The organism is Ignavibacteriota bacterium (assembly GCA_016713565.1).
In the GTDB taxonomy this organism is placed as follows: domain Bacteria; phylum Bacteroidota; class Ignavibacteria; order Ignavibacteriales; family Melioribacteraceae.
Genome location: JADJOX010000005.1, coordinates 57,672 through 115,342, shown reverse-complemented (window position 1 = coordinate 115,342; position 57,671 = coordinate 57,672). Strand labels below are relative to the sequence as shown.

Here is a 57,671-nt window from a genome sequence, read left to right as displayed (position 1 = left end):
GAAGTTCCAAGTTCAATTGCTTTTGCCGCATTTTGACTGTCGCTTTGAATTGAATTTATCATTTCAACAATTTCACTCGTTGAAGATGAGGTTCTATCGGCAAGTTTTTTTACTTCATCGGCAACAATAGCAAATCCTCGACCGTGTTCGCCGGCTCTTGCTGCTTCAATTGCGGCATTCAACGCCAACAAATTTGTTTGATCCGCAATCTCGTTTATTACTTTAACAATTCCGCCGATTTTTGTACTTCTATTGCTTAATCCAATTATAATTTCACTCGCTTGTTTAACAACCAATTCAATTTGTTTCATTCCGCTGATTGTTGATTCTATAATTGCCTGACCGTTTGCAGCAATGCTTTTTGATTCTTTAGCAAGTTCGTTTGTTTTAATTATATTCCGCGTTGTTTCAAAAATTGTTTTGGACATTTCCTCCATTGCGGTAGAAACTTCATTAGTCTGCAAGCTTTGCTCCTGAACGCCAGTCGAAATTTCTTCGGAACTAGCTAGTATTTGTGTCACCGCTGAAGCCGTAGAGTTAATTGAATCACCTATAAGTGACAAAACAGATGTAAATGATTCTGAAAGGTGGTTAATGCTGTTTTTTATCAGCTGATGGTCTCCTTTGTAATCGCCGTTAACTCTATTTGTTATATCTCCTTCAGACATTTTTTTAAGAACCGACGAACCTTCGGTAATCGGATTTATAACAGCATCCAGTGTCTTGTTTATTCCACGCAGCAATTCTTTATAGCCACCGCTGAATTTACTTTCATCTCCTCTATGTTTTAAATTTCCGCTTAATGCAGATTGTGTTAAACTATTTATTTCTTTTGTCAATTCGGTTAAAGTGTTTGTGATTTCATTTAATGAAATGGCTAAAACATCTTCGGAATCAAAAGCTTGCGAGCAGACATCTACTTTTCCATTTGCGATTGACTGGAGCAACAATGAATAATTATCCAAATCAGAAGCCATTTTATCAATAGTTTCAGCCATTACACCAACTTCATCCTTAGATCTTATATTGGTTCTAGCTTTTAAATGACCTTTTGAAATTTCTTTAGAGACTTCTAAGACTTTTTTAATTGGAACGGAAATGTTTTTAAAAATTTTGGAAATTGTAAAATAAAGTCCAATAATTATAATAAACTCAAGAATTATTAACGTTATTGTTCTGGATGAAATAATTTCTTCGGCGTGAGTTTCAATCGATGCATTCTTTAAATTTGCTTGTTCAACAACACTCTCGATATATACTTTATGTGCGTGAAACAATTCCTTCATCTTTGTATTTAATAAATTTTCAGCTTCTGCAATATTTCCTTCTCTAATCAGCGGAATAAATTTACTGTCTCTCAATTCAAAAAATTCTTTGGCTGGCTTAAATGAATTTTCAACCATGTCATCTTTAAGTTTGCCATCTTCAAGCGTTTTAACCCAAAACTTATGCCGAGTATAATATTCTTCGCTTAAAGATTTTGATTTCTCAACAAGCTCATTTAGTTCGTTTTTGTCAGCTCGGAGCATAAGAAAAGAATTCAAATAAGTTTCAACAATAAAATTTGGCGGTGGAAGTATATCGGCAATTAAATCTTTTCCTTCTACAATTTCCGAATACATTTCTCCATTTACACGCAGTTTTTCGATTGTTAAATAAGCAGTTATGCCGAAAATTAAGCTTCCAACAACAAGCATAAGAATGATAATTCGCAGTTTAGATGCTAATTTAAAGTTTTTCAAAAGGTCCATTATTTTTCCAATTAAAATTTGATTTAAATCATCGTTAAATTATTTTCAATATTTAAGGATGAGATGTCTTGTTCAAAAATAAGAAATGAAACTTTTATGTTTATATTCAAGAAGTCTTAAAACATATGTAGGCAGTAAAATTATTTCATTCTTGATATAAACATTATTACTTTTAAAAATTATTTTCACATAAATATTTTTCACAACGAAGGAAAATCAATAAATGAAATTATTTCTTGCAATTTTATTCTTTAATTCAGTATCATTTATTTTTGCGGATCATATAAATTATAACGTTGTTGATTTTGGAGCAAAAAGGGATGGCATAACTGATAATACTGAAATAATAAATTCCGTTATAGAGACAGCATCAAAAAACGGCGGAGGAACTATATACTTTCCTGCCGGAGATTATTTATCATTTACCATTCGTTTGAAAAGTAAAATAACAATTTATTTGGAGCAAGGAGCAAGACTTATTGCAAATAAAGAAACAGATACCGAAGGTTATGATTTGCCCGAAGAAAACGCTTGGTATAAAAAATATCAGGATTTTGGACATAGTTATTGGAAAAATAGTTTGATTTTCGGCGATAGTTTGCACGATATTTCAATAATGGGAAATGGCACCATTTGGGGAAAAGGTTTATATTCTTATGATAAACCTGAAATTAAAGGTTCCGGAAATAAAGCCGTTGGGCTTAAAAATTGTGTAAATGTTACCATTAAAGATATATCTATTTTGCACGGCGGACATTTTTGCATTCTTGCCACCGGCGTTGATAATCTTACAATTAATAATGTTCGCGCTGATGCTGATAGAGATGGATTTGACATTGACTGCTGTAAAAATGTAATTATTTCAGATTGCTTAATAAATTCTCCGACGGATGACGGTTTATGTTTAAAATCATCTTTTGCTTTAGGTTATGCCAGATTTACAGAGAATGTAACAATTACAAATTGCCAAATATTTGGTTTTGATCATGGCTCACTTTTAAATGGAACTTTTACCAAAGAATTTAAAGATGAAGATCCGAATGTTAATCATTGCATAACCGGAAGATTAAAATTTGGAACCGAATCTAATGGCGGTTTTAGGAACATTGCTGTTTCAAATTGTGTATTCGAACATTCGCGTGGATTTTGTCTTGAATCGGCTGACGGAGGTATAATTGAGGATATTGTTATTGATAACATCACAATGCGTGATATTACAGATACTCCTTTTTTTATACGATTAAGTGCGAGAATGAGGGGACCGGAAAATGTTCCCATTGGTGTTTGCAGAAGAATTTCAATCAGCAATTTAAACGTTTATGATGTGGGAGGAAGACCAAAATCTCCTGAACTTGGAGCATGTATGATTATGGGCATTCCGGAGCATTATGTTGAAGATTTAAGTTTAAGCAATATTCGTATTTATTTTAGAGGCGGCGGAAAGAAAGAATCTGTTGACAAGGAAGTGCCGCAAAATATCGATTCTTATCCCGATCCTTACCGCTGGAACGCAATGCCTGCTTACGGTTTTTACTTTAGGTATGTAAAAGGTTTAAAAGTGAAAGATATAATTATAAAAACAATCGAAAATGATGAAAGGCCTGCCTTTGTACTAGACAATGTAAACGACGCTGAATTTATAAATAATGATATTTCTAAAACAAATTCTGCCGCAAATTTTATCATTAAAAAAAGTCAAAATATTATTCTGAAAAACATTAAAGGAATACGTGATTCGGAAATTACTAAAAGTGAATATAAAAAATTTTAATCAATCATTATTTTCTAGACAGTAATATTTATTTAGTAAACTAATGTAATGAATATTGTTTCTTTTGAACATTTGAATATTCTAATTTCGGTTTTGAAGCTTTGATATTTGTATAACTTGAATCATCATCATAAACTTTAAAATTATTCATTATTGCTTGTAGATTTTCTGTAAGAACATTTAATTCTTCCGCTGCTTTTGCTATTTCATTAATTCCCAAAGAAGATTCCTGTGTAACTTTCCTGATGCCTTCAATACTTTTTGAAATTTGCTCAGAAGTAGACGATTGCTGTTCGCTTGCTGTTGCAACTTGATTCACCAAATCAACAACTTCAATAGTGGAATTATTAATATTCTCTAAAGATTTACCGGCTTTTACAGCGAGTTCTTTTCCGGCATCGACTTCAACAGTTCCGGAGTTTATTGAAATTACCGCTTTTTTAGTATCGTTTTGTATTGATGAAATCATTTCGGAAATTTCTTTTGTGGCATTTGTCGTACGTTCGGCTAATTTTTTTACTTCGTCTGCAACAACAGCAAAACCTCTTCCATGTTCTCCTGCTCTTGCGGCTTCTATAGCGGCGTTTAATGCTAATAGATTTGTTTGTCCGGCAATTGAATCAATAACTTGTATAATTTCATTTATTTTTTCGCTGTTATTTCCAAGTGCGGTTATGGTGTTTGCCGCGGATGAAACTACTTGTGAAATTTTATTCATTCCTTTTATTGTTTCTGAAACAATCACATTTCCTTCTGTAGCTAAAATTCCCGAGTCTTTTGATTTTTCAGCCGCAATAGAAATGTTATGCGCGGTTTCAATTATAGTTTTTGTCATCTGTTCAATTGCGCTTGCAACTTCAGATGCTTGCATACTTTGCTCCTGCGAACCGGCTGCCATCTGTTCAGTACTAGAACTTATTTGGCTGCTTGCGTTTGCGGTCGCGGAAATTGCTTCTATAACTTTCTGTATCATTTTCTTAATATTTTCAATTGTATCATTAAAGCCAATATAGAGTTTTCCAATAACATCATTTTTATTTTCAGGAATTAAGTTTATGGTGAAGTCACCGTTTGAAACTTTAGACATAACTTCCAGCATTTTTTTTACATTTCTTTCCAAATAAATTTCTTTTTCCTTTGCATCTGAAAGATCCGTCAGTACCTCTAATGTTCCAATTACTTCTCCTTTTTTGTTTTTAATTGGTGTTCCGGAAAAAATTATAGGAACTTCAACATTATTTGGTTTTGCTACAGATTCTTTTGTAATGGATTCACCACGTTGAATTGCGATATTGCAAGAACAGTTTTGAGATCTGCAGTCAATTGAATTAAAACTTTCATAGCATTTTGTTTTCAAAACGTTATGCTTTTCTTTCTTTAAAAATTCTACACCTTTTGAATTTATGTATACAATTTCAAAATTTTTGTCAATTACTGTAACAGGTAAGGAGATGCTGTTTAAGTATTGAAGCTGCATTTCTATTTTATCTACCATTTCGTTAAAACTGTTTGCTAAAATTCCAAATTCGTCTTTGCTGCTGCAATTCAAAGGCTCGTCAAATTTACCGTCGGCAAAATTCTTAACTGCATGAGTTAAATTTAGAATTGGCTTTCCCAAATATTTGTTTAAATATAAAGTTACCAGTGTAAATGTAATAATCGCGGCTAAAAGACCAATCCACGCTGCGTCAATTTTTTGAGATGCCATTTCCTTATATGTTTCATCGAGTGAGTGTCGTATGCTAATTATTGCCAGAACATCATTTTCCTTAACATCGTGACAGTCAACGCATGATTTGTCTGCAGTTAAAAATTTGATTGAACGTAAAATTTTTGAGTCATTAAAATCTTCATAATAATTTGCTTCTTTCAAACCATTTAATGCGGATTTCTCAATTTCGTCTAAATTGGTTTCAGAATTTTCCGAAATTAAATTGGTTGGGGTTATTCGTACTTCTTTAATTTTTTCAAATTTTTCTAAACTTTCAACAAACGGTTTTGTGTTATCGGCTCCGGCTGCCATGGCAAGTTTTATAGATTCGGTTAGAAGTGTGCTTAACTGATCGTTGTCTTCTTCTATTCTACTTTTAACGTTGGCATCATTTTTAAAAAAGAAAACAATTAAGTAAATGAAAAGAGTAAAAACTAAAATTCCAATTACTGCAAAACTTGTCTTTTTAACAATACCAAGATCGTTAAGTGTTTTCATTTTTCCCCCAAAAAATTTATACACTTTATATTTAACCTAATTATCGAAGCTTTTTGTAATTTCTAAATAGTCTGTAACGAAATTAAATTATATTTATTATTTATAATTAAAGTATCGGGAAATAATTACACAATTTTATTTTTTAAAAAGGCTCAAATAAGAATATTAAAATCTAATTTAGAAATTCATTTCTTTTAAATGGAATAACTTTGATTATTTTGATAGCTTTAATAATAGAATATCAAATTGGATGATTATGTACAATAACTCTAAAAACATTTCCTTAACCTTAGTTTATCTAATATTAATTAGTGTAAATAATATTTTTGCGCAAGAGAATGAAATATTAAATGGAAAATTTAAACCGACTTGGAAATCATTTGAGGAAAATTATCAATGTCCAGATTGGTTTAGAGACGCAAAGTTCGGTATTTGGGCTCATTGGACAGCACAATGCGTCCCTGAGCAAGGAGATTGGTATGCTCGGGGAATGTATGAGCAAGGTAATAAATATTATGATTTTCACGTAAAAAATTATGGTCATCCTACAAAGTTTGGATTTATGGAAATTGATAATCTTTGGAAAGCCGAGAATTGGGATCCCGCAAAACTTATGGAATTATATAAATACGCCGGGGCAAAATATTTTGTCGCTTTGGCAAATCATCATGATAATTTTGATAATTATAATTCAGAATATCACAAATGGAATTCTGTAAATGTAGGACCAAAAAAAGATATTGTTGGAATTTGGGAAAAAATTGCCAGAAAGAATGGAATGTATTTCGGTGTCAGTAATCATTCCGCGCACGCTTGGCACTGGTTTCAAACGGCTTATGGCTATGATCAGGAAGGACCTCTTGCGGGTATTCGTTATGACGCGGCAACTTTAACGAAAGAAGATGGAAAAGGAAAATGGTGGGAAGGTCTTGATCCCCAAGAACTTTATACTGGTCCAAATATTATTATGCCCGATGGAATTAATGATATTAAAACCGCAAATGACTGGCACGAAAAAAACGACAGAGTTTGGACCGAAGAACCACCGTTGCAAAATAAAAATTTTACGAATATGTGGTTTCTGCGCTGTAAAGATCTAGTAGATAAATATAAACCAGATTTAGTTTATTTTGATGATTATGAATTGCCTTTAGGACAAGCTGGATTGGATATTGTAGCACATTTTTACAATTCAAATATTCAGTTAAACAATGGCAAACTCGAAGCTGTTGTAACCGCAAAACAACTAAAACCTGAACAGAAATCAGGTATTGTGGAAGATATTGAAAGAGGTTTCAGCAGTGAAATTCAGCCTTTCGCTTGGCAGACTTGCTCATGTATTGGAAATTGGCATTATAGAAGATCAGATTATGAAAGTAATTCATATAAAACCCCTAAGCAAATTATTCTTTCACTAATAGATATTGTCAGCAAAAATGGAAATTTACTTTTAAGTATTCCAATTAGAGGTGATGGTACGATTGATGACTTGGAAGTGAAATTTTTAGAAAATTTAGGTAAATGGATGGAAATAAATGGCGAAGGAATTTATGGAACTAGACCATGGAAAGTTTATGGAGAAGGACCTACAAAAGTTAAAGCCGGAATGTTCAATGAAAGTGACTTGGAGGATTTTTCAAATGAGGATATTAGGTTTACGTCAAAGAGCGACACACTTTATGCTTTTATGATGAATTGTTCTGAAAGCAAAGTTGCGAATATTAAATCGCTCGGTAAACATTCCGATTTAATCAATGGTCAAAAAATTGAAAAAATAAAATTTTTGGGCTCAGAAAATAAGTTGGAATGGAAGCAGACAAATGATTCGCTTATCATTAATTTGTCTGATGAAAATCCGTTAGAATCTGTTGCCGTATTAAAGATAATTTTAGGTAAATATTAATTCGTTAAAGTTATATTGTTTGTTATAAAAATTCTTTCAATTGTTTTTATTTAAAATAAAGTAAGAATGTTAAAATAATTTAAGGTAAAATGACAAAACAAATAGTTGAATCAGATTTTTTAATTATCGGCAGCGGTTTAGCCGGACTTACATCTGCAATATATGCCTCAGAATTTGGTACGGTAACTTTGGTTTCTAAAAGTAAATTAAGTATAAGCAGTACATACTGGGCACAAGGCGGAATTGCCGCAGCTATTGATAAGTCGGATTCTGCCGAAATTCACTTTAAAGATACTTTAGTTGCCGGCGGCGAACTTTGTAATAATGATGCGGTTAAAATTTTAGTTAATGAAGGCATTGATAGAGTTAACGATCTAATTAATTGGGGAATGGAATTTGATGAATTGGACGGAAAACTTCAACTAGGTTTAGAAGGAGGACACACAAACCGAAGAATTCTTCATGCCGGCGGCGATGCCACTGGAAGCAAAGTCGTTCAATTTCTTGCTAGTATTGTTCAGAAGAAAAGTAATATTAAAATTTATCAAAACACACAGGTTCTTGAACTTTTAAATAATGATGAACAATGTTTAGGAGCAAATGCTTTTTCTTGGGATAGCAATAAACAGTTTATATTTATTTCACCGGTCACTATTTTGGCAACAGGCGGCGGTTCAGGAATTTTTTCGCGAACAACGAATCCTTATACTTCAACCGGTGACGGAATTACTTTGGCTTATAATGCCGGAGCAGAAATTTGCGATATGGAATTTTTACAATTTCATCCGACCGCCTTTTATTCAGAAAATGATCAAACATTTTTAATTTCTGAAGCTGTTAGAGGTGAAGGTGCATATTTATTGAACGGCGACGGAAAAAGATTTATGCTGGATATTCATCCAAATGCTGAATTAGCGCCGCGTGACATAGTTTCTAAAGCTATATTTTATGAATTACAGAATTCCAAGATTAAATCTGTGTTTTTAGATCTTACACATTTAAATGCTGAAAAAATAAAAGAAAGATTCAGTTCAATTTATGAAAAAGCATTAGAATACAATATCGATATTACGAAAAATTTAATTCCTGTTTCACCTGCGGCTCATTATATGATCGGCGGTGTTAAAACAGATATAAATGGAAGGACAAATATTAAGGGTTTATTAGCTTGCGGAGAAGTTACTTGTACAGGTGTTCACGGTGCTAACAGACTCGCCAGTAATTCACTTTTGGAATGTTTGGTTTTTGGAAAAAGATGTATTGATATTAGCGGTTCTATAAAGAACAGTAATATTCTTAATATTCAAACGGTTCTTGATCAAACAATAGATTACAAGATAAATAATTTTATAGTTGATAAATTTATGAGTATCAAAAATAAAATCGCTACTTTGCTCAATAACAATGCTGGAATAATAAGAAACGAAGAATTATTAACTTCCGGATTAAAAAATTTAGAAATGTTTAAACAATTTGGTTCGAATAAAGAATTTGAATATTATTCATTTAGAATAAAAAGTATTATTGAGATAGGTGAATTGATTATTAAATCGGCTTTAAACAGAAAAGAAAGCAGAGGCACACACCAGCGCAGTGATTTTGCCGAAACAAATAATTTATTTCTTGGTCGGTATATTTTCCAAAATGGACATCGTATTAAATTTGAAAAACACAACTAACACAAAATTAAAATGAAAATTGAAGAAGAATATTTAAAGAATATTGATGAACTGATAAACCTTGCGGTTGCGGAAGATATTTATACCGGTGATATTACAACAGAAGCAATAATTCCTTCTGTTAGTATTACTGAGGGTTATTTAAAATCAAAGGATGAGGGAATAATTTGCGGATTAGAAGTCGCTGAATTAGTATTTAAAAAATTTGATACGAACATTGTTTGGAAAAATAATTTTAAAGACGGTGATAAAATTTATAAAAATTCAATAATTTCAGTTTTTACAGGGAACTACAAATCATTGCTTTCAGCGGAAAGAATTGCGTTAAACTTTTTGCAGAGAATGTCGGCTATTTCCACCAAAACTTCTAAGTTTGTAAATGAGTTGAATAACACAAATACGAAATTACTTGATACTAGAAAAACACTTCCTGGATTTAGAACTTTAGATAAATATGCCGTTAAAATGGGAGGCGGAACCAATCATAGATTCGGATTGTATGATTTGATAATGATAAAAGATAATCATATTGACGTTGCTGGAAGTATTACAAATGCTGTAAATCAAGTTCGGAATAAGTATCAAAATAAATTTAAAATTGAAGTCGAAGTAAAAAACCTAAACGAAGTTAAAGAGGCTCTGCAATTGAAAGTAGATATTATTATGCTTGATAATATGTCAATTGAAGAAATGAAAAAGGCTGTTATTATTATTGATAACAAAATACTGACTGAAGCTTCGGGGAATGTAACTTTAGAAAAATTAAAAATAATTGCTGAGACCGGAGTTAACTTTATTTCAGTTGGAGCTTTAACTCATTCAGTAAATGCATTTGATATTGGGATGTACATTAAAAAATAAAAGAGAGACATGATAAATTCAAAGTTAGTAAATGAAATAAATAAATTAAAAAATAAAAAAAACGCGGTTATACTTGCTCATAATTACCAAATCGGTGAAATACAGGACATTGCGGATTTTGTTGGAGATTCACTTGGTTTGAGTCAAATGGCGGCAAAAACGAATGCTGACCTAATTGTATTTTGCGGAGTTCATTTTATGGCGGAAACCGCGTCAATTCTTTCACCTAATAAAAAAGTAATAATACCCGATCTAAACGCCGGATGTTCGCTTGCCGATAGCATAACGGCTGAAGAACTTAGAAATTGGAAAAAAGAAAATCCCGATGCGGTTGTAGTTTCATACGTTAACACAACTGCCGAAGTCAAAGCTGAAACAGATTATTGCTGTACATCTTCAAACGCAGTAAAGATAGTTAATTCAATTCCGTTAGATAAACAAATATTATTCCTTCCGGATCAATATTTAGGCAGCTATGTAAAATATATTACAAAACGTGATATAAAAATTTGGAACGGCTCTTGTCATGTTCATGAAAAAATTGGCGAAATGGATTTTAATATAGCAGAAGAGAAGTTCCCGAATGCGGAATTTTTAATACATCCTGAATGCGGCTGTTCTACATCGTGCATGTTAAAGTCTGCTAAAAACCCAAATTTAAAATTGAATATTTATTCAACTGAAGGAATGTTGAGAAGAGTAAATGAATCTGATTCGCAAGAATTTGTTATTGCAACCGAAGTTGGAATTCTGCACAGAATGAAAAAAAATAGTCCTGAAAAAATATTTCACCCTGCAAACGAAAAATCAGTCTGTGAATATATGAAATTAAACACTTTGGAAAATTTATATAAATCCATTTTAAATGAACAATTTGAAGTCAAAGTCGACAAAGAACTTGCGGATAAAGCAAGATTATCGATTCAAAGGATGATAGAGATTTATTAAGAATATAGTGGATCTACAAATTTACTTTTCCTTTTTTTGGATTTCCACCATAAATAAAATGTTAGTAAAGCGCTGACAACGGCCATTAAGACTAATAAAATTAAAATTGGGGTTAGTTCGTTGTTATATTTTGTATAGAGCCAGCCGATTATTTCTTCTTGGAAAATTGGTCCAATTGATCCCGTACCATTTATTATACCTGCCGCGGTTAACGCGCCTCTTTTTGAACCAACATCTATTGCGCCTACTCCGGAAATAAGTGAGTCGGGACCGTAAAGCATAAATCCGGCAATTCCCATTGAGATTGTGAAAAACATCAGATTAGATTCACCTTTTACATACATTAAAATAAATGCAAGCGCCATAAAACTTAACATAATAGCTGATATTAATGATCTTCTGCCTTTAAATACTTTATCGGAAATATATCCCGCGAATAGTACTCCGACAAATCCCGCAAGATCAAATACAACAGATAGATATCCAGCATTGCTTTCATTCATCCCAAAATTTTTATTCAGGAAAAACGGTACCCAGCTCCAAAGGGCATAACGTAAAAATTTAATAGTGAAATAAATTAATCCCATTGTAATTACTGTTAACCATGTATCACGGCTCCATCCTAATTTTTCAGTATTATCGTTTTCAATTTCACATGAATCCTCTTCATCTTTTATTGACTCAAGTCCAACATCTTCAGGTTTATTTGGATGTAAAAATAAAACGACAAACCATATTACAAGCAGCACTAGTGAAGCGCCGAAAAATGACCATCTCCACCCATATTCACCAAGCATATAAGCGGCAAATGAAGTCGAAATTACTGAACCGACTTGATAACAAGTTGCCCAAAATCCCAGAACTGTTCCGCGTTTTTCTCTTGTAAACCAAAACGCCAGCGAACCAATACATCCCGGCCAGCCTGTACCTTGCGCTAAACCGTTTAATGAAAGGAATAACAAAATAGTCCAGAACCCATTTGAAATACCGAAAACAAAATTACATATAAGTGAAATTCCCATTCCGATAAGCAGTAATAATTTTGGTCCGAGTTTTCTTCCAAAAAATGCGCTGGAATATTGACCAATCATGTAAAATACTAAATAAGCGGTGCCTAAATGGGCTAAATCAAGTGCCGAAAAATTTAATGAATCTGCTAAAGGACTTTTTACAACATAAAAGGCTTTTCGCGCAAAATAGTAACCGACGTAAGCCAGCCATGTAGCACTAAAGATTTTTACCTGCCAATGTAAAAGCGGATTTTTTTTGATTGATATATTTTTAAGCAAAATTACTCTGTTTTATTTGAATAAGGAATTACTATTTTATTTAACCAATTTACGAATTCAACTTGTCTTATTTTATCATCAATAACATCATCATCAATTCCGTATTTCCATCTTAAATCTTTTCTGTTTTTATCAGAATAGATTTTTTCCAAGTCCTCGGCATAATTCAATAAATCTTCTTTTGAAGCGAAATAATTTTGTTTAATTAATTTTTCTTCTCTTGCAATAATTAAGCGTGCAATTTCATGCAGATCATACTCAGGATGATATTGAGGCGCCCAGAAAATCCCTTTTTTATGTTTAACTTCTACTGCCTGTACATTTGTAAAATCATTTGACGCAAGCCATTTGCCGCCTTCGGGAAGTTTTGTTATTTCGTCATCATGACTAATAAAACCATCAAATACAGGAGGCTTGCCTTCGTACATTGGATGCTTACGTCCTTCTTCTGTTAAAAAGACCTTTCTTGCCAATCCCATTTCTCTGCCTTTTGGATTTGGTTTAACTTCACCACCTGCGGCATAAACAGCAATCTGTGCAGCCCAGCAGCTACCAAATTGAGGAACACCTACTTCATATGCATCTTTACATATATCGACCATCTTTGTTACTCTTTCATCATGATCGTGATAAACAGTTAAATTGCACCCAGGCCACAAAACTCCGTCATATTTTTTAAGTTCATCACCCTTAGGCAAAACAACTCCTGGATCGCTGGAATAATATACATCATATTTAGCGTTTGGCAAGTGTTGCAGTAATAGTTTGCCATATAATTCGCCGGCTTTTGTCATTCCTACTTCTTCAAATTGATCTCTACTTGGTTTTGGATAGCCATCAATAATAAGAAAATGCAATTGACCCATAATTTATATATCCTTTAATTTTTCAATAAGATTTGGTAATTCATTATAATGTTCAAAATATCCGTCTGCTCTGTTTCTGTCGCTACCGCGATCAAGGGCGGCTAAACATAAAATAGAATGCATACCCATTTTTTCAGGACCTAAAATATCATTGTGCTCTCTGTCTCCAATATGCACGATTTCATTAAATTCGAGTTCTAGTCCTTTCTTTGCAGCATGAAAAACACCTTCGGCAGGTTTTGAACATCCAACTTCATCTGAAAAAACAAATGTTGAAAAGTATTTAAGTAAACCTTCGTCTTCTAAAAGTTTTCTTAAAGCTCTGCCCGGACTAAATATCGCGTCAGAAATAACGCCAAGTTTATAATTCTTACTTAATTCTTTAATTGCATCATGCACGCCATCAATAAAATTAGGACGATACTCTAATTCCATTTCCTCATGAAGTTTAACAAGTTCATTCATTTCATTTGGAGGTAAAGTTACGTTTATTCCTTTCAAAACAATTTCAAGACGTTCTTTTACTTTCCAAGTAATATGATGATCATGCCAAACTTTTCTAAAGGCAGCATCCTGCGCGTCATATGCCGCATTCACTTTTTCTTGAGAAATATTTTGATGTTTATTAACAAATTGATGAACTAATAACCTTCTTTCGGCAGCTTTTGTTGGTCTGCCTGCATTCTTTCTTTTTGGCTCATCGGAATCGTCGATAAAAACGGTATCCCAAAGATCAAATGTTATACCTTTGATCATAAATTGAATTCCTCACTATATAAGATTTTTAATAATTTTTGATACATCGCCCGGCATTACCGGTTTTGGATTTAATGGTTTACAAGGATCTTCCATTGCATAAGCTTCCAATCCGGAAATATCTTCTTCTTTTACACCAATGCCTTTAAGGTCTGTCGGCATACCAACTTTAAGCAACCATTTTTCAATCGCATCAATCACGGCATCAGCATCGTTTTCAACGCCCAGAATGGAACCAAGCGAAGCTAATTTTTTACTTACTATTTCATCTGTTGAATTATACTTCATTACTTCAACAAGAACAGCGGCATTTGCCAAACCGTGATGAGTATCATAAAAAACACTTAATGCATGAGCAATCGAATGATTTATTCCCAAGCCTTTTTGAAATGCGGTTGCACCCATAGCTGAAGCCAATAACATTTCACCTCTAGCGGCGACGTCATTCCCATTTTCAACGGCTATCGGCAAATATTTAAAACATTTGTAAATACCTTCTTTCGCTATAGCGTCAGCAATTGGGTGATAAACATTCATAATATAAGCTTCAAGATTATGAACAAATGCGTCAACACCTGTAGCGGCAGTAAGCTTTTTTGGTAAAAGCAAAGTTACATCCGGATCAAGTACGGCGATATCAGGCATCATTTTGGGCGCAAAAATAATTGTTTTTTTATTTGTTGATTTTACGGTAATTACACTGCTTCTACCGACTTCACTTCCTGTTCCTGCGGTTGTTGGAATTGCATAAAAAGGAGGCATTTCATTTATAATATATTTATCACCGCCTTTTGAATCATCTAATTTTTCAAGCGGCTCATCGTGAGTGGCTGTAACTTTAATTGTTTTGCCAACATCGATTGGTGATCCTCCGCCCAGAGCAACAATAAAATCGCAATTATTTTTTTTATAAATATCGGTTGCTTCTATTACATTTTGTTCTGTTGGATTTGAAACAACATCGCTATAACTGAAAATCTCAATGTCTTGTGCAGTGAAATATGATCTTAATTTTTCTGCCAATCCAATTTTCTCAATTCCCTGATCTGTAACCAATAAACCTTTTTTTAAACCTTTACCTTTAATAATTTTCGGTAAATCAGCGGTTGCACCCGGACCATATTCAATTCTGGTCGGATAATTATAAGTATGTCTTAAAAGTGGCATAATTTTGCTCCAAATAAAATTTAATTCTAATGTTTAATTTTCAAATGATAAGATTTTGGTCTTGTTAACTGTTCGTATCCAACTTTTGAAAGGGAACAGCCTCTTCCGGAATCTTTAACTCCAACCCAGCTTAAGAATGGGTCAAGATAATCACATCGATTCATAAACCAAGTACCGGTATTAACTTGGTTGCCAATCTTAACAGCAGCCGGTTCATTTTCTGTCCATATCGATGCGGTCAATCCATAAGGACTATCATTCATTAATGTTAACGCTTCTTCATCATTTTTAACTTTCATAATTCCAACAACAGGACCAAAAGTTTCATCATACATTACATTCATTTTATGATTAACATCAATCAAAACTTGAGGTGCCAGATAATTTGTATTTTCTTTTGCGTAAGGAAATAAAGAGCCATCTATCATAGCTTTTGCGCCGGCATCAATTGCTTGTTTAATATGTTCACGCACTAATTCAGCGCCGCTGCGTTTTGCCAACGGACCTAATGTTGTTTCAGGATCAAGCGGATTGCCTAATTTGTATGTTTTTGTTAAATCGACAAAACCTTCAACAAATTTATCATAAACCGATTCATGAACATATATTCTTTCAATACCGCAGCAAGACTGTCCGGAATTAAAAAAAGAACCATCAACTAAATTTTCAACGGCATAATTTAGATCAGCATCCGGCATAACGTATGCGGGATCTTTACCGCCTAATTCCAACCCAACACCGATAAATCTGTTAGCTGCGACTTTTTGAATATCATAACCGCCTTTGACTGATCCGGTAAAAGCTACAAAGTTAACTCTTTGATCTAAAATAACTTTTGAAGTATCTTCATGAGATAAATGCAAATATTGGAATAAACCTTCGGGCAAGCCTGCTTGTTTGAAAGCATCAAAAAATCTTTCCGCGACAAGAGGCGTTTGGGCTGAATGTCTTAAAACAACAGCATTACCTGCAAGAAGGGCAGGGACAATACTATTAATTGCAATTAAATACGGATAGTTCCAAGCCGGAACAACGAATACTATGCCTAGCGGTTCACGTTTAATATATCTGTTGAATCCTTCTTTTTCGCCGACAAAAATATCGGTTAATGAAACTTCGGCTAAGTCCAGCATTCCTAAAGTTCGTTCTATTGTACCTCTAACTTCTGAAGGTGAATATTTAATTGGTCTGCCCATTTGCCAAGTTAGTTCTTCACAAATTCTTTTTTCATTACTTTTAAAAGCTTCCGCAAATTTTGAGATGTAGTTTTTTCTTTGAGAAAGCGGAGTGTCTTTCCAAGCTGCTTGAGCTTTTTCGGCTAATTTTAGTGCATTTTCAATATCATTTGAATTATGAAGTCTGCCTTCATAATAAACACTGGAGTCGATTGGTGAAATAATTTTAAATGTTTGTTCCATAAACAAATTCCTTGTAATTAAACCTCAATTTTTAAGATCAATATATTTTTCAAAACAAAAAAACAATTACATAAGAAATTTTAAATATAGTTTTACTCAATTTGCTTAAACCGAAAAAACTATTTCTTCTTTTTAGAGAGCTTGTTCTTTATTTCAAGTAATATCAATTCTAATAAAGCTAATTGAGAAATTCTTGACTGGCAAGAAAAACTTCCTAAAAGATTATCAGGCACACTAGTGTGCAAAACATATTTGGCAAATTGTGTCAAAGGCGATGATAAAAAATTTGTTAATGCTATTGTTACCAAACCGTATTCATTTGCTGCTTTCATTGCGGAAACAATTTCTTCAGTTTCACCAGAATGTGAAATCGCGAATACAACATCGCCATTATATAATGTAGGTATTATGCTTTGAATTATTGAGCGATCATTAGTGTAATTACTGTAAACTCCCAGTACACATAATGAATCATTAAAAATATAACCTACACCTGCCGCGCCGCCAATACCGACGATTAACATTCTCCTTGCTTTTACAATTTTATCGGCAATTACTTTCAATTGATTTGTTTCTATATTATTTACGCTAAAATCTATTTGTTGTTTTAAGTTATATAAAAAAGATTGAGTAGCGCTTTCAATGTTTTTACTCGATTCAATTTCTTTGATTAAACTTTTGCCGCTTCTTAAAAGCTCAGGTACCAAAGCAGTTTTAAATTCGTTAAACGTCTGATATCCAAGTGAACGACAAAACCTTATAACAGTTGCATCGCTAGTCTTGCATCTTTCAGCTATGCCTTGAGTTGTTAAAACAACAACTTCATCAATATGCTTTTGAACAAATTCTGCGACAGTCTTTTCACTTTTACTAAGATGATTAAATCTTTTGTTTATTAAATTTAACGGACTGTTCATTATAAAACCTCAACTATCTTCAGGCAATCTAAAATGTTGTAATTACTACAAAAAAATATTTATAATGTACTATCTACTACAAAAGTAATTATAAAAAATTTTAATGTCAATAAACTATTAAACATTATAATAGTTCTTTAAAGTTAAACATTAAATCTAAAATAACAACAGGATTTTAACGAAAAAATAATAAAAATAACAAATTGGATATTGATAACAATTTCTTAACAATGCTTTAACAATAGTTATCATTTTGCTTATTATTTTTAGATGCATAAAATCATTTAGAAAAGAAGCTTTCGATAAGTATCGCAGTACATAATTCAAATAACTTATGCCAATTGATAATTTACAAATCACCGTCCCAGCTTTGCAAGTTATTATTTAGAAAATTGAATTAAAAATTTATTGACAATAAAAAAAAATATAACTATGTTGTATCTGTAACAAGAATATTAAGTTATTGTAGTAGAAACAACAAAATTAAACCAATGAAAATCAGAAAGATTGCATGCGCTTAGTAACCAATTTTATTTTTTGCTCAATTATAATTTTACTCCTTTCTACCGAAATCTTTTCGCTAAATTTAATTAGTGAAAACTTCCCGTCGAGTCTTGTTGGTCGCTGGACTTTTGATAACTCTGCAGATTTACTTGAAGCAAATGTTGGGAATAGATTGACTAAGGTAGGAAATTGTCTAGCTGTTGAAGGTTCAGCGGAATCCGATGGAGCTGTTCGTATTGGTGTAGGAAGTTATTTTGCTGCCACTCACGGAATTACCCCGAACGGAGGCGGAAGTCTTGTTAACAATTACACTATTGTCATGGATGTTAAAATTCCGGCTTCATCTATGTGGTATGCTCTTTATCAAACCGACATAACTAATAAAAACGACGGCGACTGGTTTGTTAGTCCAAGTGGAAATATTGGCATCGGTGAAGTTGGTTATACTAACAAAGCACTACAAATTGAGCAATGGTATAGAATTGCAATTAGCGTCTCAAACGGCGTTCGTTATGATTATTATATTGACGGAGATAAAGCTTTAAGCGGTAATAAAGGAACGGTTGACGGCAGATTTGCCTTAGCATCTAAAGTATTATTTTTTGCGGATGAAAATAGTGAAGACAATATTTTTGATGTTTCCGATATTCAAATTTATTCTGAAGATTTATCAGATGAAGAAATTAAAAGTCTTGGCGGGTTTGAACACAAAGCAATAGAATTGAAAACCATAACTTATCCGTTTCTCCAAGGACCGACGCCAACTTCAATATACGTTTGCTGGACTTACAAAGGTGACAACCCAATAGCCGAATATGGAACATCACAATCATTGGGCAGTCAGGTTATTCCAGAAAAAGTAAATATCAATGACGAAAATGTAAGTCTTAATTGGTACACTGCAAAATTGGAAAATTTAATACCAAATACCACTTATTATTATAAAGTTAGTACTGACAGTGTTGAATCGGAAATTTATAAATTTAAAACTCAACCGGAAAATTCGGATTCAACCGGTCATGTTAGATTTGCTATTTACAGCGACAACCAAACATATTTCGAAAAGTTTACAGAAATAAATGATTCTCTTAAAAGTAAAGCTCAGTCATTATACGGTCCAAATATTGAAGATGACCTTAATTTGGTTTTTGATTGCGGAGATATTGTAACAGACGGCTGGAACCTTTCTTTATTCGTCCATGAATTTTTTAATCCTTCACATAAAATTGCAACTTCTGTCCCTTATATGGTTAGTATTGGAAATCATGAAGGAGACTCACCATATTTTTATGATTTCATGAAATATGAAGATTTTGGCGGAACACAAGGTGAAAAATATTATTCATTTAGAATAGGAAGAGTTTTATTCGTCGCAATGAACAGTAACTCGGCTTATCGAAATGATTCACAAATAAATTGGCTTAACCAAGTTTTAACCGATGCTCAAAACGATAATACTATTGAATGGATTTTTACATTTAACCATCACCCGGGACACAGTGAAATTTGGCCTGACGGCAATACAACATATGTACAGAACAGAATAATTCCAACTCTCGGTAAATATTCTAAAGTTGATATGCTGTCATATGGTCACTCCCACAATTACGAAAGAGGAACTGCGCTTAATAGTAACTTTAGATTAATGTGTATTGGAGGCGCCGGCGGTGCATTAGATAGATGGGAAATGTATGGAAACCAGGAAGATTATCCTGAAATTCAAAAAGCGGTTGACCATCACTGCTATGCAATTGTTGATATTGATATTGAGAATAAGTCATGTGAGATTACAACATACAGTATCGGCAATCCTGATAATCCGTTGGGCAATATTGTTATAGATAAGTTTATCAGAAATAAAGAAAATGAAACTCCTCCCGCAAAACCTTCATTTGTTTCACCTAATGAAGATGATGTAGTAAGTGTACCTTTTGTGTTAAATTCTTCAGTCTACAACGGTGATTATGAAATTATGAGTTCGCAGTTTCAATTAACGAGTAATAAAGGCAATTATGATAATCCAATTTTGGATGTAAAAAGAGATTATGAAAATGTTTATGGTAAACCTTTACCGCCGAACTTTTTGTTTATTGATTTGAATGCGGGAATTAACCTTGAAAAATTGGAAATTGATAATTTGAATTTTCAAGGGGATGTTTGGGCTAGAGTTAGATACCGTGATAAAAATCTGCAATGGTCAGATTGGTCGGATGAACTTGATTTAGCGGTTAGCAAAACAACAGATATTGAAGACAATGATGTTATGGTAGATAATTATAAATTATATAATAATTATCCCAATCCTTTTAATCCAACTACAAATATACAATTTGATTTAGTAGAAACTAGTCATGTTAATTTAACCGTATTTAACAATATTGGGGAGAAAGTTGCAGAATTGTTAAATGAAAATATGAAATCCGGACGTCATTCAATTGATTTTAATGGAATAGATTTAAGCAGTGGCGTTTACCTTTATAGGATAAGCGCAAACGGATTTAACGATATAAAAAAAATGCTGCTTTTAAAGTAAGAACGTTCAATACTAAATAATATTAAAATGCTATATGTTAAAACTAAATAGTAAAATCAGTAACTAACTTAAGGAGTATCTTTAATGAAGACAAAATTATTATTTCTATTTTTGATTACTGCTCTTAGTTTATCCGTTGCGCAAACGCCGGTTGCTAAATGGTCGTTTAATGATCCTAGCAATTTGACAAAAGCCGACATAGGTGAAGACCTAATTCTTGTCGGTGTTGATTCTGCTGTGGCTGGAACGGAAGCGGGAGACGGAGCAGTTTCAATTGGTATTGGTAGTTATTATATCGCAAATCCATATATGCTGCCAAGTGGAGCTGATACCGCAAAAAGAGTAAATCTTTATACCTTGGTAATAGATTTTAGAGTAATGGATTTAGAAGGTTGGCATTGTTTCGGTCAAACCGATCCAACAAATCAAAGTGATGGTGAATGGTTTATAAATCCGGGTGATGGGAACGTTGGCGTTGGTTCTTCAGGTTATACCAAAAATACTATTACTCCATTGGAATGGTACAGATTGGCAATCGTTGTTAATACCGCAGATACAAATGATAACAGCGGTGTTAAGTATTATTTTGACGGTGTTTTCCAATCTATTGCAACTGCAAATCATAAACAAACAATAGATAATAGATTTTCAGTTGGAAGTGCAGATGAAGCAATTCAATTATTGCTTTTTGCAGATAATGATGAAGAAGACGCAGTAATGGAAGTTTCAAATGTTTCTATTTATGAACAAGCACTAACACCAGCTGAAATCGCTGCTCTCGGTGGTTTCAAACATGAAGAAAAAGAAGTATTAACAGCAGTGGGAATGTGGGATTTTGATGACCCTGCAGATTTAACAGCTGCAACACACGGTTCACCGCTTGAATTGGTTGGAAATGTTGAAGTTGTTGAAGGTCCGGAAGCCGGAAACGGTGCGGTATCTATCGGCGTTGGAAATCACTTAAAAGCGCTTACAGCAATTGCCCCAAACGGCGGCGGAACAAAAGTTAACGCTTATTCTGTTACAATGGATATAAAAGTTAATGTTCTTGATAATTGGGTTGCTTTATTACAAACCAATCCTGACAATAGTGATGACGGCGATTTATGGTTAAGCAGCGACCATGATATTGGTGTTGGCGCCCTAGGCTATTCTGATCCTGATATTATTAAAGAGGGTGATTGGTATAGAATGTTTTTGGTAAGCACTCCGGTTGCAAACGATTCAGTTGATTTTAATGTTTATATGGATGGTGTTAGAGTTCTTAAAGGTAAAAGACAGGCAATTGACAGCAGATTTGCTCTACAAAATACTTTGCTTTTCTTTGCTGATAATGATGGTGAAGATAACACTATTGAAGTATCTAAAATTGCTGTATATGACTCTTCTTTAACAAGCAGAGATGTAGCAGGCTTTGGCGGATATCAGCATGGTACCGTTGAAGAATCAATTGTTGCTCAATGGGATTTTGATAATCCTGATTCATTAGAGCTTGCAACAATAGGTAATGATTTAGTATTAGCAAATAAAGACGGTGCTGAGCCGGTTGCTGAAGCTACAGCAGGTCCAGCAAATGGCGATGGTGCAGTTAAAATTGGACCAAGAAACCATTTTATTGCAAATCCTGATATGCAGCCGAACGGCGGCGGTTTAAAAGTAAACAGATATACAATTCAATTTGATTTTAGTGTTGAGGCATTAGGAAATTGGAGAGCATTTTATCAAACTGATTCATTAAATGAAAATGACGCTGAATTCTTTATTAAGAAAACCGGTGAAATTGGAGTTGGCGATTTAAGTTATTCCGATAGCGTAATTGTAGCTCCTGGCGAATGGTATAGACTTATTATTGCGGTTGATTTACTTGATACAACACAGCATGCAATTAATTATTATATAGATGGACAAGCAGTTCCTCACGGTGAAAGCGGATATCAGAAAATAGATAATAGATTTTCTTTTGGTCCCGCGGGATATACAGATCAGTTAATTTTAATGGGCGATAATGACAACGATGACGGTTTAATTAATGTATCTAAAGTTGTCTTATATAATAGAGTATTATCTGCTGAAGAAGTTGCTGCTGTTGGCGGTTACGGACACGTTGTAGGTGTTGAAGATAACGTTTCTAATTTGCCGGAAGTTTTCGCGCTAAATCAAAATTATCCAAATCCTTTTAACCCAACGACCATCATTAGTTATTCCATACCTAAACAAACAAATGTTAGTTTGAAGGTTTATAATTTACTTGGTCAGCTGGTTACTACAATTGTTAATAAACAGCAAAATGCCGGAAACTATGAATATCAGTTTGATGCAAGCAGTTTATCAAGCGGTATTTATTTCTATTCACTAAAAGCCGGTGAATTTACAAAAACACAAAAAATGATGTTGATTAAATAGTAAGTAATAAAAAAAAATATGTAAAACTTCCTCCAAGAATTTAAAAGATTCTTGGAGGATTATAATTTGAATGTAAATATTAACTGCTTTTTATAATATTTTTATATAAAAATTATTTTGTGAAGTTTTAGTGGACCGAGAAAAAAATAATTTATCTATGTTTTAATTTAGCTTGAGGATAACTTGGATATTAAGAATTTTTACAGAACTACAATAACTAAAATTCTATTTTTATTACTTTTAACCTCGCCTCTATATGCTGGAACTACTGGTAAAATTGTTGGAACAATAATTGACAAAGCAACCGGCGAACCATTGCCAAGCGTTAATGTAATGATAGAAGGAACTACTCAAGGAACTGCTTCCGATTTAAATGGTCATTACACTATCTTAAACGTTAGCCCGGGAACACATAATGTTATTTTCAAAAATATCGGTTATGCTGATTACAGAGTTGAAGGCGTTATGGTAAACGTTGATAAAACGACAAAAGTTGACGCGCAATTATCAATTTCCTCAATTGAAATTACTGAAGTAGTTGTACAGGCAGAAAAACCTCCTATAGAAAAGGATAGGACATATTCTTCGGCTGTTGTTAATTCAAAAGCGATAGAAGCATTGCCTGTAACTGAAATGAGTCAGGTAATTACATTACAGCCGGGCGTTGTTAAAACCGGAGATCAACTACATTTTAGAGGTGGAAGGTCAAGAGAAGTAGGATACGTAGTTGATGGTGTTTCTGTAACAAATTCTTTTAATCAAGATGGCGGTTCAAACGTAACAGTAGAAAATTCAATGATTGAGCAGCTTGAAGTTATTACGGGTACATTTAATGCTGAATATGGTTCTGCTCAGTCGGGTGTTGTTAATATTGTTACTAAAGGAATTTCATCAAAATTGACCGGTAACATTAATGCTTTTGCGGGAGATTGGATAAGTAATCAAAGCGATGTTTTTTTAGGAGTTAACAAAATTAATCCTATGTCAGAAAAAGACATTCAAGGGAATATCAGTATTCCAATTATTACGGATAAATTGGGGGTTTCCTTTGTAGGAAGATACAATTATTATGAAAGTATAAATTGGTACGAAAAAAGATATAATGTGATTGACGGTTGGCGAATTGCCGCCTATGAAAGGTGGTATAGAGAGCAAAGGTCAGCCGAGGCTTCAGCTTCACAGGCAATATATATTCCTGATTCATTAAAAACCGGTGACGGTTCTATGGGTCCGCTGTTAACAGGAGATAGATTTTCAGGAAATGTTAAGGTTAATTATTATCCATTCGAACGTTTTAAAATTGCGTATCAAGCATTTGGTGATTATTCAAAAAGTAAAGGATCCACAAGTTCATACTATAGATATCAACCGGACGGAATGAGTGAAAGTCAGGGTTTTAGCCATAGTCATTTTTTAACTCTAAGACATACGCCAACCGATAATTTTTATTACAATATTTCCGGTTCTTATCAATATAATAGAGGTGATTCGTGGTATGATAAATCCAATAAAATGGCTTTATATCCTGGAGATACGGGAATTCAGTTAATTGGTTATACAAGTGATGGATTTTCACTTGGAAATACAGATGGTTTTTATTCCAATGCTGATGGAAAGAATTTTAGAAAATTATATATTTTTAACGGCGATTTTAACTGGCAGGTTGATAAATATAATTTTATAAAAGCAGGTTTTGAGTATAAACGTCATGAAGTTAATACATATTCTTGGGGATATATTTCAACACCTGATTGGAATACAAAAAAATGGATAAATTTTGACCCTGATCCAACATTAACATTTAATGATTATTGGAATACAATGGTTGACTATTGGAAAAATTGGGAAAGTTTATTTGATACAGTAAGATATAGAAGATATAATGAAGATGAATATACACTTTGGCGTGATTATACTATTACTCCAAGTGAAGGAGCTGCTTATGTTCAAGACAAAGTGGAATTGGGTGAAATAATTATAAATGCAGGCTTGCGTTTGGATATGTTTATGCCAAATGAACTTGTTCCGATAAATTATAGAGTTGAAACTTCTCAGCTTACTTCACAAGTAAACTTAAAAGAGGCGACAACTAAAGTAAATTTAAGTCCAAGACTAGGTGTGAGTTTCCCAATTTCGGCAAATGGAGCGTTCCACGCGGCATACGGACATTTTTATCAAATGCCGAGTTTCGAAAAAATGTTCAGTGTTCCTATTTATGTACTTACCCCGCTTCAACTTGAAGGACTTACACTTGGAAATGCGGATTTAAATCCTGAAAGAACAATTCAATATGAATTAGGTTTACAGCAGCAAGTCTTTCCGGGAATTACGGTAGATGTATCTGTTTATTATAAAAATATGAGTAATCTGCTTGGGGTTGAATATTTAACAACATTAGATAATGTTAGATTTTTACATTATATAAATAGAGATTATGGCAATTCTAAAGGAATTACAATTGGAATTAACGCGTTTGGCAGTAACTATATTAACGGAAGTTTGAATTATACATATTCTACAGCAAATGGAAGTGCGTCGGATCCGGATTATATTGCTCTTGTACAAGCCTCAACTCAAATTGGCGGAGAAGCGGTCGAGTTTTTAGATAGGCAGGTTATTGCATTGAATTGGGATCAAACCCATACACTTAATGCCCTAGTTGATTTTAAGTTTACAAGTAGTTTTTTCATGTCGGTTATTGGAACATACTGGTCAGGCCAGCCTTACAGCCCAACATTTGTTGAAAAATATGATATTCTTGCGCAAGAATATAATAATGCCGATGTTAAACCAGTTCAATGGACTGTGGACTTAAAAGCAAGATATGATTTTGAGGTTGGATGGTCAACAATTACAGCATTTATACAAGTTGATAATTTATTTGATCACTTAAATCAAAATTATGTTTACAGTTCAACAGGAACCGCTTACGATAACGCACGATTACCGTCTGTTGAAAGAATTGAAATAGAAAGATTGCAGCAAGCTGGATTATTTACATTAGGTGAAATAGACAATAAACCCGAATGGTTTTCAAGTCCAAGAAAAGTAAGACTTGGATTCGTACTCAATTTTTAATTTTTGGAGAAGAAGAATTTATGCTCAATAATTTTTTTACCAAAATGCTATTGGTTTTTTTACTTTATTTTGCGATAAATTTAACCGCACAAACTGAAGATGATGAAAAAAACAAACCAATAACCTTAAAGCCCCAAACAATTACCGGATCTCGCGGTTATACCGGTGCTTTTAATAAAATATCGGAAGCACAAGCGGAAGGTAATGCAAAATATTTTAGGTTTACGGTTCACGATGGAAATTTAATTACAGGCGGAATAGTAAATTCCGGTTTATTATCATATCATTATGTAGGCGGTTCTCCAACAATTGCTTGGCCTAAAGGTCCAAAATCCGTTTCAATTTTACATGGAGCCGTTTTCTTTGTTGCAGCCGAAGTTACTGATACAAAAGGATCAACTATTCACATTGTTTCAGACAATTTCAGAAGAGGCAACGTAGAAGCTTCGCTTGATGAGTCTCACTGGTGGGCATTTATGCCTCTTGGAAAATACTTCAATAATGATCAGCCTGGTGCATTAGACCCAGATATGGACGGACTGAGTGAAGACGTTGGAATTGATGAAATCCCAAATACCGGTGATACTGGTGAAGGGGACGGAGTTTTGCAAGATGAAGAAGATTTTAATCTAAATGGACAATTGGATACACATCTACAAAATGGTGTAGGTTGGTTTGCAATCAGCCATAGAAAAGAAACATGGCCGCGATATTGGCCTGTTGGATCTTATCCAGGTGACGGCAGAGTACAAGGGGAGGAAAGACCCGGCATACGTGCAGGAAGATGGAATGGTGAATTTGGCGCCTATATTCGTTCTGACCAAGAATCATACTATGTTATGGATGACAGGGAAAATGATGAGTTTAGTTATTATCCATTTGATGATGAACAATCGAAATTACCTTGGCCAAATGGACGAAGAGGATTAGGAGTTAAGGTTACAGTTAGAAATTATCAGTGGAGTGCTAGATTAGCTGAGGATCTTTTAATTTCAATTTATGATATTGAAAATGAAGGTAAAGACCTTGATAAAGCAACTGTAGGAATGTATGTTGATCCCGATTTGGGAGGTTCATTATCCGGCGATGACGCAGATTTTGATGAAAAAGATGATATAACTTATGCATATACAAAAGAAGGCGTGTCATTGCAAGGATTACCAGTTGGTTATTTCGGGTTTGCGTTTTTGGAAAGTCCTGGTTTGGTTGATGGAGTTGATAATGATCAGGATGGTCTAATTGATGAAAGTCAAAATAATGGAATTGATGATGACGGTGATTGGGTTGGCTTTGAAGATAAAAATTTTAACGGAGAATGGAATTGGGAAGATGTTGGAATTGATGGAATTCCCGGAACTAATGATACTGGGGAGAATGACGGAGTATTACAGGCGGAAGAAGATTTTAACAATAATGAAATTCTTGACGTTGAACCTTTAAATAATGATGTTGGTTCTGATGGTTTAGGACCTGGAGATGAAGGATATATTGGACCTGATCCAGATGGAACTGAAGGGAACGGAATTCCTGATCAAGGCGAACCAAATTTTGATTTTACCGATAATGATGAATCAGATCAGGTAGGTTTAACATCTTTTTATCTTAGGGATTGTGATAACACGATGGGCGATGATGAAACATATTGGAATGTTGAAATTAAACCGGGCGTTTTTAATGTTCGTCCTGGGTATCAGCGTGATATAGCGTTTAGTTACGGCAGCGGCTACGTAAAATTTGCAGGAACCGAAAGAAAACACAGATACGCGATTGCTTTGGTATTTGGTAATAATGCAACAGACATTGTAAGAAATAAAAGAACTATGCAGGTTATATATGATGCGGATTATAATTTTTCAAAACCTCCTAGAAAACCAATAGTAACTGCTACATCTGGAGATGGAAAAGTAATTCTACATTGGAACAGTGATGCGGAATTTTCAAGGGACCCTCTTTATGGTCAGGATTTTGAATGTTATTATATTTATAAAAGCACCGATCCAACTTTTGATAATATTAAAACAATTACAGATGCGTATAATAATCCAATTTTGATGGAACCTTTAGCAATTTTTGATAAAATTGATGGATTAAAAGGAATTCATCCTGTAAATATTGGGGCGGAACTTGGACCTGAAAGCAATTTGGGTGTTTCTTATAATATGGGAACAGATAACGGTTTGAAACACTTTTATGTTGATACCGATGTCACAAATGGACGAACATATTATTATGCGGTTGTTTCTGTTGATCAAGGTTATCATGATTCATTTTACCCTGATATATCATCGCGCGAAGGATTGGTAAACGCTTCTCCAACAGAATGCTCTGCAATTATTCAAACGGATTTATTGGGCAGGGCTGTTAAAACTGATAAGAATACGGTAATAATTACTCCTTATGAATATCCTGCCGGATATGTTTTACCAGCATTGAGTGAAAAAGGATTTGAAAAAGTTTCAGGTTTCGGTACAGGAACTGTTGAATTGGAAATATTCAGTCCAAAAGAAGTTAAACCAAACACAACTTATTCAGTTCAATTTTTAGATGATGGTTCACAGCAAAAATTTGACAGCTCATTTACAGGAATAACAACAAGGGCAATTATTTTCAATGAAACTACCAACACAATAATGAATAGCATAGATGATCCGGATAACAGTGAAAAAGTTGATGAATTCATTGCCGACGGATTTAGAATAAAATTGAAAAATGATTCGCTTAATTTTAATTCTGCAAATTGGGTTGTTGGCAATTCAAATTTGGCTGTTACTTCAAGCACTATTGAAATTGGAAGTCAAATGGTAGCAAGAGATTACGAAATTAGAGTTTTTGCTCCAATTGATCCGGTAACCGGTGTCGGAGCAGATACCTCGGTTTACTCAAATATTACTGTTACTGATTTTCAAATATGGGACGTTACTAATCCTGACAGTACATTTAAAGTTGATTTTAGATTTAGAGACGGCGCTCAAACCGCAAATAAAAGAGGCAGTTTAAGTCACGGTGATAAAATTCAAATGGTTTCAAAATACAATCAAGGACAAAGAACATGGTTCTTTGATGTGAATGTTCCGGGATTTGATACTCTTTCCGCTGATGAGATTATATATCCTTCTGCCGGAGATGTATTAAAAATTACTAGTAAGAAACCTTTTGACAGAAATGACAAATTTACTTTCACACTTGACGGAAATTACGTTGAAGCAAGTAAAGTTAAAAAAGATTTAAGCAAAGTTTATGTAGTTCCCGATCCTTATATAGCGGTCAGTTCTCTGGAAAGGAAAGTAATAAATATTGATGAAGGCAGAGGTGACCGAAGAATTGATTTTGTGAATTTACCGAATGAATGTTCGATTGAAATTTATACAACATCCGGAAGATTTGTAAGAGAATTATTCCATTCTTCCACAAATTCCAACGGAAGAATGGCATGGGATTTAAGAACAAAGGACGGCTTGGAAATTGCTCCCGGCATTTACTTCTTTGTTGTAAAAGCCCCTGGCGTTGGTCAAAGCACCGGTAGATTTGCAATAATTAAATAAGAATTTTATTGGAATAATTATGAAAAAAATAAATTTTATTGGTAAAAGTTTTCTGATAAGTATTTTTCTCTTAACCATCAGCTTTGCCGGTGAAAATCCGGTAAATACTTCTACAAATGTAGACGGTATCGGAACCGCATCGATGACGTTTCTTGAAATCGGCATTGGAGCTAGAGCAATGGGTATGGGCGGCGCTTTTGTTGCAGTCGCAAATGACGCATCTGCTACATATTGGAATCCTGCCGGTATTGTTTGGGCTGATAAAATACAAGTTGAAATAAGTCATAACCAATGGTTCTTGGATTCCAAATTGCAATCAATTAGCGGTGTTATTCCGTTGCCGCAGTTTAATTCATCAATGGCTTTAAGTATTGTTACATTAGGGTTTGATGAGCAGCCGGTAAGAACAGTTGATCGACCGACCGGAACTGGCGAAATGTATGATGCGAGAGATTTTTCAGTTGCGTTTTCTTGGGCTACTGCAGTTACTGATAGATTCTCATTTGGTCTTTCGGCAAAGTATTTAACATCTCGTATTTGGCACGAATCCGCAAATGCATTTGCGCTTGACTTTGGAATTTTTTACAATACTGAATTGAAAGGACTCCGACTTGGCTTCAGCATGGCTAATTTTGGATCAAGTATTAAATTTGCGGGCAGAGACCTTGACTCAACAATCGATCCGGATAAGGAAGTTGAAAATTTTGACAGAGTTCCCGCGGAATATAAAACCGATGCTTATCCATTGCCAATTCTTTTCAGAGCCGGAATTTCTTATGAATTAAATCTTGATGATTTTGGAAACGCGATTTTTGCGGCTGACGTTCTTCATCCAAGCCATTCTCCTGAAGCTGTTAATTTGGGTTTGGAATACGGATTTACGAATATGTTTTTTGTAAGAGCCGGATATCAAAATCTATTTGACGAATCTGCAATTGACGGATTAACATTAGGCGCAGGAATAGATTATTATAATAATGATAACGGATTTGGCGTTAGATTTGATTATTCTTGGGCTGATTGGGGAAATTTAAAGAACGCTCAAAGATTCTCCGTTGGAATTGTATTTTAAGATGCTAATTATTATAATTTGGAAAAGCATTAAATTAAACTGTGAATGAGTTTTAATAAGTATTTAACTAAAAAAAATATATCGATATTTTTAGGTCTGGTTTTAGCTATTGTTACTGTTTTTTTATTCTTCAGAAACAATAGTAATGATTTGCCCGTTCTTGCTAGAGTCGGGCAAAAAATTATTACACCTAATGACTTTCTTCTCAATTATGAATTCGGATTTCCGCATTTAAAGATCGGCAGTACATTAAACGAAAGAAAAAGAAATTATCTTCAATTTATGATTAATGAATATCTTTTTGCTTCAGACGCCGAATCAAAGAATTTGAATCTATCTTCCGAAGTAAAATATCAAACTGAACAAATTAGAAGGGAACTGCTGTTAGAAAGTATAATTAACAATGATATAAAAAATAAGATTAAAGTTAATCCCGAAGAAATAAAGGAAGCAATTAACAAATCCAAAGTTAGTTTTAAATTTTTTTTCTGGCCTGAAACGGATTTTGAAAATGCGATGATCATAAAAAAAATGTTTGAACAAAATGGAATTGATGATACATTTAAAAAGTTAAGCGGCAAAAAATCCGATTTTCATTTTGATTATTCCAAATATGTGTCGGATTATAAAACATGGCAGGATATTCCCGAAGAAACTTTTAAAGCGATAAAAGACCTTAAAGTTAACGAGTTTTCTAACCCGATTAAAATTGACGATGTTTATTATGTTTTTCAAGTTCAGGATATAAGAAGAGAAACACTAAGAAATGAAGAATATTTAAGTCAAGCGCCGACATTTCAAAAAAATTATTTTTAACTCAAAGCTTCAAGATAGCGTAGCATCATATGTAGATAAACTTATGACGCCAAAGAATATTAGAACTAAAGCAAGAGTCTTTAATGTATTTGCTGATGCCGTAATTGACTGGTATAATTCACCAAACAAAAGTTCACAAAACTTTTATGAATGGTCTAAATCAGCCTTAAATTATCCTTCAGTTCAAAAATATATTTTTTATCGTGATTCAGTTTTCATAAACTATAACGGCGGTTCATTTACACTTGCGGAATTTGAAAAGTCCTTTTTCATGAATAATATTGCAAAAGAATTCAACACAAAAATTGAATTTAAAAAACATCTGAATTTTTTGGTTGGTCAATCAATGAGAGACTATTTTCTGGAAAAAGAAGCCGAAGAAAAAAATTATGATGAAACACCTTGGTTTGAGCATGAATATATGAAATGGACGTCAAAATTCGCGTTTGAAGAATTGATGCAGAAATATAATGATGAAAAATTACCGAATGATAAGAATCTTAAAGAAATAATAAATGATGATTTAGCTCAGTTAAAAAGTAAATATAATATCTACGTAAATTATGCAATGCTCGATACTTTAAAAGTTGACGAAACCGCAAAAGCAAAAGGTATCTCAATTCAATTGATGAAATTGGGAGTCAACCGATTGGCTGAACCAATTGTTGACGGATATTGGAAATCATTAACTAATTGATTTTTACAAAAACGTAAACTCATGGAATTTAGAATAAAATTACTTATAGCAATATTTATATTTGCGGAATCCTTTTCACAAAATTTGGCACAGGAAAATAATTCTCAAAATACATTCGTCAATTCAATTGAATTTATTGGTCAATGGAAAACAGATGGACAAGCCAAAGCCGTATTTATTTCGGGAAATAATGCATATTTGGGAAACGGCAATAATGTAGATTTACTGGATATTTCAAATTTAACGTCGCCAAAGCTTATTAATCAAATAAAATTAAGTACATCTTTCCCATGCAATGATATTGTCGGAAATCCAAATTTAATTTTTATTGCCAACAATCAATCAATATATGAATACAATATTGCAGATCCCACAAATCCTGATTCAGTTGCGGAATTGGATCTCAATTCAGTTATAACGGATATTTATTATAGAGATAATAAGATTTACGCAATCACTTCTTATGATTTTTATATAATTGACGTAAACGAAGATAACTCAATACATATAACGGGAAGTTTGTCGTTGCCAGGCTCGTCTTTAGGTCTTACAAGATTTGATTTAGAAAATGACATAGCATTTGTTGCCTCGTGGTCAGGCGGAATTTATGTTTTGGATATTTCAAACTCTAATGAACCTTTACTTCAAGGACGTTTTCTTGACAATGTGAATTTAGTTTATGCCAAAGGCGATATTGCTTTTGCTTCCGATAACAGAACCACATATATATTGGATATTACCGATTATGTTTTACCTATAATAAATTTAAGCGCTTCTATTAAAGGAACACCGCATGATCTATACAGCGATGGTATTTATATTTACTATTTGATAAACGATAAATTAGATATTTATAATAATAATCTTGAGCTTATCAATACATATTCACTAAATGATGAAGGGCAAAGATTTCTTTTTTCAGATGGAAAAATATTTGTCGCAAATAATCTTGAAGGATTAAAAATTCTTAAATTCGGCAACGCAAATTCGATTAAAAATAATGATAACATTATAAATGATTTTGAGCTTGGACAAAATTATCCTAATCCGTTTAATTCTCAAACAAAAATAAATTATTACATTTCAGAGTACTGTAACGTAGAAATTGATTTATATGATGCGTTGGGGAAAAAAGTGAAAAACTTATTAAATGAAAATAAAACCGCCGGAGCATATTCAATTGAGTTTAATTCAATTGACTTGTCCAGCGGAATATATTTTTACATTTTAAGAACTTCAACGGGTTACACGAGTTCCAAAAAATTTATTTTGTTAAAATAATTTTATTTTTCTGCTTCATTTTTATAATGCGTTTCCCTCATATCATCAACATCGTCCATATCCGGACCCTTTTCAATTTTTCGCCAATCAATCGTTTTATTGTACCTTTTCATAGAAAGCTCAGCATCAAATACTCTTGCATCGTGCATTTCCAAAGTATATGGTGTAAAATCAGGTTTATCTGTAAAAAAGTCTTGAAGTAGCGAAGCTGTAACATCAAAATGATTTACATACGGAACGTTTAGAATATTGTAAATTGTTTTTAATATTGAACCAAAATTTGCGTGAGTATGAGAAACGTATTCTTTTTTAACATAGGGACCCACCATCATTAAAATTGAACGATGAGCGTCAACATGATCAACGCCTCCTTGCGGATCATCTTCCGTAATAATTACAAGCATATCTTTCCAATATTTTGTACGGGAAAGAAAATGTAAAATTCTGCCGACTGCAAGATCATTATCAACCATAAATGATTGTGGATAAAAATAACCGTCTTCAGGTCTAATTCCGGCTCCATGATCATTGGGAAGCATTACTGTAACCAATGGAGGCATTTCTTCTTTTCCTTCAATCCATTTTTTTGTAAATTCTTTTTCAAACTGATCCATTCTATATTGATCGGGAATTGAAGTATTAAATCCGGCAAAATTATGACTTGTTCGTTTAAACAAAGCATTCTGCATTGGAATCATTACCCCATGTGATGCTCCGGTTGCGGTATCATACCATTCTTCTCTTTCGTGTCCGCTTTCATTTGCCTGCCCGAAATTATAAAACTCAACTTTGCTTCTTTCCATAGCTTCCCAAATTCCTCCAATTTCAGCATAATCTTCAGGATCAACACTGCCGATCGTTTTCGGAAATCTTCTTCCTTCTGCTTTTGAAAAAGGCATTGCTGTTTTACTTGTGCTTGCGTTTGATTCAACCCATTCATTTGGAATAACACCAACAAGCCAATGATGTCCGTGTACAGATGCGTCGCTATCGCAGTAATAATTATCCGAAAACGCGAATTGCTTTGCTGCTTTAATATGATTTGGTGAAATTCTTAAATTAGGAAATTTGTCTCTATATTCCGGCGGTAATGTGTATTCGTTATTAATCCCAAATCTTGCAAGTGTACTGTCGCCCTTAGCATTTTTCATTTGACCAAAAACTTCGTCATACGTTCTATTTTCTTTTGTAATATAAACAACATGTTTAATAGGACTTTGACGTAAACCCGGCAGCGGAGGAAGTGGATTAGTTCCATCATCTTCAATTTCAGTTTCAATAAATGTATCATCAATTGTTTGTTTTGTATATTTAGTAAGTTCTTCATCGGTTGGAACATTTACAATTTGAAAACTGCCTAATTGAATATCACCTACATAACTGCCTTGAACCGGACTTACAAAACCTTGACCGCCGTTTGGACCAGCTCCTAAACCTCGACAGGTAATAATATAGATTTCTTTTTCATCTTTAGAAAGTTCTACTCTTGTTGGTCCCCAGCCAGAAGGAATTAATCCTTTTGTTGTTCTTGTAGGAATATCAATAACAGCAATGGCATTAAATCCTAAAAGAGCGACATAAAGCTTTTTTTCATCTTTACTCATTGTAATTCCAAACGGTAGCGAGCCGCGGTGCTTATCAATTCTCGGATCAATTGTAATTGGAATATGACCGACAATTTCCTGTTTATTGTAATCAATTATTGAAATGTTGTCGTTAGTAGCATTTGTGATATAAGCAAATTGTTTACCAACAGCAATAGAATTGGGGCTTGCTCCTCCAATAACTTCTGCGTCTTCAACGGTTTGACCAATTTGATATCCGGTTTTAAATTTATTTATTACTTTGTTTGTTTCTAAGTCAATTGTAAAAACACTCATTGCATCTGGATGAAGCGGGCTTCCCAGTCCTGGAATTTTTCTACCTTCAACAATAGTTCCTTCAATCGATTCTTTTGTATTATGTCCATAAGGATGATGCGGAATCATTAGTGAATCATAATTCTTTGGAGTCGCTCCTTCAATTAATGGGTAAGAATATAAACCGACGTTAGCGACAAAAGCTTGTTTTTTATCGGGACTAATTGCAATACCGAACGGCTGACGACCTACTTTAATTGAAGCTGTTTTTTTAGAATTGCTTAGATCAATTCGAACCATTCTAAAATTTCCTCTGTCAAGAACAAGCAATTCATTTTTATCTACATTTAATAATAAATCCGATGTAAAACTATCTTGGTAATCCATTCCGTCAACAGTTCCGTTTAAAGAAATTGAATCAACTTTTTTAAAATTTTCTATATCATATACTATTATTGCCCCATTATCTCCTCCGCTTAAATAAACTTTTTTGGAATCAGTTGAAAATGCGACTCCGAGAAAAGAGCCTTTCGATAATGGCGATTTGATTTTTTTATCATAACTTGGAACTCTTGTGGCTTTTAGCGAACCTAAGTCAATTATAGTAAATACACCGTTATGCAACGTTACTGCTTTATTTCCATCAGGTGAAATTGACATTCCGTAGGGATCGTTTGTAATGCGTAAGAATTTACCCGCCGGAGTTACATAACGACCGCTGGCAAGAACTGCGAAGTTTTTTGTTGAATCAAGTTTGCAATATTCATTCTTTCCCGGAACCTGCAAAACTTTTACTTTTTCAGTACAATTTGCGGCAGAAAAAAATAATACGAATATTAGTAAGTATGCTGATTTCATTGATGTTTCTCTCTTTGGATGGTGAAAAAATGATGACATAATTATTATAAAATTACGGAATTTTTATGGCAGACGAAAACAATAAATTATTAATAATTTTATAAATTATTTATAAAGTATAACAGAACAAAATGAAGGAAAATTTTACATTTTCAATTTTTCTCATCATCATTTTATTCTATCTTTAATAACATATTTTTAATATTTATTTCTGTTCTCTTAAATAAATACACGGTAAAGTTATGAGCATAGTTAAACTAGTTATCAATTTTATTATTATCCTTCTAATTCAATGTTTAATTAATGTGATTGCTATTGCTGAAACATTTGAACAAAACAGTAATAATGTCATAGATTTGAATTCGGGGTGGCTTTGCAAAAATATAAATGATGTAAATTTATCGGGAGAGAAAATATCAATTCCTTCATTTCAATTAATTGACTGGATACCTGCGACAGTTCCCGGAACAGTTTTAACAACTTTATTAAATAATAAATTAATTCCTGATCCATTTTACGGAATGAACAATGAAAAAATACCTGACATTTATAATACAGGAAATGAACACTATACATATTGGTTTGTTAATGATTTCAAAGAAAAATTTCCGATTAATTCTGAGCAAGTCTGGCTAAAATTTAGAGGTATAAACTACTCTTGTGAAATTTACCTAAATGGAAAAAAGTTAAATCAAAAAAAACATTATGGAATGTTTTTACGTCAAACTTATAACATAACTTCATACTTGACAAAAGATGGCAATAATAGATTAGCGGTAATAGTTTTTCCGCCGGATCCTCCGGGAAATCCAAATGGCGGACAAGGCGGTGATGGAACGATTGCACAAAATATTACAAACCAATATACAGCCGGCTGGGATTGGATTCAACCGATTCGAGACAGAAATACGGGAATTTGGGATAAAGTTGCGATTGAAAGAACAAATTCAATTCTACTCAAAGATCCCCAAATAATTACAATTGTTCCGGGTAAAAGATTTCCGGTTAATGAGCAGTTACCCGCAATTATTAAGTCAAGTATCGAAGTTGAAAATCCAACCGGATCAAACATAAATGGTAATTTGCATTTGTTTATAAATAATGAAGAAGTAAAAACTAAAATCTCTATCAAACCATTTTCAACTCAAAAAATTCAACTTCCTGAATATGTTTTTCAAAACCCAAAACTTTGGTGGCCCAATGGTTATGGAGAACAAAACCTTTACAATGTTAATTTTAAATTTGATGATAATAATAAAAGTGTTCTGGATGAAAAAATTGTGTCAATTGGAATACGTGAAATAACGACGAAATGGAATTCTAATACTCAAAGCAGAGAAGTACTGGTCAACGGACAAAAAATATTTATTAAAGGAGGGAATTGGATTACATCTGACGCGATGCTAAGATTTACAGATGAAAGATATGATGCGGAAGTCCGTTTTCACAGAGATATGAATCTTAACTTAATTAGAATTTGGGGCGGCAGTTTGACCGAAAGACCAGAATTTTACAACGCTTGTGATAAATATGGAATTCTAGTGTTTCAAGATTTTTGGATGTCGGGTGATTGCAACGGTAAGTGGAATGATCCAATGAAAAAAGAAGATCAATGGACGAGAAGAAATTATCCCGACGATCATCAATTATTTTTAAAATCAATAGATGATCAGGTTAAAATGATTCGTAATCATCCTTCTCTGGCATTTTACTGTGGCGGAAACGAAATTCCTCCGCCCAAAGATATATTATCCGTAATGGTAGATTCTTTACTTCCTCAAATTGACGGCACGCGTTATTTCTTTGAATATTCTAATGCAGACAGCATGTCGCATAATTTTATTGGAGGTAACGGAGATGGCACATATCATCTTCAGCCGTTGAGCTATTTTTGGGAAAAAAGATCTTTCCCGTTTAATTCTGAAGTCGGTTCTGTTGGTGTTGGGGATTTTGAATCACTTGAAAGATTTATTCCTAATAACAATTTAATGTTACAAGATACAAAAAGAAATAATGATGATTCCGTTTGGAATTACCATAAACCAAGCTGGTATGGAAATTTTATTAATAATTATGGCAAACCAAAAAATTTAAAAGATTTTGCCGATAAAGCCCAATTAATCAATTACGATCAGTACCGAGGTTTGATGGAAGGACATTTCTCGCATATGTGGGATTGGTATACGGGAGTAATTATTTGGAAAACACAAAATCCATGGACAGCGCTACGCGGTCAAATGTATGATTATTATCTCGATCCCAATGGCGGTTTGTACGGGCTTAATCACGCAAATAAATATTTACACGTAATGTATAATCCCATAGATGGAATGCTAAATATAGTCAATCATACATTCATTACTCAGCATGATATTATGATTCAGGCAAAAGCTTATGATATTTATGGAAAAGATACTTTGGCTCTGCAATGGATTGTTGAAATTGCGCCGACTACGGTTCAAAAAATAGAATCCGTAAAAAGATTTTTAGACAAATTATTCAGAGTTAATGGAGGATTTTTATCACTTCGTTTATTTAGTTCTTCAAAACAAATATTAGACGAAAACCTTTATTGGCTGCCTGATTCGACCGGAAATTACAGCGGATTGCAGGAAATGAAAAAATCAAAGATAATTGTTTCAGCTAAGCAAGTCGGCAAAAATAAAATTGAATTTAAGATGAGTAATTCTGACAAAAGTCCAATTGCGTTTTTCAATAGAATTTCACTGGTCGATAAAAGAACTAGGAAAAGAATTCTTCCGGTTTTCTACAGTGATAATTATATTTCAGTTTTGCCCGGAGATGAAAAATCGATATTTATCGAAAATAATCATCTAGATGAAATCAACAACTATGAAGTTTCAATTAGCGGATGGAATGTTGAGGAACAATTTGTTAAAATAAAATAATTTTAATTATTCGAGAATTAGATTTAATTTGAATTGTATTTTAAAAACATCAAAAAATAAATATTTGCAATAACAGAACATGTAAACATTATTGAGCTTATTGGCAAAAGATTATTTGCATGAAAAACTGCAAGAAGTGAGCCTGTAATAAAACTAAAAGAAAAGCGGGAAACGCCAATCAATGCGTTTGCAGAGCCGCTGATTTGCGGAAGTAAATTTAAAATGATTGCGGTTCCATTTCCAAAAATTAATCCCAAACTACCCATAAAAAATACGACGGATATAAAAACAATCCAAAAAGATGGAACTTTGCATATAAGAATTGTAATTAACATAATGAAGCCGGAGACAATTTGAATTGCCAAACCAACCTTTAGCATTTTTTCCGGTTCATGCCTTTTCAAAAGATTTGTGTTTAGGAGGGATAAAATAACATTAAGTACAATATTTGCTCCAAACAGCAATGGGAATATTTTTTCACTTATCCCGAAATATTCCATATACATAAAAGACGCACCCGTTAAGAACGTGAACATTCCGGCAACTGCAGAACTTATTGTAAGCAAAATAAAAACGGCTTTTTTATTTGAAAAAATATTATAAAACTATTAACAAATTGATGAATCGTAATTTTTTTTGTTATTAATTTTTTGTCTCTTGATTCAGGCATTAAAAAATAAAAAATTGTAAAAAGCAATATTGCGTAAGACATCATAAAATGAAAAATAGCCTGCCAATTAAAAAGAAGAAGTAAAGCGCCGCCAATAACCGGAGCGAATAATGGCGCAAGCATCATAATCATTCCAATTATTGTAGCCATTTTTGCAACCTGCCTGCCTTCAAACCAGTCTCTTACAAAAACCATACTTGTAACTGACGCGAATCCCCCGCCAAAAGCTTGCGTAAATCTAAAAATCCATAAATATTCTATTCTTGAACTGATGGAAATTAAAGCCGCTGATATTCCATAAAGTATAACTCCCAGCAGAGCAATTTTTTTTCTGCCGAAAGAATCCGAAAGTGGTCCTCCGAAAAAGTTACCGGTAGCAAAACCTAAAAAATATAAAGTCAAAGTCAGTTCTACTAAATTTATTTTGACTCCAAAATAATTTGCCATGCTCGGCATAGCCGATAAATATGTATCGGTAGCGAAAGGCGACATTGCGGTTAGAAACGCAAGAAGTACAGTTATAGATGGTACAAAATATTTACTCGTTCTTGTCAAACTCATATTAGGATCATTTAATATAGGTTATTTATTAGTGCGGAAACTTTGAAAGGATCCGTATGATTTATTAATTGACTTTTTTAATTAGATTAAAAATAAGAAAAAATATGATTTGTCTCAGCAAAGGATAAGTTTAGTCAAAAAAATCAGGATCATAATTTTATTTGAATTATAACCTTCGTTTATAATTAATTTCTTATTTACTAATAATAAGCCATTTAGTGAGGATAAAATTTACTAAATAGTAAAAAATTAAGGCATTTTGCAATTCATTCGTTACAGTTGTAATGTTATTTATTATTTTTTTACAATGTAAATTTAAGTGTAATATTGGAAGCAGTAATTTTGTTTCAATGCGAATGGGAAAAATAGAGATAAAGTTTTATCAATTTGTAAATACATATAAATACTTATAATATGTAAACTACTTTCTCGCTTAGTAAAATTTATTATTTAACTTTTAGCATTTTTAAGTTTTTGTTATTGAAAAATGGTAATGCGTTGGAAATATTTATATATTTATATTAAATGAAAAATTTGAAACAAAATATAGAAAAGAAAGCCGCATGGATAATTTATGTGGAGAGGGTAATTTTCATTATATTTTTTCTGCATATTGTATTCGGACACATCGCTTTTGAAAATTTTATCATCTGCATTGAGAATGATGGTAGCATATCTTATGAAAATTCATTTGAAAGTGCGGCATGCTGCTCAAAAAAAACAATTGATGTTAGCACTTTTTTTAGCAGCAAACTGTCAAATATTAGCAAATGTAATTCGTGCGATGATATTGTTTTAGTTGAAAATTGTGATGATCAATATACTTATCATTATAAAAAATATGAACAAATTGTTTTTGATCTGCAACTAATTTATTTAAATGTATCAGTTACGGAAATTGTTCAAAATGTAAATTATAATAAGACCAATCAAATCAATTTATTCCGGCAATTAGAGTTAAACAAATCGATAGTTCTCATCATTTAGAAAAAGTCTTTTCTCAATTTTAAAAACTTTAAAATATTAATTAAGAACAAACGGAGATTTTATGCGCTTTAAAAGTGTGTATGTTCTCTTGTTGTATTGTGTCCTTATTGACTTAAACGCGCAACAGGAGAATAATATTATAAAAAAAAATTTGGAAAAAATAACATTGCATCAAGCTATTGAAAATGCGTTGGTAAACAATCCTAGAATTAAAATTATAGATTATGAGATAAAGTCTCTTGAGAAAAAGAAAATTCAGGCAGGTTTATTCCCAAACCCAGAACTTGATTTTGAGTCCGAAGATTTTATAGGAGGAAAAGAATTGAGAGGATTTATTGGAAGTCAATTTACGCTTTTGGTAAAACAGATAATTGAGTTGGGAGATAAAAGGAACAGCCGCACTGGTTTTGCAGATAATGAAATTATTATTGAAAGGGAAAATTATAAAATTTATAAACTCGATCTGATAACCGAAATTAAAAGTACGTTTTTTGATCTATATTTGAAAAAGCTTCAAATAGTACAGCAGGAAAAATTCATCGGAATATATGATGAAATAACCAAAACTATTGCGGATCGAGTTAAAGCGGGAAAAACCTCTAATGCTGAAGAATCAAGGGCTAAAATTTCTTCAATTAATAGCAAATTAGAATTGCAAAAACTTCAAAGAGAATATTTGTCAATCCAAACTGAACTAAGTTCACTGATGGGAATGCCGGAGATTAAAGTAATCCCTTTGACAAGTTACTTTGATTCTCTAATTATTCCGCCAAGTAATGACGAAGTTTTTATTGATTTGGATAGCATTCCTTCGTTAAAATTGTTATATCATGAAGCCAATTTAAGAAAAGCTAATTTACGTTTGGAAGAATCGCATAGTACGCCCGATTTAACGGCTAGCTTTGGAATAAGATATCTTAATGAAATAAAAACCAATTCCTTTGTCGCCGGTTTATCAATACCGCTGCAAATCTTTAACAGCAACAAAGGCAGCATTCAATCCGCCGAAATAAAGATAAATCAAATGGATGAGATAATAAAAGCACAAAAACTTTTTGTTATCGCTTCACTAAATAAATCATATAACAATTTAATTGGTGCATATAATAACGCGGAGCAGCTTAAAGAAAATATTCTGCCCGAATCGGAAAACGCTTACGAAATTACAAAACACGGATATCTGCAGGGAAGATTTGCGTTTATTGATCTTCTTGATTCACATCGGATTTTGTTCGAAGCGCAAGTCCGTTATCTATCCGAGATATCCAATTATTATAGTTCATTAATCGAAATTGAAAAAACTACGGGTAAAAATTTTATAAAATGAAAAAGAAAAATGGAGTTACACCAATGAAAATAATTAACGTAATGCTTATTGTATATTTATTTATGTTTTTGATTTCAGGCTGCATGGATGAAAAAATTAAAAACCAATCAGTTGTAGTCACTGAAAAACATAAAGGTGATGAGCATGGTGAAACAATATCACTAAAAGAAGAAACGCTAAAGGAATTTGGAATTGAAATTAAAGTTGCCGGAAAAGGTATCATTAAAAATCATTTAGATCTAACCGGTGAAATTAAAGCTGAGCCGTCTAGAATATCTCACATAATTCCAAGATTTCAGGGAATTGTAAAAGAAGTTTATAAAACTGTTGGCGATAAAGTTACAAAAGATGAGACGCTTGCTTTGATTGAAAGCAATGAAAGCCTTGTGCCTTATGCAGTAAAATCATTTTTAAACGGAACTATTATAGAAATGCACATGGCGCAAGGTGAGCTTATTGGTAATGAGGTTCATGCGTTTACTGTTGCCGACCTTAATAAAGTGTGGGCAAATATCAATATTTATCAAAAGGATATTGGAAAGATAAAAGTAGGTCAGAAAGCAAAAGTAACTTCCGGATCAAATGGAAATGATGAAACTTGTTCAATTTCTTTTGTAAGCCCAATTGTTGATGAAATAACAAGAACCGCTTCCGCGAGAGTTATTTTAAATAACAGTACTGGAAAATGGATGCCGGGAATGTTTGTGACGGCAAAAGTTTTTGTAAGTGAAAAAAAATATCCTATAGTTATTGATAAGAAGGCATTACAGAAGCTTGAAGAAAAAGATGTAGTTTTTATAATGAATTCCGAGGGAGAATTTAAACCGCAAATTGTTCAGACAGGCAATGAAAATGATGAGAATATTGAGATCATTAAAGGACTAAATGCGGGCGCTAAATATGCGGCGAAAAATTCATTCATACTCAAAGCCGAGATTTTGAAAAAATCCTTCGGTGGCGGACACGGACATTAAAGGAGATGATATGAATAAAATTATCGATTTTGTTTTAAAGAACAGGCTCCTTTTACTTGTTATGGGAGTAATAGTAATTGCGTCTGGTTATATAAGTTACAATAAGCTTCCAATCGATGCATTTCCTGATGTTTCACCATCACTTGTACAAGTATTTACCATTACTGAAGGTTTAGCTCCTGAAGAAGTTGAGAAATATGTTACTTATCCAATTGAGGCAACAATGAATGGATTACCTAATCTTGAATTGATCAGATCGGTCTCAAATTTTGGACTATCGGTTGTAAATATTTATTTCAAGGATGGAACGGATATTTATTTTGCGAGGCAGTTAGTAAATGAAAGACTGACCGAAGCTCGTGAACAAATTCCACCTGGTTTCGGTGATCCGCAAATGGGTCCTATTTCCACCGGAATGGGATTAGTATTATTTTATTATTTAGATGATACAACAGGAAAATATTCACTGGAAGATTTAAGAACCATACAAGATTGGTTAATTAAATATCAGCTTCAAACAGTTCCCGGCGTTACGGAAGTGCTTGGCATTGGAGGATATGAAAAACAATTCCAAGTTAATGTTGATCCCGACGAATTATTAAGGTATGATGTGACAATTAAAGAAATTGTTGAAAAAATTAAAGCAAACAATTTAAACGTTGGTGCGCAGTTTATTGAGAAAAATTCAGAAGAGTTTATTGTAAGATCAGTTGGCTTAACGCAAAAAATTGAAGATATAAACAACATAATGATCAAAGCGGAAGAAGGAATTCCAATTTACCTTTCACAGCTCGCTGATGTAAATGAAGGCGGCGCGGTAAGAAGAGGCGTTCAAACGAGAAATGGAATTGGTGAAGTTGTATCCGGGATGGTAGTAAAATTATATGGAACAAATTCATCTACAGTTATTAGCGCGGTTGAACAAAAGCTTAAGGAAATTAATAAAATACTTCCAGATGGAGTTAAGATTGTTCCGTACTATGAACAAAAATCTTTGGTTGAAGCAGCCGTAACAACAGTGACAGATGCGTTATGGCAGGGAATAATCTTGGTAGTGATAATACTAATGTTCTTTATGGGTTCTATTAGACCAAGTGTTGTAGTCGCGTTGTCAATTCCATTTGCGATATTTTTTGCGTTTATTGGGATGAGTTTTTTTAATATTTCAATAAACCTTATGTCGTTCGGCGGACTCGCAATCGCTATTGGAATGATGGTTGATGCAACTATTGTTATGGTAGAAAATGTAGATCGGTTAAAAAGAGAATCATTTAAAAATGAAAATATATTAGAAACTATTTCAGCGGCAAGTAAAGAGGTAATACAGTCTATAACCTTTGCAATAACTATTATTATTGTAGTATTTATTCCTTTATTTACACTTCATGGTGTGGAAGGAAAAACGTTCGGTCCGCTTGCTTATACCATTGCGCTCGCGATGCTTGGTTCATTAATATTTGCGATTTTAATTGCTCCGGTTCTTTCATCATACTTTATGAAATGGAACAAAAAAGAATTAAAAAGGGATTTTCAACATAAAGAATTGTGGATTGTTGCTGAGTTGAAAAAAATTTATGAACCTGTTGTAAGATTTTTTGTAAAAAAAAGAATTGCAGCAATCCTTTTAGCCGTATCAATTTTATTCTCCGGTATAATTATTTTTCCGCATCTAGGATCTGAGTTCACACCTACATTGCAGGAAGGAACAATTGTAATGCGTATATCCATGGCTCCTTCAATTTCATTAACCGAAAGCACAAGATTAACTTTAATAGCTGAAAGAAGACTTATGAAAATTCGTGAAGTCGCAGGCGCTGTAACTCGTATAGGAAGGGGAGAAGTCGGCGCGCATACCGATCCGGTAAATAGCGCGGAGATGTATATTCTTTTAAAAACAAAAGATCAATGGCGGCGGGAGATGAGTCAGCTTGAATTGGAAGAATTAATTCGCAAAGAATTTGGTGAACTACCCGGCGCTCTTGTTAACTTTACTCAGCCAATACAAATGACGGTTGATGAATTATTGGAAGGCGTACGAGCGGAATTGGCGATTAAATTGTTTGGAGATGATCTTGAAATATTAAAGAATGAAGCGGAAAAAATTGCTTCAGTTATTAGGAAAGTAAATGGAGCACAAGATGTTCAAGTTGATCAAATCACAGGTGCTCCTCAATTAAAAATATCGATAAACAGACATAATATTGCGCGATATGGAATTAATGTAGAAGATGTACAGCAAGTGATTGAAGCTGCCATAGGCGGTGAAATAGCGGGGCAAATATTTGAGGGAATAAAAAGGTTTGATATTCTTGTTAGATTTAAACCGGAATCAAGATCAACTGAAAAAGCTATAAACGAAATTCTTGTTAAATCACCAAACGGAACAAATGTGCCATTAAGTCACCTTGCAGATATTGAAGATGTTGTTGGACCAAGACAAATAACACGCGAAAATAATCAGAGATTCATAACAATTCAGGCAAATGTTTTTGGAAGAGATATTGGTTCATTTGTCGAGGAGGGTCAGAAATTACTTGAATCAACAGTTAAACTTCCGCCGGGATACCTTATTAGCTGGGGCGGACAGTTTCGTCTTCAGCAGGAAGCAAATCAGAGATTTGCTTTGGTAATTCCAATAACATTGTTGATAATATTCCTTCTTCTTTTTTTCAATTTTGGATCTGTAAAAAACGCTTTACTTATTCTTTTAAATATTCCTCTTGCACTTATCGGCGGAATTGCCGCCCTTTGGTTAACGGGACAAAATCTATCCGTTCCTTCTTCAGTCGGCTTTATCGCCTTATTCGGAATTGCGCTTGAAAATGGAATGATATTAGTCACATATTTTAATCAATTATTGCGTGATGGATTTGGCATTGATGAAGCTTCTATTAAAGGATCATTATTAAGAATACGACCTGTTCTGATGACAGCGTTAACAACCGCACTTGGATTGATTCCACTGTTATTTGCGACAGGAACCGGAAGTGAAGTGCAAAGACCGCTAGCGACAGTTGTAATTGGCGGATTATTTACTTCCACAATTCTTACGCTTCTTGTTTTGCCTGCAATATATAAGTGGTTTGCGATAAAAGTTAATGAATAAAATTAAATTAAATGAGATGACATTTTTTAAAATGTCATCTTTATTAATTTAACATTTCTGCAAAATATCTTAATTGAACTTAAACTATGTGCATTGAATAATTTAATATTTTTTAATAGTATTTTTATATAAACCCAAATGATTATTTTTAAAAACAAAAGAGAAAGAATTATGTATAAATTTATTGATTTAATTGAAAAATACGATTTGAACCATACAATTCTTTTAAGATTTGCTTTATTTGTTTTGTTGATAATGCACAGCGTGCCAGGAATGTTTGATGGTGGTGTAAATATTTTTGGAAGTGAGTATTTAAATAAAATTGGTTTTTCTCCTATCGGGGTTCCATTAGCGTGGTTAATAAAATTATCTCATTTAGCGGCGGCATTTTTATTCGGTTTCAATAAGAAAATTATTTTTGCGTCCTTAATTACATTGCCAGTTATGATTTTAGGAATAATTCTAATTCACTATAAGGAAGGCTGGTTTGTTGTTGGCGGCGGAAGGAACGGGATGGAATACAATATATTAATAATTATGATTTTGCTGCAAACTATTATTAACGAACTAAGACGAAAAAATATTTGATCTACATTGATTTATTTATCGATATAATAACTAATAAAATCTATCAGCAAGATTTTAGTTATTTACAATTTCGAATTTGAAAATAAATACTAAAATTCAAATCTGTTTTAAGAACTACGCAATCCAAACAATTTTGAAGAGTATAATTCTAATCTGAAAATCATTATAAAAACGATTTGAATAACTTATTGTAAAATTTACAATATATTGGTAATTTGGTCTAAATATTATTAAAACAAAAACAGCAGATAATTTATGAAAATGACTTCCATTATATTTATATTCCTAATTACATGTCAAAATTTCTCACAGTCTCTCACGGATTATGTTGATCCTTTTATCGGTACATCGGGAACGGGACATACATTTCCCGGCGCAGTTGCACCATTTGGAATGATGCAGTTAAGTCCCGATACAGGAATAGAAGGATGGGATTGGTGTTCAGGCTATCGTTATGAGGATTTGGAAATTATTGGATTTACTCATACACATTTAAGCGGAACAGGCGGCGCTGATTATGGAGATATTCTTTTAATGCCTACGATCGGCAAAGTTAATTTTGATCCGAAGCAATATAGGTCGATAATTGATAAAACAACAGAAAGGGCAAAGCCCGGTTACTATTCGGTTAATTTGATGAAACACAACATTAAAGTTGAACTAACGGCAACAAACAGAGTTGGCTTGCACAAATATTGTTTTCCAAAGTCCAACAGCTCAAATGTTATTATTGATTTAAAACATGGAATTTCCGATAAATCTATAGAATCAAAAATCAATATTGAATCTAATAATACAATCGTAGGTTATAGAAGATCGAAAGGATGGGCAGAAAATCAAATAGTATATTTTGTTATTGAATTTTCCAAACCGTTTATAAATTCAGGCATTGCTTTAGAAGATAAAATTCAAGATGGAAAAAAAGAAGTAAAAGGTGAAAATGTAAAAGCATTTGTAAGTTTTAATACTTCAATGAATGAAATTATTTTGGCTAAAGTTGGAATATCTTCTGTAGATATTCAAGGCGCAAAAAATAATTTAACTAAAGAATTACCCGACTGGAATTTTAATCAAGTAAAAGATCAAACAGAAAGTTCATGGAATGATGTGCTTAGTAAGATTAAAGTTGAAGGCGGAACCAAAGAGCAAAAAACTATATTTTATACTTCTCTTTATCATTCATTTATTCATCCAAATATATTATCCGATGCCGATGGACGTTATCGAGGAATGGATAACGAAATCCACGTTGCGGATGGTTATATACAGTATACGGTTTTCTCACTTTGGGATACCTACAGAGCTTTGCATCCTTTATTTACATTGGTTCAGCCTGACCGAAATATTGATATGATAAAATCACTTATCGCAAAGTATAATGAAAGCGGAATATTGCCCGTGTGGGAACTCTCGTCAAATGAAACCGGAACAATGATCGGATATCATTCAATTCCTATTATTGCTGACGCGATTCTTAAAGGATTTAAAAATTTTGATGTTGAAAAAGCTTATGAGGCAATGCTGCATAGCGCTAATATGAATCATCTTGGACTTGAATCTTATAAAAAACTAAACTATGTCGCTTCAGATTTGGAACACGAATCCGTTTCTAAAACATTGGAATACGCATTTGATGATTGGTGTATTGCAATGGCTGCTTATAAACTTGGCAAAAAAGAGGATTATGAATTATTTGCACAACGAGCTCTGAATTATCGTAATTTGTTCGACGGCGATTCAGGTTTCATGAGGGGGAAAAAATCTAACGGAAATTGGGTCTCACCGTTTAATCCGTTTGAAGTAACAAGAGATTTTACCGAGGCAAATGCTTGGCAGTATTCGATGTATGTTCCTCACGATATTGAAGGTATGATAAATTTATTTGGCGGTGATAAAAACTTTATTAAAAGGTTGGATGAGACTTTTTCCGCCTCTTCAAAATTAGAAGGGAAAATATTATCCGATATTACCGGCTTGAAAGGACAATACGCCCATGGTAATGAACCAAGTCACCACATGGCTTACTTATACAATTTTACATCAGAACCTTGGAAAACACAAAAGACAATAAGAGAAATTATGGATAATCTTTATACCGATAAAACCGACGGACTAATTGGAAATGACGATTGCGGGCAAATGTCCGCTTGGTATATTTTCAGCGCAATGGGTTTCTATCCAGTTTGTCCCGGTTCAAATCAATTTGTTTTGGGTACACCATTGTTTGAGAAAATTACAATTAGCAATTCAAACGAAACTAAATTTGTGATAACATCAGAAAATCTAACGAGTGAAAATTGCTTTATCAAATCTGTATCATTAAACGGGAAATCATTTAAAAGCGCATACATTACATATGATGACATTACTAAAGGAGGAAAATTAAATTTCAATTTGACTTCCAATCTTGACGGCATTAATTCAAATTTGTTTAATAAAATTCCTTATTCATTTACAAATGATTTATTTGTTTCAACTCCATATTCAGCAAATGAATTTACATATTTTGACGATTCACTTTTAGTTGAATTAGGCTGCAGAACTGCCGACGCGATTATATATTATACTTTGGATAATACTGATCCTGACCAAAAATCTAACAAGTATCTGAAACCATTTAAAATTTCCAACTCAATTACAATTAAAGCAATAGCATATAAAAATGGTTATCGCCAAAGTTCAATTGAAAAAATTGAATTTAATAAATTAAATTATCTTCAATCTCTCGAATTGGAGAATTTTGAACACGGGATTAATTATAAATATTATGAAGGAAAATTTTCAAGCGTTTATGATATAAACGAAATTGAATTTATTGATACAGGAAACATAAATAATTTCAGTTTATCTCCCGCAAAAATCGTGGACCATTTCGGAATAATATTTGACGGTTTTATTGATATTCCCAAAACAGGAATTTATTTCTTCACTACACAAAGCGATGACGGTTCTGTTTTACTTATTGATGATAATAAGGTTGTTGATAACGACGGTTCTCATGCCGCTCTTGAAACTTCAGGAATGATTCCACTTCAAAAAGGATTCCATAAAATCAAATTGCTTTATTTTGAAGACTATGAAGGCGAAAGTCTGGAGGCAGGTATTAAAGGCCCGGATTTGAAGAAACAATTAATACCCGATGAAATGTTATTTAGAATATCAAAATAGTATAAAAAATCAAAACATTAAAAAGGAGTTTTTGTGAAAGTTTTTATTTCATATATAATTCTCATTCTCTTAATTCCAATATTGTTAAAAGCGCAGGATGATGAAAGTATTGGCTATAAAAATGATGTATACTGGCAGGGTAATAATAAACATGCCCATTTACTTTATAACAGAGCAATATCAAGGCAATCGCATTTAGCATGGGCAACAGGCAATCATACGTCTTCACCTGTTCCATGTGGAGCAATTGGTCCGGAAAAATATTTAAAACAAATCAAAGGAATCATTGATAATACTTTGATAGGCAAAATTACAAAAGAGGCAATTTATGATAAAACAAATATTATTATGGTAATAGGAGATGGATTTGGTTTTAATCATATGGCATTGCCTATATATATGAGAATTGCCGAAAGCGATACAAATAAAACTTATTTTGAAAGAATAATGTATGAAGGCAGTAACGCAATTATGCTCACAAATCCGGTAAATGGTTTAGTAACCGGATCAGCCGCGGCTGCAACCGCAATTGCAACCGGTACAAAAACTTTACTTGATATTTTAGGTCTGGATCAAAACGGAAATATGCTTGAAACTTCAATGGAATTGGCTAAGAAAAATAATTTTCAAACAGGATTAGTGACCGATGCCGGAATTACCGACGCAACTCCAGCGGGATTTTATGCTCATATTCATAATAGGGATTTGGAAAACGAAGTTGCGCGTCAATTATTGGAAAGCAATTTTGATGTTATTTTTGGCGGCGCAGCGCTGAAATTTATTCCGCAAAATACTAAACTGAAAGATTTAAAAGAATTTAAAGACTGCAATTATTTTAACAGGGGTTTATCGGAAAGGACAGATAATTTAAATCTAATTAACGGTTTTGCGGAAAAAGGATATAAAATTATCGGTGACAAATCCGGTTTAAATAATTTGGATACCAACACTGAAAAAGTTTTGGGACTTTTTGCATCGGGCGGACTTTCAGCCGCAATTGACCGTGATGATGAAAATACGGGAGAACCTTCTCTTGTTGAAATGGCTCAAAAGTCAATTCAAATTTTAGATAAGGATTCAAATAATTTCTTTGTAATGATTGAAGCAGGAAGAATTGATTGGGAAGCTCATGATAACGATGCCGGTGCTGTTTATAAAGCCGTTGATGAACTTAATCGAGTTTTGAAAGTTTGTTATGAATATCAAAAGAAAAATCCAAACACATTACTCGTATTCCTGGCAGATCATGAAACGGGAGGTTTAAATATTTCATACACAAAAGTATCTGAAGAAAATGCTTTTAAAAAAGATCTTTCAAATAATAAGAAATGGCTAAGCATTACTGATCCTCTGCATTTTCAAGAATATGAGAAGTTAAAATCTCCCAAAAAATCATTGTATAAAATTTTTAGTGCGGCAAAATCGAAAGAAGAGTTGTTAGATTTGTTGAATTCTAATTCTGATTATAAAATAAATATAGAAGATGCCGAAGTTATATTTAATTCTTTAATGAATTATAAAAAGGCAAAATAAAAATAATTATGGTTATAATTCAAAATTATAACCTTTCTCTTTTAACGAATCATATTTCTTCTTATCAAAGTTATAAAGTTTAGCAGCTCTATGCGGTACACCTTTTTGTTTTTCAAGATTATGCAAAATACCCATACTTAATATTTTTTTTCTAAAATTTCTTATATCCATTTTTTTACCCAATATCGCTTCGTAAAGTATTTGAAGCTGCGTTAAAGTAAATTTTGAGGGTAAAAGTTCAAAACCAATAGGTCTAATTCTAACGCGCTGTTTTAGTCTCTTAATTGCGTAGTCAATAATTTCATTATGATCAAATGGAAGTTTTGGAACTTTACTTATTTGAAACCATTGAGCGTCAATTGCTTTTGGTCCGGGTTTAGGTGAATAATCATCAATTTTTACTAAAGCGAAATAAGCAACAGTTACAACTCTAAAAAGTTCAAATCTATTAACGTCACCAAAAGTATAAAGCTGTTCCATATAAACATTGTCAAGGCCCGTCAACTCATTTAAAACACGCATAGCGGCAATAACCAGGTTTTCATTTTCCATGATATTATTGCCGGGCAAAGCCCACATTCCCTTTCCGGGTTCTTCGGCTAATTTGATCAGTAATACTTTTAAATCTTTGTTATCGAAACCAAAAATAACGCAATCAACTGAAAGATTTTTAATTATTGCCGGGTCAGATTTTTTCAATTATTTAAACCAATTTTTAACAATATTAAAGATAATTACTTTTAATGAAAAAAAAATTGCTAATGAAATAAAATTATATTGTAAATAATACAATAAGTTGGTATGTTAATTAATGTTATTGTAAAAAGTACAAAAAGCTCATTTAAAATTCTTTTTTAAAAAGGTTATATGATACAGCATAAAATCGAATTTACTGAAGACAGAAATGTCGATCAGTCATTAAATGCTAAATTACAGGCTGTGTTATCCGAATGCTTTCCTAATCAAAACATATTTAAAATACAGAGATACTATAAAGAAATTCCAGCTTACAGGTGGTTTATTTTAGATGACAATAAAATAATAGCGCATACAGCTCTTCACATAAAAGAAATTTTTGTTAATGATTTGCCAATTAAAATTGGCGGAATTGCGGAGGTTTGTGTCCTGCCAGAATTTAGGAAAATGGGATTGGCAAAACTACTTTTATCAGCCGCAGAGGATTGGCTAAAGTTAAATGGTTTTAAATATGTAATGCTGTTCGGTGAAGAAAAATTTTATTCATCAAGCGGATATTTCAGCATATCAAATGAAATTAAATTAAAGGATTTTAATTCAGGTGAAATTAAAATAAAAAAAAACATAGACGCGATGATAAAATTGCTCTCTGATGAAAATTTCCCGAATGGACTAATCGATTTGAACGGATACGATTTTTAAATTTAATTAGGAGAAAATATTTTTGTTGACTTATTCTACTGCTAATAAAGTAAACATTGAATCTACTAAATTTAATATTCTTAAGGATTTATTTAAATCTATTCTTCCAAATGCCTACCAAAAGTTTGAAGTTGAACTTGATTCAAAAATTAATGGATTCAGCATTAACTCAGTTGACGAAGAAATAATTTTAACCGGCTCAAATCTAATAGAAATAGCCGCCGCTTTTAATTGGTATCTCAAATATTATTTAAAGTATCACATCGGATGGAACCATAACGAAATTAATTTAACAGAAAATTTGCGTAAACTTAATTTTACCTTAACTTATAAATCGCAATTTCAATACCGGTATTATTTGAATTATTGTACTTTCAGTTACTCAATGCCATGGTGGAATTGGGAGAGATGGTCAAAGGAAATTAATTTGATGGCTTTGAATGGAGTGAATTTAGTTTTATCAATGGTTGGACAAGAAGCTGTATGGCAAAAATTTATGCTGGATGTCGGTAGTATTGAATCCGAAGTGTTTGAATTTTTACCCGGTCCGGCTTATACCGCTTGGGCTTGGTTAAATAATATTGAAGGCTGGGGCGGACCAACAACTCAGAACAGAATTGATAATCAGAAAGAACTTCAGGATAAAATAATTAATAAATTTAAGCAATATGAAATAACTCCCATCCTGCAATTGTTTTCGGGCAGAGTGCCTAAATCTTTTAAAAGATTATTTCCAGACGCAAATATAATGCAGCTTCCGAGTTGGTATGGATACGAAGGAATTTATTTCTTAGATCCTTCTGATCCGTTGTTTACTGAACTTGCGTTTAAGTTTTATGATATACAAAATTCATTTTACGGCAATTATCATTTTTTTGCCGGAGATATTTTCCATGAAATTAATTCTTCTGAATTTGAAAATACGCGCTTGAGTAATTTATTTAAAAATATTCAGGATAATCTCTTAAAGTATGATAAAGACGCAAAATGGGTTATGCAAAGCTGGACTATTAGAGAAGATAGTATAAACCTATTGGATAAATCGAAATTACTGATTCTTGACATGTTCGGCGAACATGAACCAAAGTGGGAATCGACAAATGAATTTCATGAAACACCTTGGGTTTGTGGAATAATTAATAATTTCGGCGGACGAACGGGCTTAAGCGGCAATCAAAAAAAAATATTTGATAATTTCTATAAAGCAAAATTATCATTAACTAAAAATTTATTTTCAGGTATTGGCATTATGCCGGAAGGAATTGAAAATAATCAATTTCTTTTTGAATTATTTTGGGAAATGAATTGGAGAAATGAGGAAGTAAACCCCAAAGAATGGATTAAAGATTTTGCCGAACGAAGATATCAAATTAAACATCCTGAAATAGAAAAAGCATGGCTAATGCTGCTGGATTCCGTCTACAGCGGACCTGAAGGTTATGCTCCTATTGAAACTGTTCTTTGTGCTGTTCCAAGTTTTAATATTATTAAAGCGGGTTCAAACGGTTCTACCAAATTATACTATGATAATGCAGTATTAAAGAATATAATACTAATGCTTCTTTCTGTATCTGAAGAAAATGACACGAATCAATATTTTAGTTTTGATCTTTTAGATATTTCGCGCCAGTATTTAGTAAATAAATTGAATGAATTGTATGAATCGATTATCAAATCTTATAATGAAAAAAATATTATAGAATTTAAAAATTATACATCATGTTTTATTCAGATATGTATTGATTTGGATGAATTATTATTGACTAACAAACATTTTACATTGGGCAATTGGCTGGAAACTGCAAAAGAAAATGCATTGGATGATAATGATAAAAAAATATTTGAATGGAATGCCAGAACACAAATAACGCTGTGGAGTTCTCCGGAAATTCCCGAATTTCATGATTATGCAAATAAACAATGGGCAGGGTTAATTAAGGATTACTATTTACCAAGATGGAAAAAATTTTTTGAAATTTGTTTGTCGAATTTAGAAACAAATCAAAAATTTGATGAAAGTTATTTTAATGCTTATATAAAAAATCACGCGGTTGATTGGGCAAATAAAACAGATAAACATATTATAGAAAGTAAAAACAATTCAATAGAATTGATAAATAAAATTATAAATAAAAAATATTAAATATCGGATATGTAATGTCCCTAACATTTTTAGATTATTCTATTATTATTATCTACTTAATAGTATCCATTTTAATAGGATTTTATTACGAAAAATATATCGTATCATCTTCCGATTATTTTCTCGCAGGTAAAAAACTAGCATTTTGGCTGATCGCGTTTTCAATTGTTGGGACAGATATCGGCGCGGTTGATTTTGTCGGATTAACCGGTCAGGCTTACCGATATGGAATTGTTGTCGCAAATTTCGATTGGATAGGTTCGGTTCCAGCCATGATTTTAGCCGGATTAGTTTTTATCCCTTATTATTGGAAAGCAGGAATTTTTACAATTCCGGAATATTTAGGCAAACGTTACAATATATATATCAGAGTCCTAAGCGCACTATTATGGCTTATTTATATAACATTCACTTTGGGAGTTATGCTTTGGGCAACGGGAGTTTTACTTAAGCAAATGTTGGGCTGGCCAATCATGGTTTCAATTATTGTTACTGTTATTGTTGTTGGACTTTATACAATAAGCGGCGGTTTGATGGCGGTTGTAATGACAGATTTTCTTCAAGTGATAATTATGATTTTTGGAAGCCTTCTTATTTTAATTATTGGATTAGAAAAAGTTGGCGGATTTCAGGAATTGCAGAATAAAATACTTTCTCTTGGCGCTGATTATCAAAATCACTTTAAATTAGTTTTACCAATTAACAGCAATACGCCTTATCCTTGGACGGGAATTTTATTCGGACTTGCTTTGGTTCTGGCTCCCGCATACTTCGTTGGCAATCAAGTTATAATTCAAAGATCATTAGGCGCAAAAGATGAATGGAATGCAAAGGCAAGCATGATATTCGGTGCATTTTTAAAACTCCTTATTCCAGTATTAATTGTTTTTCCGGGATTAATTGCGGTCGCTTTGTTTCCTAATATAAAAGACGGAGATGAAGTTTACGCAATTATGATACGTGAATTATTGCCGGCAGGTTTAAAAGGATTTGTTTTTGCAGCTTTTCTTGCTGCATTAATGTCAACAGTAAGTGCAATAGTAAATTCAATAGCTACAATATGGACAAAAGACATATATCAATTATTAATAAAGAAAGACGCGACAGATAAACATTATTTGTATATCGGAAGGTACGTTACCGGCATAGTATTAATTTTTGCAATAATTACTTCTCCGTTAAGCGCTCAATTCCCGGGAATATATGTTTACATACAGACAATAAATTCATTTATTCAAGGGCCCATTTTTGCCGTTTTACTATTAGGAATATTTTCTGTTAGAGTTACGCAATGGGGAGGTTTATTCGGTTTAGTTACGGGGATTTGTTTATCGGCGTTAATGTACATATATAAAGATTATCTGTTTACCATTTCCGAACCTTTCTTATATATATCATGGTGGAGTTTTGTCGGTACAATAATATCAACAATTATTATAAGTTTATTTACCAAACCACATACGGTAGAAAATTTAAGAGGATTGGTTTACGGGTTAGTTTTAAATGATCAACAATTACAAGAAGCTATTAAAAATCGTATATAAAAATTATGTTAAACTTTGATTGGTTAAATGGAATAAGCATTGGATTTGCAAAAGCAATAGTTTCATTTACTTTTGTGATTCCTCTCATTTTTGCTCTAATAATGAAGAAAAGTTACATTTATGCTGGAGCGGCAAATATGAAGATTTGGCGGAATCTTAAATTTTGGATAATACTGCTTTGCGTAATAGTTATTTCAGTTTATCAATATTTTTAAATTAAAATGAATACAAATAATCAAATTGATTTTAACTCAGCAAAAAAATTCTTATCGAAGAAATATTATCTTTTTCGTAAGCCTGTTTCTATTTGCAAATCGGAGAAAATGTTTCTGCCTTACTACCAATTTGATTGCTCGATAAAAATGAATAATAAAACTGATATCATTCCAATAGCGATAGATTCTTTTTATGGTGAATGTGCAATTGTGAACAGTAGTACTTGTACTCAAAATATAAACGATAAGATTTGCAATTGTGCTATAAATGTAAAAGAAGCCGAAACTATTGTTAAAAGATTTATTATAAATGAAATACTATATATGAAAAGCAAAGGGCTTGAAATTCCAATAATAGAAATCTCTTATG

At 32.9% G+C, this 57,671-nt stretch carries 38 protein-coding genes (2 of these 38 cut by a window edge); 26 read left to right on the top strand and 12 right to left on the bottom strand.

The window, feature by feature from the left end; genetic code table 11:
- Window positions 1–1,751 carry the 5' portion of a methyl-accepting chemotaxis protein gene (locus tag IPK06_05230; protein MBK7979402.1) on the bottom strand. It extends 346 nt beyond the left edge of the window, so only the first 1,751 of its 2,097 coding nucleotides appear in the window; the start codon lies at window positions 1,749–1,751; the stop codon falls past the left edge of the window.
- Between the two features lie 223 nt (window positions 1,752–1,974).
- Between IPK06_05230 and IPK06_05225 the strand changes: the two genes are divergently transcribed.
- Entirely contained in the window at window positions 1,975–3,522 is a 1,548-nt protein-coding gene (locus tag IPK06_05225; GenBank protein ID MBK7979401.1) for a right-handed parallel beta-helix repeat-containing protein, read from the top strand.
- A gap of 40 nt (window positions 3,523–3,562) precedes the next feature.
- On the opposite strand, the gene IPK06_05220 is transcribed toward IPK06_05225, so the two are convergent.
- Window positions 3,563–5,731 (bottom strand): HAMP domain-containing protein, encoded by a 2,169-nt coding sequence (locus IPK06_05220; GenBank protein MBK7979400.1) that lies wholly within the window; start codon window positions 5,729–5,731, stop codon window positions 3,563–3,565.
- 256 nt (window positions 5,732–5,987) lie between these two features.
- Here IPK06_05220 and IPK06_05215 point away from each other — a divergent pair, with 256 nt between their 5' ends.
- The 4 genes from IPK06_05215 to nadA all read left to right on the top strand — a co-directional run bounded on the left by IPK06_05215 (window position 5,988) and on the right by nadA (window position 11,122).
- Window positions 5,988–7,634 (top strand): alpha-L-fucosidase, encoded by a 1,647-nt coding sequence (locus IPK06_05215; protein MBK7979399.1) that lies wholly within the window; start codon window positions 5,988–5,990, stop codon window positions 7,632–7,634.
- A gap of 89 nt (window positions 7,635–7,723) precedes the next feature.
- Window positions 7,724–9,313: an L-aspartate oxidase gene (gene nadB, locus IPK06_05210; protein ID MBK7979398.1), complete on the top strand. Its 1,590-nt coding sequence runs from the start codon at window positions 7,724–7,726 to the stop codon at window positions 9,311–9,313.
- Window positions 9,314–9,325: 12 nt separating this feature from the next.
- Entirely contained in the window at window positions 9,326–10,174 is an 849-nt protein-coding gene (gene nadC, locus IPK06_05205; protein MBK7979397.1) for a carboxylating nicotinate-nucleotide diphosphorylase, read from the top strand.
- 9 nt (window positions 10,175–10,183) lie between these two features.
- Window positions 10,184–11,122: a quinolinate synthase NadA gene (gene nadA, locus IPK06_05200; protein ID MBK7979396.1), complete on the top strand. Its 939-nt coding sequence runs from the start codon at window positions 10,184–10,186 to the stop codon at window positions 11,120–11,122.
- Here the strand turns inward: nadA and IPK06_05195 are convergent.
- From IPK06_05195 to IPK06_05170, 6 genes are all read right to left on the bottom strand, one after another.
- Window positions 11,119–12,411, bottom strand: coding sequence for an MFS transporter (locus tag IPK06_05195; protein ID MBK7979395.1), 1,293 nt, complete (start codon window positions 12,409–12,411; stop codon window positions 11,119–11,121). The two genes, nadA and IPK06_05195, sit on opposite strands and share 4 nt — an antisense overlap.
- A 2-nt stretch (window positions 12,412–12,413) precedes the next feature.
- Entirely contained in the window at window positions 12,414–13,277 is an 864-nt protein-coding gene (locus IPK06_05190) for a type 1 glutamine amidotransferase (protein ID MBK7979394.1), read from the bottom strand.
- Window positions 13,278–13,280: 3 nt separating this feature from the next.
- The gene (locus tag IPK06_05185) at window positions 13,281–14,033 is read right to left on the bottom strand and encodes an HAD family hydrolase (protein MBK7979393.1); all 753 of its coding nucleotides are present in this window, start codon (window positions 14,031–14,033) and stop codon (window positions 13,281–13,283) included.
- A gap of 15 nt (window positions 14,034–14,048) precedes the next feature.
- Entirely contained in the window at window positions 14,049–15,200 is a 1,152-nt protein-coding gene (locus IPK06_05180; GenBank protein MBK7979392.1) for an iron-containing alcohol dehydrogenase, read from the bottom strand.
- A gap of 26 nt (window positions 15,201–15,226) precedes the next feature.
- Entirely contained in the window at window positions 15,227–16,618 is a 1,392-nt protein-coding gene (locus tag IPK06_05175; GenBank protein ID MBK7979391.1) for an aldehyde dehydrogenase family protein, read from the bottom strand.
- A 119-nt stretch (window positions 16,619–16,737) separates the two neighbouring features.
- On the bottom strand, window positions 16,738–17,535 hold the full coding sequence (locus IPK06_05170) for a MurR/RpiR family transcriptional regulator (GenBank protein ID MBK7979390.1): 798 nt from the start codon (window positions 17,533–17,535) through the stop codon (window positions 16,738–16,740).
- A 511-nt stretch (window positions 17,536–18,046) separates the two neighbouring features.
- Between IPK06_05170 and IPK06_05165 the strand changes: the two genes are divergently transcribed.
- The 8 genes from IPK06_05165 to IPK06_05130 all read left to right on the top strand — a co-directional run bounded on the left by IPK06_05165 (window position 18,047) and on the right by IPK06_05130 (window position 33,461).
- Complete coding sequence (locus IPK06_05165) at window positions 18,047–20,572, top strand: metallophosphoesterase (protein ID MBK7979389.1); 2,526 nt, start codon at window positions 18,047–18,049, stop codon at window positions 20,570–20,572.
- A gap of 309 nt (window positions 20,573–20,881) precedes the next feature.
- Window positions 20,882–22,975, top strand: coding sequence for a T9SS type A sorting domain-containing protein (locus tag IPK06_05160; GenBank protein ID MBK7979388.1), 2,094 nt, complete (start codon window positions 20,882–20,884; stop codon window positions 22,973–22,975).
- 183 nt (window positions 22,976–23,158) lie between these two features.
- The gene (locus IPK06_05155; GenBank protein MBK7979387.1) at window positions 23,159–26,053 is read left to right on the top strand and encodes a TonB-dependent receptor; all 2,895 of its coding nucleotides are present in this window, start codon (window positions 23,159–23,161) and stop codon (window positions 26,051–26,053) included.
- A 20-nt stretch (window positions 26,054–26,073) separates the two neighbouring features.
- Window positions 26,074–29,595 carry a hypothetical protein gene (locus tag IPK06_05150; protein ID MBK7979386.1) on the top strand — a complete coding sequence of 1,174 codons (3,522 nt, stop codon included), beginning with the start codon at window positions 26,074–26,076 and terminating at the stop codon, window positions 29,593–29,595.
- 19 nt (window positions 29,596–29,614) lie between these two features.
- Window positions 29,615–30,667 carry a PorV/PorQ family protein gene (locus IPK06_05145; GenBank protein MBK7979385.1) on the top strand — a complete coding sequence of 351 codons (1,053 nt, stop codon included), beginning with the start codon at window positions 29,615–29,617 and terminating at the stop codon, window positions 30,665–30,667.
- 45 nt (window positions 30,668–30,712) lie between these two features.
- Window positions 30,713–31,483 carry a peptidyl-prolyl cis-trans isomerase gene (locus IPK06_05140; protein ID MBK7979384.1) on the top strand — a complete coding sequence of 257 codons (771 nt, stop codon included), beginning with the start codon at window positions 30,713–30,715 and terminating at the stop codon, window positions 31,481–31,483.
- 43 nt (window positions 31,484–31,526) lie between these two features.
- On the top strand, window positions 31,527–32,180 hold the full coding sequence (locus IPK06_05135) for a hypothetical protein (protein ID MBK7979383.1): 654 nt from the start codon (window positions 31,527–31,529) through the stop codon (window positions 32,178–32,180).
- 21 nt (window positions 32,181–32,201) lie between these two features.
- Window positions 32,202–33,461: a T9SS type A sorting domain-containing protein gene (locus IPK06_05130; GenBank protein MBK7979382.1), complete on the top strand. Its 1,260-nt coding sequence runs from the start codon at window positions 32,202–32,204 to the stop codon at window positions 33,459–33,461.
- A gap of 2 nt (window positions 33,462–33,463) precedes the next feature.
- On the opposite strand, the gene IPK06_05125 is transcribed toward IPK06_05130, so the two are convergent.
- On the bottom strand, window positions 33,464–36,178 hold the full coding sequence (locus IPK06_05125) for a bifunctional YncE family protein/alkaline phosphatase family protein (GenBank protein ID MBK7979381.1): 2,715 nt from the start codon (window positions 36,176–36,178) through the stop codon (window positions 33,464–33,466).
- Window positions 36,179–36,420: 242 nt separating this feature from the next.
- Between IPK06_05125 and IPK06_05120 the strand changes: the two genes are divergently transcribed.
- Window positions 36,421–39,087 (top strand): glycosyl hydrolase, encoded by a 2,667-nt coding sequence (locus tag IPK06_05120; protein ID MBK7979380.1) that lies wholly within the window; start codon window positions 36,421–36,423, stop codon window positions 39,085–39,087.
- Between the two features lie 23 nt (window positions 39,088–39,110).
- Here the strand turns inward: IPK06_05120 and IPK06_05115 are convergent, their stop codons facing one another.
- Together IPK06_05115 and IPK06_05110 are read right to left on the bottom strand one after the other, a co-directional pair.
- Window positions 39,111–39,653, bottom strand: coding sequence for a hypothetical protein (locus tag IPK06_05115; protein ID MBK7979379.1), 543 nt, complete (start codon window positions 39,651–39,653; stop codon window positions 39,111–39,113).
- Window positions 39,641–40,318, bottom strand: coding sequence for an MFS transporter (locus tag IPK06_05110; protein MBK7979378.1), 678 nt, complete (start codon window positions 40,316–40,318; stop codon window positions 39,641–39,643). The genes IPK06_05115 and IPK06_05110 overlap by 13 nt, the downstream gene beginning before the upstream one ends.
- 525 nt (window positions 40,319–40,843) lie before the next feature.
- Between IPK06_05110 and IPK06_05105 the strand changes: the two genes are divergently transcribed.
- The 7 genes from IPK06_05105 to IPK06_05075 all read left to right on the top strand — a co-directional run bounded on the left by IPK06_05105 (window position 40,844) and on the right by IPK06_05075 (window position 52,001).
- Entirely contained in the window at window positions 40,844–41,305 is a 462-nt protein-coding gene (locus IPK06_05105; GenBank protein MBK7979377.1) for a hypothetical protein, read from the top strand.
- Window positions 41,306–41,456: 151 nt separating this feature from the next.
- Window positions 41,457–42,632, top strand: coding sequence for a TolC family protein (locus IPK06_05100; protein ID MBK7979376.1), 1,176 nt, complete (start codon window positions 41,457–41,459; stop codon window positions 42,630–42,632).
- Window positions 42,629–43,606, top strand: a complete 978-nt coding sequence (locus tag IPK06_05095; protein ID MBK7979375.1) for an efflux RND transporter periplasmic adaptor subunit — start codon at window positions 42,629–42,631, stop codon at window positions 43,604–43,606. The genes IPK06_05100 and IPK06_05095 overlap by 4 nt, the downstream gene beginning before the upstream one ends.
- 10 nt (window positions 43,607–43,616) lie before the next feature.
- Entirely contained in the window at window positions 43,617–46,712 is a 3,096-nt protein-coding gene (locus IPK06_05090) for an efflux RND transporter permease subunit (GenBank protein ID MBK7979374.1), read from the top strand.
- A 207-nt stretch (window positions 46,713–46,919) separates the two neighbouring features.
- Window positions 46,920–47,300 carry a DoxX family protein gene (locus IPK06_05085; GenBank protein MBK7979373.1) on the top strand — a complete coding sequence of 127 codons (381 nt, stop codon included), beginning with the start codon at window positions 46,920–46,922 and terminating at the stop codon, window positions 47,298–47,300.
- Window positions 47,301–47,555: 255 nt separating this feature from the next.
- Window positions 47,556–50,468 (top strand): GH92 family glycosyl hydrolase, encoded by a 2,913-nt coding sequence (locus tag IPK06_05080; protein MBK7979372.1) that lies wholly within the window; start codon window positions 47,556–47,558, stop codon window positions 50,466–50,468.
- A gap of 33 nt (window positions 50,469–50,501) precedes the next feature.
- Complete coding sequence (locus IPK06_05075) at window positions 50,502–52,001, top strand: alkaline phosphatase (protein MBK7979371.1); 1,500 nt, start codon at window positions 50,502–50,504, stop codon at window positions 51,999–52,001.
- A gap of 12 nt (window positions 52,002–52,013) precedes the next feature.
- Here IPK06_05075 and IPK06_05070 read toward each other — a convergent pair whose 3' ends face one another.
- Window positions 52,014–52,700: an NUDIX hydrolase gene (locus IPK06_05070; GenBank protein ID MBK7979370.1), complete on the bottom strand. Its 687-nt coding sequence runs from the start codon at window positions 52,698–52,700 to the stop codon at window positions 52,014–52,016.
- Window positions 52,701–52,868: 168 nt separating this feature from the next.
- Here IPK06_05070 and IPK06_05065 point away from each other — a divergent pair, with 168 nt between their 5' ends.
- The 5 genes in view from IPK06_05065 to IPK06_05045 are tightly spaced (at most 22 nt apart) and all read left to right on the top strand, a layout consistent with a single transcriptional unit that may run on beyond the window.
- On the top strand, window positions 52,869–53,399 hold the full coding sequence (locus IPK06_05065; protein ID MBK7979369.1) for a GNAT family N-acetyltransferase: 531 nt from the start codon (window positions 52,869–52,871) through the stop codon (window positions 53,397–53,399).
- 22 nt (window positions 53,400–53,421) lie between these two features.
- A complete protein-coding gene (locus IPK06_05060; protein ID MBK7979368.1) occupies window positions 53,422–55,542 on the top strand; it encodes an alpha-N-acetylglucosaminidase in 2,121 nt (706 codons plus the stop codon).
- 14 nt (window positions 55,543–55,556) lie between these two features.
- On the top strand, window positions 55,557–57,086 hold the full coding sequence (locus tag IPK06_05055) for a sodium/solute symporter (protein MBK7979367.1): 1,530 nt from the start codon (window positions 55,557–55,559) through the stop codon (window positions 57,084–57,086).
- A 5-nt stretch (window positions 57,087–57,091) separates the two neighbouring features.
- Window positions 57,092–57,301 carry a hypothetical protein gene (locus tag IPK06_05050; GenBank protein MBK7979366.1) on the top strand — a complete coding sequence of 70 codons (210 nt, stop codon included), beginning with the start codon at window positions 57,092–57,094 and terminating at the stop codon, window positions 57,299–57,301.
- Between the two features lie 6 nt (window positions 57,302–57,307).
- On the top strand, window positions 57,308–57,671 hold the 5' portion of the coding sequence (locus IPK06_05045; GenBank protein ID MBK7979365.1) for a hypothetical protein. Its footprint extends 146 nt past the window's final position; 364 of the gene's 510 nt are visible here — the first part of the coding sequence; its start codon is at window positions 57,308–57,310; its stop codon lies off the right edge, out of view.

Coding starts and splice junctions, on each gene's coding strand:
- IPK06_05225 (MBK7979401.1), top strand. CDS start 1,975: ATGAAATTATTTCTTGCAATTTTATTCTTTAATTCAGTATCATTTATT.
- IPK06_05220 (MBK7979400.1), bottom strand. CDS start 5,731: ATGAAAACACTTAACGATCTTGGTATTGTTAAAAAGACAAGTTTTGCA.
- IPK06_05215 (MBK7979399.1), top strand. CDS start 5,988: ATGTACAATAACTCTAAAAACATTTCCTTAACCTTAGTTTATCTAATA.
- nadB (MBK7979398.1), top strand. CDS start 7,724: ATGACAAAACAAATAGTTGAATCAGATTTTTTAATTATCGGCAGCGGT.
- nadC (MBK7979397.1), top strand. CDS start 9,326: ATGAAAATTGAAGAAGAATATTTAAAGAATATTGATGAACTGATAAAC.
- nadA (MBK7979396.1), top strand. CDS start 10,184: ATGATAAATTCAAAGTTAGTAAATGAAATAAATAAATTAAAAAATAAA.
- IPK06_05190 (MBK7979394.1), bottom strand. CDS start 13,277: ATGGGTCAATTGCATTTTCTTATTATTGATGGCTATCCAAAACCAAGT.
- IPK06_05185 (MBK7979393.1), bottom strand. CDS start 14,033: ATGATCAAAGGTATAACATTTGATCTTTGGGATACCGTTTTTATCGAC.
- IPK06_05180 (MBK7979392.1), bottom strand. CDS start 15,200: ATGCCACTTTTAAGACATACTTATAATTATCCGACCAGAATTGAATAT.
- IPK06_05175 (MBK7979391.1), bottom strand. CDS start 16,618: ATGGAACAAACATTTAAAATTATTTCACCAATCGACTCCAGTGTTTAT.
- IPK06_05170 (MBK7979390.1), bottom strand. CDS start 17,535: ATGAACAGTCCGTTAAATTTAATAAACAAAAGATTTAATCATCTTAGT.
- IPK06_05165 (MBK7979389.1), top strand. CDS start 18,047: ATGCGCTTAGTAACCAATTTTATTTTTTGCTCAATTATAATTTTACTC.
- IPK06_05160 (MBK7979388.1), top strand. CDS start 20,882: ATGCTGCCAAGTGGAGCTGATACCGCAAAAAGAGTAAATCTTTATACC.
- IPK06_05150 (MBK7979386.1), top strand. CDS start 26,074: ATGCTCAATAATTTTTTTACCAAAATGCTATTGGTTTTTTTACTTTAT.
- IPK06_05145 (MBK7979385.1), top strand. CDS start 29,615: ATGAAAAAAATAAATTTTATTGGTAAAAGTTTTCTGATAAGTATTTTT.
- IPK06_05140 (MBK7979384.1), top strand. CDS start 30,713: ATGAGTTTTAATAAGTATTTAACTAAAAAAAATATATCGATATTTTTA.
- IPK06_05135 (MBK7979383.1), top strand. CDS start 31,527: ATGACGCCAAAGAATATTAGAACTAAAGCAAGAGTCTTTAATGTATTT.
- IPK06_05130 (MBK7979382.1), top strand. CDS start 32,202: ATGGAATTTAGAATAAAATTACTTATAGCAATATTTATATTTGCGGAA.
- IPK06_05125 (MBK7979381.1), bottom strand. CDS start 36,178: ATGAAATCAGCATACTTACTAATATTCGTATTATTTTTTTCTGCCGCA.
- IPK06_05120 (MBK7979380.1), top strand. CDS start 36,421: ATGAGCATAGTTAAACTAGTTATCAATTTTATTATTATCCTTCTAATT.
- IPK06_05110 (MBK7979378.1), bottom strand. CDS start 40,318: ATGAGTTTGACAAGAACGAGTAAATATTTTGTACCATCTATAACTGTA.
- IPK06_05105 (MBK7979377.1), top strand. CDS start 40,844: ATGAAAAATTTGAAACAAAATATAGAAAAGAAAGCCGCATGGATAATT.
- IPK06_05095 (MBK7979375.1), top strand. CDS start 42,629: ATGAAAAAGAAAAATGGAGTTACACCAATGAAAATAATTAACGTAATG.
- IPK06_05090 (MBK7979374.1), top strand. CDS start 43,617: ATGAATAAAATTATCGATTTTGTTTTAAAGAACAGGCTCCTTTTACTT.
- IPK06_05080 (MBK7979372.1), top strand. CDS start 47,556: ATGAAAATGACTTCCATTATATTTATATTCCTAATTACATGTCAAAAT.
- IPK06_05065 (MBK7979369.1), top strand. CDS start 52,869: ATGATACAGCATAAAATCGAATTTACTGAAGACAGAAATGTCGATCAG.
- IPK06_05055 (MBK7979367.1), top strand. CDS start 55,557: ATGTCCCTAACATTTTTAGATTATTCTATTATTATTATCTACTTAATA.
- IPK06_05050 (MBK7979366.1), top strand. CDS start 57,092: ATGTTAAACTTTGATTGGTTAAATGGAATAAGCATTGGATTTGCAAAA.